Genomic DNA, 55,379 nt, shown 5'->3' with positions numbered 1-55,379 from the left:
CGCCGAGCTGAACGACACGGTCGTCGAGGTGGCCAAGCAGGTTGAGCAGATCCTGACGGCGGTTTTCAACATCAACAAACGGCTGAAAGGCCGGGTGGACATGTCGTTAGCGCTGGCGCTGTCGGACATCAAGACCCAGCTCGGCGGGCTGGTTTACCGCGGCTTCGTGACCGGCAACGGCTGGAAACGCCTGCCGGACACGCTGCGTTACCTGCAGGCGATCGAACGCCGGTTGGAAAAACTGGCTATCGATCCGCATCGCGATCGCGCGCAGATGTTGCGGGTTGAGCAGGTGCAGCAGGCGTGGCAGCAGTGGCTGAACAAGCTACCGCCGAAGCGCCAGCAGGAGGAAGAGGTGAAAGCGGTGCGCTGGATGATCGAAGAGCTGCGCGTCAGCCTGTTCGCGCAGCAGTTGGGCACGCCTTACCCGATCTCCGACAAGCGCATTTTGCAAACTATCGAGCAGCTTTCGGGCTAAGCTCAGGTGCGCCGGCCGGCAAGCGGCCGGCGCACCACAGGCTCAACAGGCCGCACAGCAGCAGCGTGGCGGCCAAATCCTGCCCGCGCGCCGCGATCGTCAACCCCAGGCCGATCAGCAGATAGTACAGCAGCCCGAATAACGCGCCGGCAGTGCCGAGTTGCTCCCGGTAGCGGGTCAGCGCCTGGCTCAGCACATTCGGGATAGCCAACCCGAACGCCAGCATCACCAGCGCGGAGGGAAGCAGCATCCACAGGCTGTGTTGCCACCAGAACAATGCCACGCCGCTGGCCACCGCCAGCAACCCGCCCAGCAGGATCTGACGCTTGGCGCTGACGCCGCGCGCCAGCAGGTGGCGGTTCAACAGCGCTCCCGCCAGGCTGCCCAAAGCCAGCATCGCGCCCGAGTAGCCAAACTGCTGGCTGCTCAACCCCAGCCTTTCGAACATGAACGGCGCCAGGCTGAAGTAGCTGAACACCATGATATTGAAGCTGGCGACCAGCAGTGCCGAACACCAGATGTGCCGATCGCGCAACATCGTCGTCAGGGCAATGCCCGGTGCGGCGGCCGTTGCGGTCTGCCGCTGCCGCGTTTCCGGCAATGTGCCGTAGCTCCACAGCAGCAGCGCCAGCGCCCAGGCCGCCTGCGCGATGAAGATCGCCGCGCTGCCGCCCCAGGCGACCAGTGCGCCACCGGCAAACATTCCCAGCAGCGGGCTGATGGAAAGCGCGATGCCGACCAGCGCGAACATGCGCCCCAGCGCCGGGCCTTGATAGACGTCACGCAGCATGGTTTGCGTGACGATTGAACCGACCGCGGCACCGAAGGCGATCAACGCACGGGCGGCCAGCAACAGCGTGAAGTTGCCGCTCAGCAGCGCGATGCCGGCGCCGACCAGATAGAGCGCCAGGCCGGCCAGCATCGCCGGACGGCGGCCGAATCGATCGCAGAAGACTCCCCAAAAGGCGACGCCGAGGGCGAAGGCGAAGAAATAGATGGATAACGTCTGCCCGGCCTGCGCGGCGCTGATGCCGAAATCGCTGCGGATGGCGGTAAGCGCCGGGCTGTACAGCGTTTCCAGGATCTGCGGCGTCATGATGGCGATGACGAGCAGCGGTAAAGATAAGCGTTGCATGATGCACATTCTCCCTAAAAGTTAATGCGGCCAGTATAGGGAGCGGCGCTTTGTTCGATTACAATCATTCGGACAAAAAACAACAGATATAGGACAATCCGATGGCGCTGATTCAACAGCATCACCCGTTCGATCCGGATCGGCTGCCGGCGCCGGTGCTCGGCATTGCGGCCGAACTGGCGGAGCACGACTCCGGGCTGCATTGGCATCAGCGCTCGCAGCTGCTGTATGCGCCGCAGGGGTGCATGACGGTCACGTTGGCGCAGCAGTGGCTGATTCTGCCGCCGACGCGCGGCGTCTGGATACCGGGCGGCATTGCGCATCGGGTGCAGCTGCGCGGCCGCGTCGCGTATCGCTCGCTGTATTTCGACCCGGTGCTGACCGCCGCCATGCCGCCACAGGCTGCGGTGCTGGCGGTGAACCCGCTGTTGGCGGCGATCGTCGAGCGCATCGCGCACTGGCCGCTGGACTTTGCGTTGGCACAGCCCCAGGCGCGCGATTTGCTGGCGGTACTGATCAATGAGCTGAGCGAGGCGCAGTGCGAGAATACCCAGCTGCGGTTGCCGCAGGATAGGCGTCTTGCCGCCTGGCTGGCGACGCTGCCGGAGAGTGACGAGTTGCCGGGATTGGCGGCGTTGGCGCAGCGCTTGAATCTGCACGCCAAAACGTTGACGCGGCTGTTTGTGCGGGAAACCGGCCTGAGCTATCAGCAGTGGTGCCAGCAGTGGCGGTTGATGCGCGCGATCGAACTGCTGGCGACGTTGCCGTCGGTCAGCGCGGTGGCGCAGCGGTTGGGGTTTTCCAGCGACAGCGCGTTTATCGCCTTTTTCCGTCAGTTCACCGGCACCACGCCGCGGCGCTATATGCAAGGGGGCTGAAAAAGCACAACGGCGCATAATGCGCCGCTGAGAGAGGATTATTTGCCTGCGGCCAGGGCGTCCAGCGCTTCGCGGATGCCGGGTATCGCCAGGGCGCGGTTATCGGCGCGATAGCGATCTTTCGCCGCCGGCGCCGAACTTTGGATGGCGATCAGCTGCCAGCCATCGGCGGTTTTCAACAGCAGCGGTGAACCGCTGTCGCCGGGCAGGGTATCACATTGGTGCGACAGTACGCCTTGCTGGGCCCAGCCGGTCACCTTGCAGTTTTGGTGGCTGTAAAGGTCATCCAGATGATCTGCCGGGTAACCCGCCTGAGTAATCAGCCGTTTGGCCTGTTTCAGGGCCTGGGTCAGCGCCTTGCTGTCGCCTTGCCACAGCGGCAACGGTGCGATCGGCAGCGGCTTTTTGTCTTTCAGGCGGATCAGCGCAAAGTCATAGGCGGCGGCGGCGGGCGGCACGATCCAGCCATCACCGTCCGGCTTCAGCTTTTTGCCCAGCTTGCTGTCGACCAGGGTCTCGATATTGCCGGTTTGATACTGCCAGGATTTATCGCCTGCCACGAAGCGCAAAGCGATGGCTTTATCCAGTTGCCCGGGCGGCGCCAGGACGCAGTGGCCGGCGGTCAACGCCAGGTGCGGGGAGATCAGCGTGGCGGTGCACAGATTGCCGCTGGCGGTTTCGACCTGGCCGATGGCCTGCCACGGCTGGGCGGCGGTATCCGTGACCTTGATTCGTTCATCTTTGCCGAAAAACAGACGCGTTTGCTCGGCCTTGGACGGGCCGTCGGCACGTGCCGCCTGAGCAGCGATGAGCGGGAGTGAGCACAGCAACAGTAAAACGGATATGCGCATAGATCTCTTGCCTGACAAATACGGATCATCCATAAACACACTGAATGCTAACTATAGACTGATTTAGCAGCCATGTGGATGGGCAATAATTGATTTTTCAATAATTTCCCGCCGGCGATGCGGCAGGCTACAGGTAAAAAAAGACGGCGATCAGTCCACAAAGGATCAGGGCGGTCAGAACGATCTCGAACAAGTAGCGGCGCAGCATCAATGAGAACCCCCCGATGAAAAAACACCCGGCGAACCGGGTGTCGTATACGTCAAGCCTGAAGCGGTGAGGGGACCCTCACGTCATTACGCTTTTTTGTGGCTGGCTTTCTTGTGGTGCTTTTTAGCCGCCTGGGCTTTTTGCGCCGGGGCTTTCTTACCGGCTTTTTTGTGATGCTTTTTGGCCGCCTGAGCTTTCTGAACCGGGGCTTTCTTGCCGTGGTGTTTCACCTGAGCTTTAGCCGGCGCAGCAGTGGCGGTGGTTGCGGTAGCCGCAGGTGCGGTGGTGGCAGCCTCGGCAGCGAAAGCCACGGAAGACAGACCCATTGCAGCGGCAACAACCAGAGCTAATACTTTTTTCATCGCAGAATCCTCAACATGACTTTTGGGTATCAACCCCACTGCGGGGCCGTTGAGATGATAGTAGGCAAACGGCGCCCGGCTTTCCGTGAGTGATTGGTTTCGGCTTGTAACCTAATGTACAGGGCGGCGGCGGCAAGGGGGATTGCTGCTATAATGACCGCCAGGCGCGATAAAAGGGATTTAAAATGAACGAGATAACGATTCGCTGTGGCGTGACTGAACAGGGCGAGGTGCCGCTGGCCTATGAGGACTGGGGCGATGAGGCGCACCCGCCGCTGCTGCTCATCATGGGCATCGGCGCACAGCTTCTGCTGTGGCCTGACGATTTCTGCCGTGCCCTGGTGGCCAAGGGGTTTCGGGTGATCCGTTATGACAACCGCGACGTTGGCCTTTCCGGCAAAACGCAGGCGCAACGCACGCAACCGTTGTGGCTGCTGATGCTGCGCGCCCAGCTCGGTTGGCAAACGCCGGTGCCTTATACCCTGGCGGACATGGCGGCGGACGCGACGCATCTGCTCGATCACCTGCGTATCCCACAGGCCCACGTCTTGGGCGCCTCGATGGGCGGCATGATCGCGCAGGTGCTGGCCGCCGACTATCCGCAGCGTGTCGCCTCGTTGTGCATCTTGTTCTCCAGCACCAATCAGCCACTGTTGCCGCCGCCGGCACCTTCGCTGCTGTGGCTGTTGGTGCGCCGACCTGCCGCCGATCTGACGCTGCAGCAGCGCCGCGAGGGGATGAAAGCCTTCCTGCGCGCGCTCGGCACCCGGTTTTACCCGCCGGAGGAGGCGGAGCTGGATGCGTTGGTGCATCGGCTGTTGAAGCGGGGCGTAGATCCTGAAGGCATGCAGCGGCAACTTTCCGCGTTGCTCGGCAGCGGCGATCTGCGTCGCTACAGCCGGCGCATTGCCGCGCCGACGCTGGTCATTCACGGCGATCGCGATCGGCTGGTGCGCAAGGCGGGCGGGGTGGCGATCGCCCGCGCGGTCGCCAACGCCAAATTACATATTATGCCAGGTATGGGGCATGATCTGCCGGCCCCGTTGAGGCCGCAGCTGGCGGCGATGATCGCCCGTCATGCGCTGGGATGAGAGGCCGGAATGTCAGCGTTTTTTGCTATTTTAGTTACAACATACTAATGGTGGGTGGCCACTCGCCACTCTGTAGCCAAAGCGATGTCAGCACAGAACGTGCGTTATGAAGCATTATCCGGTCTTGCAGGTGGGAAGAGGGCGCGGCAGGGCCGCGCCAGGGGAGATTACAGGTAGCGGTTTTCCAAATGCTGACGGAAGTAGCGTGGGTTGAGCGCTTCGCCGGTTGCGTTGGCGATCAGCGTCTCGGTCGGGAAACGGCTGCCGTGGCGCCAGATGTTGTGCTGCAGCCAGTGGAACAGCGGCTGCAGGTTGCCGGCGGCGATGTCCTCGCCGAGAGAAGGCAGGGCCTGACGCACGCTGTGGAACAGCTGCGCGGCGTACATCGCGCCGAGCGTGTACGTCGGGAAGTAGCCGAAAGCGCCGTCGGTCCAGTGAATATCCTGCATGCAGCCGTTGCGGTAGTTGCCGATGGTGTCGAGGCCGAGGTAAGCATGCATCTTCTCATTCCACAGCGCCGGAATGTCTTCCACTTCGATATCGCCTTCGATCAGCGCTTTTTCAATTTCGTAGCGCAGGATGACGTGGGCAGGATAGCTCACCTCGTCGGCGTCGACGCGGATCAGGCCCGGTTTAACGCGCTGGTTGAGGCGAATGAAGTTGGCTTCTTCCAGCGCCGGCTGTTCGCCAAACTGCGCGGTAACCAGCGGACGCAAGATTTTCAGGAATTCATTGCCGCGCGCCAGCTGCATTTCGAACAGCAGGCTCTGCGATTCGTGGATAGCGGTGGAACGGGCCAGGGCGACCGGCTGGCCGAGCAGATCGCGCGGCAGATTCTGCTCGTAGCGGGCGTGGCCGGTTTCATGCACGATGCCGAGCAGCGCGGTCAGAAACTCTTTCTCGTTGTAACGGGTGGTGATGCGCACATCTTCCGGCACGCCGCCGCAGAACGGGTGGGCGCTGACGTCGACGCGGCCGTTGTCGAAGTTGAAACCGAGCAGTTTCATCACGCTGAGGCTCAGCTGGCGCTGGGTATCCACATTGAACGGCCCCTGCGGCATCTGGCAAGGCTCATTGGCCTGCTTGGCCACCACGCGCTGCAGCAGATCCGGCAGCCAGGTTTTCAGATCGCCGAAGATGCGGTCGAGATCGCTGCTGCGCATGCCCGGTTCATACAGGTTGAGCAGGGCGTCGTAACGGCTGGTGCCGGCCGCCTGTGCGCGGATCTGCGCCTCTTCCCGACTGAGCTTGACCACCTCGCGCAGGTTCTCGACGAAGCCGTCCCAATCGTTGGCCGGGCGCTGGGCGCGCCAGGCGTGTTCGCAGCGCGCGCCGGCGAGCGACTTGGCTTCGACCAGCGACGCCGGCAGCAGCACGGCGTCTCCATATTGGCGGCGCATTTCGCGCAGGTTGGCGCGATCGATTTCGTCCAGCGTCTCTTGCTGTGCGCGATCCAACAGCTCGCCGGTGCTTTGTGCCGTTAAAATCTGGTGCTGCAGCACGCTCAGCTCGGCCAGCGCTTCGGAGCGCGCCTTGCTGCCGCCCGGTGGCATCATGGTTTGCATGTCCCAACCGGCGATGGCGGACAGGTGGCCGAAACGCGACAGCCGGCTGAACAGGGCGCGCAGGTGATCGTAAGCAGACGTGTTGGAATGTGCAGATGTCATTATTATTCGGCTCCAATGAGAAGGTCCGGCGGTATTACGCCAGATCGGCTTTTAAACTGAATGTCGGCTTCACCGGCCAGCAGAAACGGAAGCTGGCGCCGCCGAGCGAACTGCCTTCGACGAACACCTGTCCCTGGTAGGCGACGGCGATGGAATGGACAATGGCCAGCCCCAATCCGCAGCCGCCGGTAGCGCGATCGCGGCTGGGGTCGAGACGGACGAAAGGTTCAAACACCCGTTCGCGCTCTTCCGGCGGAATGCCCGGCCCGTCATCCTCGACCTGCAAGCAGGCGAGGTCGCCGTCAAACCACAGGCCCACGCGCAGACGCTGTTCGGAATAGCGCAGCGCGTTGTTGACCAGGTTATCGAGCACGCGCTCCATCAGGCGCAGATCGACGCCGCCGAAGTCGCCGACGTGCGGGATATCGAGCTGGATGTCGCGTTCCTGATGAATAAGACGGATATCATCGACCTTGTCCTCGAGCCACTTTGGCAGATCGATGGGTTCAATGTTTAACGCAACCTGCGGACGGTCCAGACGGGCATAGGTCAGCAGCTCGTCGATCAGCGACTCCAGCTGGCCAATATCGCGGTTCAACGCCTGCAGCTCGCTGTCGGACAGGTTATCGCTCATCTCGAGCCGATAACGCAGGCGCACCAGCGGCGTGCGCAGCTCGTGCGCGATGCCGTCGATCAGCTGTTTCTTGCTGGCGATCAGGGTGTTGACGTTGTCGGCCATTTGGTTGAACGCCACGCCGAGCCGGCTCAGGCTGGAGGTGGGATCGAAGTGGGTACGCTCATCCAGATGCCCGGCGCCGAGGCGCTGGGCGGCGTTTTCCAGCTTGAGCAGGTCTTGCCAGTGCGGCCGCATCCACAGGAACACCGGCAGCGCCAGCGACATGCCGATAAACACCAGCAACACCAGATCCAGCAGGCGCATCTGATGCAGATAGAACAGATAAGGAATGGGGCCGACCACCAACACGTAGTGGCTGCGCGGAATGCGCTGCATAAAGGTGTACTGATCGTCGAGGGCGATGATTTCCCCCAGCCGCAGCCGTTTTTTCAGATCCTCGCTCAGCTCCTGTTTGCCGAGCGGCTCGATATGCAGCTTGAACGACAGGTTGAGATCCAGCGTGGCGATGGTCTTGTTCCAGTCCTTCAGCGGGATTTCGCGCAGCTCGCTGCGCATCAGGTACAGCGAACTTTTCATCAGGTCGTCCATCGACTGGCGGCCGGCGCGCTCGGCGGTCACTTTGTACACCAGGCCGACCAGCATCGCCATCACCAGAAAACAGACGAACAGCAACAGGAAGAACTGGACGAAAAGTTTTCTCATTGTTGCACCGATGCCCAGGCGTTAGGGGCGAACAGATAACCTTTATTGCGCACGGTCTTAATGCGGAACGGCTCCAGCGCGTTGTCGTACAGCTTGCGGCGCAGGCGGGAGATCGCCACGTCGATGCTGCGGTCCATACCGTCATAGCTCACGCCGCGCAGGTTTTGCAGCAGCGCCTCGCGATCCATGATCTGCCCGGCGTGGGTCGCCAGTTCCCACAGCAAATCGAAATCCGAGGTGGACAGAGTGACGGTTTCTTCGCCCAGCGTGACCTGCCGGTTGACCGGATCGATGCACAACAGCCCGAAATGCAGCGCGTTGTGCTGGGTGAGCGGCTGAGCCGTCTCTTCTTTCGGCTGCTGGCTGTGTTGGCGCAGGTGCAAACGCAGGCGCGCCAGCAACACCGCCGGCGGCGTGGTTTTCAGGATATAGTCGTTGGCGCCCATTTCCAGCGACAGGATATGGTTCATGTCGCTGTCGAGCGAGGTGAGCAGCACGATCGGGCCGGGGAAGGTGGGGCGCAGATCGCGGCACAGCGTCATGCCGTCTTTGCCGGGCAGCATGATGTCCAGCAGCACCAAATCGGGTTGCTCGCGCTCGATGCGCGCCTGCGCGCTGTCGCCGCGAGGCTCGATCAGCACCTCGATGTCGTGTTTGCCCAGATAGGCGGCGATCAGTTTGCCGACTTCAGGATCGTCTTCCACAAAAACAATTTTATGCATATGCCCGTGTTTTAATAAGAAAAGCGGATTTCAGCATAGCGCGGCCTGCGAGGATGCGCCATGCGGATCTTTGCGTCAGCGCAGCGGCCGCCCGCCATCGACGCCGTGGGTGCGGCCGGTCACGTAGCGGCTCTCCAGCAGGTAGTTCACCAGGTTGACCACTTCGCTCTCGCCCGGCGCTACCTTCATCAGCGACTTCGCCAACGCCTGCTGGCGATAGGCTTCATCGTCGCCCGCATTGAAGATGATCAGCGCCGGCGCGATGGCGTTGACCTTGACCTCCGGCGCCAGCTTGCGGGCAAACGATCGGGTCATATTGTCCAGCGCGGCCTTGCTGGCGGCGTAGGCGATGTGTTTGTCGCTGCCTTTTTCCACCACGTAGTCGGTCAGATGGATAATGTCCGCGCCGGCCTGGCCCTGGCCGGTCAGGCAGGATTCGAGCAGCTGATTGAGCAAATAGGGCGTATAGACGTGAATCTGCAGCATCGCTGCCATTACCTGCTCCGGCGGCACCTCCGGCGACTCGGCCTGCCAGGCGCTGGCGTTGTGGATCACCGCGCGCAGTTTGGGCGCCACCTGCCGCACCCGATCGGCGAAAAGGTAGATGCCTTCGTGCGTGGAAAAGTCGCCCTGAATGCAGCAGGCGCCCAAGGCTTTCAACTCGGCCATCGCCGGATATTCGCTGCGATAGGCGATGATGACGGGAACGCCGCGCTCGAGAAACGCTTTGGCGAGCGCCAGCCCGATGCGCCGCGCGCCGCCGGTAATCAGCACCGGGGCAGAGTTGGGGTGTTCCATTGATTAAAGCTCCTGGACAGACTGGCAAACAATAGGGGAATTATGCCATTATACGGCGGAAAGTCGTTAAAGCTTCGCATGATTATCCATTTCTGGATGTAAGATCCCCAATGCATTTCAGGTTGTCGCCCGGCGGCGGCTTGAAAGACCACGGGTTAACACTGGCCATGAGAGGAATGAGGGGATGAACAGCAATCACCTTGCATCCATCGCGCGCAGTGAGAAAATCTGTTTCGACTACATGGATTTTCTGTCCGCATCGTGCAGGAAGCACTGGCGCTTTGTTGATGCTATTTATGGTGTGATGCCGATCTTCGGCATGGTGTTGAAATCGCGCGTGACCACGTCACAAACGCGCAAAGAGCAGTTGAAAGAGCTGGCGCTGCAGGTGGTGTCAACGCAGGTCAGCGATGAAACCAATATCGTGCGCCTGATTGACCTGGCGCAGCAACAGGGCCTGACGGTGTTTGATATTCAGCTGCCCTATGCGCTGGAGACTCAACAGCTGGCGGCCATTCAGAAAGAGTGCGCGGAAGGCATCGCGATTGCCCTGGTGGGTGAGCGTATGACCGTCACCATTCCCCCTAAAAGCTGATCGGGTACATCGACCGGCCGCCCGTTCATGGTTAGGCAATTGACTGTCCCGATGGCCTAACCATGAACGTGAAATTCCGCGCTGCGTAGCGGCCTGCCTTTAAAGCCGGGTCCCGGCATTGGGGCCGGAGCGCAGGGTATAAATACTGTCTATATGAATGAGCACCGCGTATTTCGGCGGCTTCATTCCATTTTTTTCTGCAAATGCCAACGCGTCGTCAAACGGCTTGCCCGCCAGGAACAGTTCCGGGGTGCCGACGAAGCGGTAACCGTCCAGCGCCTCGCGGTCGATGACCACGACGGCCATTTTCGATCCCTCCCTGATATTTTGCAGCGTCTGGCCACCGGTATTTTCGTTGTAAATCAGCGTACGGTCATCATAGAGGCGCAGAGAGCGCTTGGGGCCGATATCGGGCACGCCACTCGGGCTGCTGGTTGCCTGTACAGGCAGCTGTTTGGCCAGCATTTTCTTCATGTCGTCATTCAATTCATTCATTGGCAGATTACCCCTCAGGTCGTGGTGTCGTTGTTAATGCACAGTGGCGGAATGGTTTGCCGCGGGTGCGCAGACGCTGGTTTCCGGCAGCCGGTGTTCGCGCAGCACCTGCAGCGTCTCTATTCGGAAACGCAGCAGGTGCCGTTCGGCGACCTGCTGCATCTGTTCGCACAGCGAGGTATCGTCCATCACCTGCTCGATGGCGAGCCGGGCCTGATGCACGTGCGGCTCAACGCCGCGCAGGGGCTTTTGCCGCAGGCGCAGATGGGTCATGTTGTTGAACGTGACGATCAGCGCGGCAAGGGCTGACTCGAAAAGATTCAGCGCTTCAAATCTGGCGGTATAGTCCGTATTTAGCCAGGGTTTCTCGGCGAGGATCGCCTGAGCGACTTCCAGCGCCTGTTGATAGTGCGTCATTGCCAGGCGATCGCGTTGCTGATTGAACGCCGTGTTGCCTTCGGCGATCAGCGCTTCCCAGGCGGCAAACAGGGGGAGTGCGTGCAGCAGTTTTTCAGCCATGAAATGCCTTCCATTTTCAGCCTGTCTTAACAAGACCTCCTGATGTTTCTCATCGGGGGCCTCACCTGTGTCCTGCCGGTGATGCTATAAATGATAATGATAATTAATTGTATTTAAGATCGCAAGCGTGGCAATCGGCGGATCAATAGCGTGGAGAAAGGTAAAAAAGAGGAAAGCGGGGAAACGAAATGCGGCTGCAGGGCAGCCGCATTGGCAGGCGATGTTAGTGCAACATAAACCAGCCGGCAGGCAGCGTGGCCACCAGCAGCAAGAAGATGCTGCTCTTTTCCAGGCGATTCAGCAGATTGATATCCCGGTGGCCGCGGCGGGCATACATGAACACCAACAGCCCTGGCGCATACAGCAGCACCGACATCAGCAGGTGCATCAGCCCGGACGCGTACAGCAGCCACAGGCCATAGACACAGGCGCCGGTCGCGGCGAAGATCAGGCGCTTGTCGCGGCGGCGGTAAGCCACCTTGAACAGAAACGCGCCGACCAGGAAGTAAGGCACCAGGATCATTTCTGAAGCGATGGTCAACAGCGAGTTGTAGTTGCTGCCGGTCAGCCAGATCAGCACCAGCGCCAGCTGCACTGCGATGTTGGTCAGCCACAGCGAAGAGGACGGGGCGTGATGGCGGTTCTGCTTGCCGAACACGCGCGGAAACGCGCCGTGCTGCGCGGCCAGCAGCGGTACTTCGGCCGCCATGATGGTCCAGCTCAGGTAGGCGCCGCACACGGAAATGATCAGGCCGGCGGCGATAAGCACGTCTCCCCACGGGCCAATCAGTTCCACCATCAGCACCGCCATCGACGGGTTGCGCATTTCGGCCAGTTCGCTGCGCGGCACCACGCCCAGCGACAGCAACGTGACCATCAGATACACCGCCAGCGCCGACAGCACCGCCAGCATGGTGGCGCGGCCCACGTCTTTCTTATTACGGGCGCGGGCGGAAACCACTACGGCGCCTTCCACGCCGATAAACACCCACAGGGTGATCAGCATGGTGTCCTTGACCTGTTCCCACACCGGTTTGCCTAAGGCGGTGCCTTTGAAATCAAGTGTGAACACGTCCATTTTAAAGGCGATCGCCGCCAGAACGGCGAACATCCCCAGCGGCAGCAGCTTGGCCAGGGTGGCCGCCAGATTGATGCTGGCCGCGGTTTGCACGCCGCGCAACACCAGCGCATGCACGATCCACAGCAGGGCGGATTCGGCGATCAGCGCCTGCCAGGTATTGCCGTCACCGAGAATGACGCTGCCGCCGCGATCGGTGAAGATACTCAGCGCCGCGAACACGATCACCAGATATGAGACGTTGGCGATCACGGCGCACAGCCAGTAACCCCAGGCGGAGCAGAAGCCCACCAGCTCGCCGAACCCTTCCTTGGCGTAGGTGAAGATGCCGCCGTCCAGATCCGGACGCAAACGCGTAAGCAGCAGCATGGCGAAGGCCAAAAACAGAATGCCGACGCCGGTGATCCCCCAGCCCAGCAGCAGCGCGGCGGGGCTGGCGACCTGCGCCATGTTTTGCGGCAGACTGAACACGCCGGCGCCCAGCATCGAGCTGAGCACCAAAGCGGTTAGCGCGGTAAGACCGAGTTTTTTTTCCAATGACGGATCCTGAACGCAGAATAAACAACTGGAAGGGAACTGCTTGGTGGCAACAATGTATTAACAACCACTGCGCGAATAGACAATAGCCCTAAAAATTGGCGCAAATTTTACGGAGGGATGATTAGAGATGCAATGATTGAATATGCGGAATTTACAAAAAACTATTCAACGCGCGATGAAAAAAGCGGCAATAAAAACGGGCAGCTCAAGGGCTGCCCGATGGTAAACCGAAAAGCGGGTTTTATTTGAACAGATCGGCGCTGACGGTCAGGTTGCCGCCGCTCTTGTTCTGCCACTGGCGGGTGACGTGGTAGTACTTGGCGCCTTTCTCGGCCGCGCGTTTCGCCACTTCGGTGGAGACATCGGTCATGCTGTTGAAGTGGCCGGTGAAGGTGACGGAATCGAACGGCACCATCTGCGCGGCGGTCACGCTGTTCACTTCCTGGATCTTGGTGCCGTTAGGCAGCGTGACGGTATAGCGTTGGCCGGTAGAGGACTGGGTTTCGAAGAAACGGCCCACGTCGCGGCTTGGCGAACCGGAAGACGCGACGCCAGGAATTTCGACTTTCGCGGCAGCGGCGCCACCGGCGGCCAGCGCGGCGCGGCCGGCGTCAGAATCGGCCGGAATGGCATCCGGGCTCTGCACGCGGCGTTTTGGCGCATCGGCCTTATAGATGTAGGCGGTGACGAACTGGTTACCGCCGGAGTTGGCGTCAACCTGGCGCACGATGAAGAAGGATGCAGCACCTTTTTTCTTCGCTTCTTTGGAGATGGCGTCGTTGATGTCCGGCTGGCTGCGGTAGAAACCGCTGACGCTCACGGTATCGTAAGGCTCCAGCAGATAGGCTTCATCTTTAGGCAGTTCGTTCACGCCGTTAAATACGCGGTATTTTGGTGTTTTGCTCACTTCTGGCGCATCTTTATGATAAAGGTCTGCGGTGACGCGCCAGTTGCCGCCGTTGTTGCTGTTGTTGCTGTCCTGGATATAGAAGGAATCGGCACCCAGTTTGTCTGCACGGCGGGAGACGGCGTCGACAGCTTCATTGATGGCATTGAAGCGGCCGGTAATCGTGATGCGATCAAACGGCTTCAGCGCCGCTGCTTTCTCAGGAGTTAACTCCTGCGCCGCATGAGCAGACAGCGCGGTGAGTGATAACAAGGCTGACGCGATGATCGTGGTCTTCAGCTTCATAAAAAATCCTTTCGCCTAGCGCATTAACGTTTATAACGTACTGAACTGTTTAAGTGTAATTCAGCCGTCGATTATTACATGTAATTCTGAAAACTGTCTCAGCATTTTATGTTATCCCGTGCGACAAATCGCCGACGGTGACGCGGGCCGCACGGATGGCGCCATCGTCATAAGTTTCCATAATAAGGCTCTGGTGTCATTAATGTTAATTATTCACAAAATGATAACTTTTATGCTTTTTCACCGCGCGTGGCCATAAATCGTTACGCCGGGCGTAAACCTCTTGTCACGCAGAATGCGCTGTTCTGTATGGATTTTTTCACGGTAAATTGCGATTTGTCATATCACGCGCGGCGTTTTTATGTAAAAACAGAGCTGAATGCGTAAGCAATTATGGATCATCGACCTTATTTTCAGTAGGTTATAGTTGGCGTCTGAAATCAGTGCGGGCAAGTTAACGCCTCGCTCGCCGCTGGCGTCATGCTATGGGCAGGAAAATAATAAACATCATCCAAGACAGGTGAGAAGGGAACATTATGCGTATTGGTGTACCAAGAGAGCGGTTGGCCAATGAAGCCCGGGTCGCAGCCACGCCGAAAACGGTGGAACAACTGCTGAAGCTGGGTTTTACCGTCGCGATTGAACGCGGGGCGGGCAAACTGGCCAGTTTTGAGGACGTCGCCTACGAAGCCGCCGGTGCGGCGCTGGTCGACGAAAGCGAAGTGTGGCAGTCGGATCTGATCCTGAAAGTCAACGCGCCGCAAGACGACGAGATCGCCTTGATGCGCGAAGGCAGCACGCTGGTCAGCTTTATCTGGCCGGCGCAAAATCCCGAATTGATGGCCAAGCTGGCGGCGCGCAACGTCACCGCGCTGGCGATGGACTCGGTACCGCGCATCTCGCGCGCCCAGTCGATGGATGCGCTGAGCTCGATGGCCAACATCGCCGGCTACCGCGCGATCGTCGAAGCGGCGCATGAGTTCGGCCGCTTCTTCACCGGCCAGATTACCGCCGCCGGCAAAGTGCCGCCGGCCAAGGTGATGATCATCGGTGCCGGCGTGGCCGGCCTGGCGGCGATCGGCGCCGCGGGCAGCCTCGGCGCCATCGTGCGCGCCTTCGACACCCGCCCGGAAGTGAAAGAGCAGGTGCAGAGCATGGGCGCGGAATTCCTCGAGCTGGATTTTGAAGAGGAAGCAGGCAGCGGCGACGGTTACGCCAAAGTGATGTCTGAAGCCTTTATCAAGGCCGAGATGGCGCTGTTCGCCGCGCAGGCGGCGGAGGTCGATATCATCGTCACCACCGCGCTGATCCCGGGTAAATCGGCGCCGAAGCTGATCACCAAAGAGATGGTGGCGTCGATGAAACCGGGCAGCGTGATCGTCGATCTGGCGGCGCAAACCGGCGGCAACTGCGAACTGACGGTGGCCGACACCATTACCGTGACCGACAACGGCGTGAAAATCATCGGCTACACCGACCTGCCGAGCCGCTTGCCGACGCAATCTTCGCAGCTTTACGGCACTAACCTGGTCAACCTGCTGAAGCTGCTGTCGAAAGAGAAAAACGGCGAGATCGACATCGATTTCGACGATACGGTGATCCGCGGCGTTACCGTGGTGCGCAGCGGTGAAATCACCTGGCCGGCGCCGCCGATCCAGGTTTCCGCTCAGCCGAAAGCGGCGCCCGCCGCTGCACCGGTGGCCAAACCCGAAGCCAAACCGACCTCGCCGTGGCTGAAGTACGGCCTGATGGCCCTGGCGATCCTGCTGTTCGGCTGGCTGGCGGACGCGGCGCCGAAAGAGTTTCTGTCGCACTTTACCGTGTTCGCGCTGGCCTGCGTGGTCGGTTACTACGTGGTCTGGAACGTCAGCCATGCGCTGCATACCCCGTTGATGTCGGTCACCAACGCGATCTCAGGAATTATCGTGGTCGGTGCGCTGTTGCAGATCGGCCATGGTGGCTGGGTGAGTTTCCTCTCCTTTATCGCCGTGCTGATCGCCAGCATCAATATTTTCGGTGGGTTCACCGTCACTCAGCGCATGCTGAAGATGTTTCGCAAGAACTAAGGGGTAACAAATGTCTGGAGGATTGGTTACAGCTGCATACATTGTTGCCGCTATTTTGTTTATTTTCAGCCTGGCGGGCCTGTCGCGCCATGAAACGTCGAAGCAGGGCAACCTGTTCGGCGTCGCCGGCATGGCGATCGCGCTGATCGCCACCATTCTGGGGCCGGATTCCGGCAACGTTGGCTGGATCATCATCGCCATGATCATCGGCGGCTCGATCGGCGTCTATCTGGCCAAGAAGGTCGAGATGACCGAAATGCCGGAGCTGGTGGCGGTGCTGCATAGCTTCGTTGGCCTGGCAGCGGTGCTGGTCGGTTTCAACAGCTACCTGGAACACGGCGCGCCGATGGAGCCGGTGATGGCGAACATCCATCTGACCGAAGTGTTCCTCGGCATCTTTATCGGCGCGGTAACCTTCACCGGTTCGATTGTCGCCTTCGGCAAGCTGCGCGGCATCATCTCTTCCAAACCGCTGATGCTGCCGAACCGCCACAAGCTGAATCTGGCGGCGCTGGTGATCTCGTTCCTGCTGCTGTTGGCGTTCGTGCGTACCGACAGCGTGGGCTGGCAGGTGGTGACGCTGCTGCTGATGACGGCGATCGCACTGGCTTTCGGCTGGCATCTGGTGGCCTCGATCGGCGGCGCCGACATGCCGGTGGTGGTGTCGATGCTCAACTCCTACTCGGGGTGGGCGGCGGCCGCGGCGGGCTTCATGCTGAGCAACGATCTGCTGATCGTCACCGGCGCGCTGGTGGGCTCTTCGGGTGCGATCCTGTCTTACATTATGTGTAAGGCAATGAACCGCTCGTTTATCAGCGTGATCGCCGGCGGTTTCGGCAGTGACGGTTCGTCTACCGGCGATGCCGAAGAGATGGGCGAATACCGTGAAACCACGGCGGAAGAGGTGGCCGAGCAGCTGAAGAATTCCACCTCGGTGATCATCACGCCGGGTTACGGCATGGCGGTGGCGCAGGCGCAATATCCGGTGGCGGAAATCACCGAGAAACTGCGGGCGCGCGGCGTGAAGGTGCGCTTCGGCATTCACCCGGTCGCGGGGCGTCTGCCGGGCCACATGAACGTGCTGCTGGCGGAGGCGAAGGTGCCGTACGACGTGGTGCTGGAGATGGATGAAATCAACGAAGATTTCCCGGATACCGACACCGTGCTGGTGATTGGCGCCAACGACACGGTAAACCCGGCGGCGCTGGAAGATCCGCGCAGCCCGATCGCCGGCATGCCGGTATTGGAAGTGTGGAAAGCGCAGAACGTGATCGCGTTTAAACGCTCGATGAACACCGGCTACGCCGGCGTGCAGAACCCGCTGTTCTTCAAAGAGAACACCCAGATGCTGTTCGGCGACGCCAAAGACAGCGTGGAAGCGATTCTGCGGGCATTGCAAAAGTAGTTGGGCAACCAAAAAAATGGGCCGCTTATTAGCGGCCCGTTTTTTTATGCGTGAAGGTTAATCTTCGTCGTCGTGCTCATCGTCTTCATCCGCCTCGATCGGGCAGTTGAAGTTCTCCGGCTTAATCACCAGCAGATCGCATTTCAGATGGTCGATCACATGTTCCGCGGTGTTGCCGATAAAGGCCGCTGAAATGCCGGTGCGGCCCAGGGTGCCCAGAACCACCACGCCGGCCTGCAGGTGTTCGGCCAGATCGGGGATCACCTCTTCCGGCAGGCCTTTTTCCACGTGGGTGAACTCTTCCTTAATGCAGAATTTCTGCCGCAGTGCCTTCATGGCGATCAGATGCTGGCCGCGGATGGCGTCGTTGTAGACGCTCGGATCGAAATCGGGCAGCTCGATGGCGATGTTGATCGGGGTAACGGGATAGGCGCCGACCAGGTGAACCTCGGTCTGGTTGACGTTCTGCGCCAGTTCGACGGTTTCTTGCACCAGTTTGATATTGAGCGGGTCGTGATAGGGTTCTTCGCTGGACAGGTTGACCGCCACCAGCGCTTTGCCGCCTTCCGGCCAGGGTTGGTCTTTTACCATCCACACCGGGCAAGGGCATTTGCGCAGCAGGTGCCAGTCGGTGGGGGTGAAGATCACCGACTCCAAGCGGTCGTGCTGGTGCGCCATTTTCAGCAGAAGATCATGCTGGCCGGAAAGCACTTCCTGAATGATGGCTTCGAAGGGGCGGTTATGCCAGACCACTTTGATTTCGATCGGCACGCCGTCGTTGAGATAGAAACGGCACTGCTCGTTGATCCAGGCGGCGCGTTGGCTGATCACACCTTGCCGCATCGACGTTCTTTCGTCCGGAGAGAGCAGGGTCGTCATTTCGTAAGAGAAGTCATAAATGGGCAGGAAGGCTTTGATGCGCCCGCCGTTCCGTTTTACCAGGTACACGGCGCGGCGCAATGCCGGCTGATCGTCCTGATTGGGGTCAATAGCCACCAGAAGATTCTGATACTTCGCCATAGGGCCTCCTTACAGCTGAAATCAACAGTCTGTTAATTTACAGAGTAACCCAACATTGAAAAACAGAACAACAACAGAAGCGTGCCGGATCAACAATTTCGGTGAAATGTTGATCCGGCAGGGGAATCAGGCGTTGACGGTCACGTTGATGCGTGGCGTACCGGCCAGCACCGACAGGGCGTCGGCGTTTTCGATGGTGATGTATTTGCCTTTCACGCTGAGGATTTCGCTTTTCTGGAAGCGGCCCAGCAGGCGGCTGATGGTTTCCACCGTCAGACCGAGGTAGTTGCCGATGTCGCCGCGGGTCATGGTCAACCGGAACTCGCGCGGCGAGAAGCCACGCTCCGCGAAGCGGCGCGACAGGTTGTAAACGAACGCCGCCAGGCGCTCTTCGGCGTTTTTCTTCGACAGCAGCAGGATCATGTCCTGGTCGCCTTTGATCTCGCCGCTCATCAATCGCATGATCTGCTGACGCAGGTTAGGCATTTTGCCGGACAGATCGTCGAGGGTTTCGAATGGGATCTCGCACACCATCGAGGTTTCCAGCGCCTGAGCGAAACTTGGGTGCTTCAGACCGCCGATGGCGTCGAAGCCCACCAGATCACCCGCCAGATGGAAACCGGTGATTTGCTCGTCGCCTTGCTCGGTGATGGTGTAGCTTTTGATGGTCCCGGAACGGATCGCGTACAGCGACTTCAGCTCGTCGCCGGCCTTGAACAGGGTCTGGCCTTTCTGGATGGGCTTTTTCCTCTCGATAATGTTGTCGAGCTGGTCCAGCTCGTGGGCATTAAGGGTGAAAGGAATGCACAGCTGGCTGATGCTGCAGTCCTGGCAATGGATCGCACAACCACCAGACTGGATACGACGAATCACGCGTTTTTCCGGGATCATAGATTACGCTCATTCAATAATTGATATGAGTCAATTTTAACATCTTTTGCTGCAGCTGATAAGGGTGGCATTAGCATGAATAGGGGTATTGTGTGCGAATTTTGCGCACACATGCCGCCGATTATTCTGTATCGCGCTGAAGTCGCTAGATTTATTTGGCACTTATGCGCAACGTGCGGTCGCCATTCCGGCGGCATAGGGCAGGGCAATCGGCGCGGCGGCAGGGGCGTTGATTGGCGCCGCATCCGGTCATGCCGGCCCCGGCGCGCTGATCGGCGCGGGCGGCGGATTGCTGGTCGGCAGCGCGATGGCCAATAACTCGGCCTGGCGCAGCAGCGATGACCTGCAAGACCGCTACGATACCGTGTATACGCAGTGCATGTACGCCAAAGGTAACCAGGTGCCGGTGGCCTACGGTTATGGTGAGGCCACCTCATCGCCGGTGCCGCCGGACTACTATCCCGCCGCCCCGGCGGAGGGCGTCCCGCCGGACTATGTGCCGCGTTAGTGCGAGAGCAGATCCTGCGGCAGGTAACCTTCGTGCTGCAGCAGCCACTGCTTGCGCTGCACGCCGCCGGCATAGCCGGTCAGCGCGCCCTGCGAACCGATCACCCGGTGGCAGGGCACCACGATGCTGATCGGATTCGAACCGTTGGCCATGCCAACCGCGCGTGAGGCGGTTGGGCGGCCGATGCGTTGCGCCAGCTGGCCGTAGGTCAGGATTTCGCCGCAGGGGATTTGGCGCAGCTGTTGCCACACGGTGCGTTGGAACTCGGTGCCGGCGGTCATCACCGGCAGCCGATCGATAATGTCCAGTTCACCGGCGAAATAGCGTTGCATCGCGTCGGTCAGCCCGCTGGGATCGCGCTGCTCACGCAGGGTGAAGCGATCGGCGCGGTAGTGGGTATTCAGCAGCTTCATCAGGCGCGCTTCGTGATCGGTCCAGTCAATCGCCCGCAGGCGCCCCTGTTCATCGGCAATCAGCACCAGTTCTCCCACCGGCGTGGCGGTACGATCAATCAAAAAAGTCTGCATATGGATCACTCCTCGGTTTGGTATGGCGATTATCGCATGAAAGCGGGGGAAGCGATGGCGAATTTCGGACATGCTGATGGGCAACCGTAGGGTTGCCCAAATAGCCGGCTCAGGGTAAGTCGGGGAGTCATTGCACGTTAAATTTATAAAATAAATTTATAAGTCATCAAGGCAGGTTGTGTCTTGTTTATTATTTCATCAGACATTAACGCTTTGGCGTTACTTATAGCTGATGGTCACGCGCTTTAAATAGGGATCGTTATTCACCATTTCGCTGGTGACGGCAGAGACTAATTCTTTTGGCATTTCTTTTAACGAAGAGGAAATATACCCGTTCTGATATTCCGTCACTTTACCGAAGCAGTTGGAGATAAGCTGTTCATCCTGATGAGTGATGGTGCAGGCCGGGGTGGTAATGGCGCCGGTGAAGCGCACGAAGCCGGAGGCGACCGGGCTGCCGGAAAGCGGTTTTGCTTGCAGAGCGAAGGGCAGAATGACCAATGCGCTTAATACGGCTAAGTAATGGTTCATACGCTGTTCCTCTCAGAGTAAAAATGCTGCCAATTAAAAAACAAGCACGCTTGTTTTCATCAAATAAGCTATTTCGCCTGGCGAAATAAAAACGAATGGGCAAAAATCCTACTGCCTGCATCCAATGAATTTGATAATAGGGAGGCAGGGTGAGTAAAACCATGATTTGGATCATAGTGAAGACCGGTTAATGGTTTCCGGCGCGGGCAGGGTAAAAGGCTGTGATCGTTCTCTCAGGAAAGCGGGAATGGCGGGGTGTTTTCGCCCCCGTGGTGTCGCCACTGAAACCGGGGGCGAGTGCGGGGTTACAGCATGCCGCTGCTGCCGCAGATGCGGATCTTTTCCGCCACCACTTCTTTCATCGCCAGCTTGCCGGGGACGATATATTTGCGCGGGTCGTTGGCATCCGGATGCTGTGAAAAGTAGCTTTTCACCGCATCGGCGAAGGCGATTTTCAGTTCGGTGGCGACGTTGACTTTGCAGACGCCGAGCGAGATCGCGCGTTTGACCATCGCTTCCGGAATGCCGGAGGCGCCGTGCAGCACCAGGGGCACGTCCACCTGTTCGCGGATCAACGCCAGGCGCTCGAAGTCCAGCTTCGGCTCGCCGTGATACAGACCGTGGGCGGAACCGATCGCCACCGCCAGCGAATCGATGCCGGTGGCGGCGACGAACTCGCGTGCCGCCACCGGGTCGGTATAGAAACTGTCCGCCGTATCGACGATCAGATCGTCTTCCTGCCCACCCAGGCGGCCCAGTTCCGCTTCCACGCTGGCGCCATAGCGGTGGCACAAGGCGACCGCAGCAGCCACTTTGGCGATGTTCTGCTCGAACGGCAGATCGGAACCGTCGATCATCACCGAGCGGATGCCGCTTTTCACCTTGTGCTCGATGTCGTCCAGCTCCTCGTGATGATCCAGATGCAGCGCCAGCGGCAAATCGTAGTGGTGCGCGGCCGATTGGCAAATGCCGATCAGGCAGTCGGTGCCGGCGTAGCTGAAGGTGCCGGGCGTGCCGGCCATGATCACCGGCGAGCGCAGCTCGGCGGCGGTTTCCGCCACCACCTGCACGGTTTCCAGATTGTGGACATTAAACGCCGGGACGGCGTAACCCTGGCGCTGCGCCTTGAGCAGCATTTCTCTGTTGGCTATCAGATACATGGGATCTCCTTACAGCACGGGGGAAGGGAAACGGTAAATCGTCACGCCTTTCACCACCCGGTTAACCTCGCCGGTCGGGCAAGGGTTGTCTGGGGTCAGTCCCAGCGCCAGCGAACTCTCGAAGGCCAGCATCTGGGTGAACAGCAGATACGGGAACAGCAGCCAGATGTCGTCCGTGGCCTGGTGCATAGGCAGCAGGGCATCGCACGGTGTCCGGGGCTCGCCGGTCAAACCGACCAATTGCATCACCAACCCGTCGCGCTGCAGCTCGTTCCACAGATCGCGGTCATACTGGCGGGCATAGTCGTCGTGGGAGAACATCACCACCACCAATGTTTGGCCGTCGACCATAAATTTCGGGCCGTGGCGCAGGCCGAGCGGCGAGTCGTAGCGCGTAACGATGCGCCCGGCGGTCAGCTCCAGCATCTTGAGCGAGGCCTCTTCCGCCAGGCCGGTAAAGCAGCTGCCGCCGAGGGTGATATAACGGCGGAAACCGCTGGCGGCCAGCGCCTTTACCTGTGGCTGCAGCGTTTCGCGCAGTGCGCGGCAGCGCTGCACCAAGGCGTTCAGCGGCACCTGGGCGGCCTCAAGCGAAAGCGGGCCGAGCAGCAGCGCGGCGCTCAGCATCATGCAGCTGAAGCTGGAGGTCATGGCGAAGCTCTGATCGTTGGAGCCTTGCGGCATCACCAGCGAACAGACGTTGTCGCGCCGATGCGCATACTGCGCCAGCTTGCTGTCCGGGTTGCAGACCAGCATCAGGTGGTAGCTTTCCGGCAGCAGCTGGTCGGCCAGCTCCACCGTCGCCACGCTTTCCGGGCTGTTGCCCGAGCGGGCGAAGGAGACCAGCAGCGTCGGCCGCTCAGGAGCGAGATACTGCCGCGGGTTGGCGACGATATCGGTGGTGCCGTAGGCCGCCACGTCGCGGCCGGTTCGTTCGCGCAGCCAGGGCGCCAGGGCGCGGCCGGCGAACGCCGAGCTGCCGGCGCCGCACAGCACGATTTGCAGCCGAGGATTGGCCAACAGCGGCGCCAGGAACGGCTGCCACTGCGCCTGTTGATCCTGCAGTTGCCGGTGCAGCGCCGCCCACAGATCCGGCTGCTGCCAAATCTCTGCGGCGGTGTGCCAGGCGTTGCGCTGCTTCAGCCAATCCGCCTCGTAAGAGAAATACGCGTTCATGATGACAACTCCTTAAAAGCCTCGGTTAACGGTCGGCGATAATCACGTCGATCCCTAAATGGTGCAGCGCCTGCAGATAGTGTTCCGGAATGCGGCTGTCGGTGACCAGGCGGTGGATCTGGCCGATTTCGCGGATCATGCAAAAGCTGGTGCGGCCGAATTTGCTGGCGTCGGCGATGGCGATCACTTCGCGAGCTACCTCGCACATCACGCGGTTCAGCTGCGCTTCGCCCGGATCCGGCGTGGTGATGCCGCCCGCCAGATCGAAACCGTCGACGCCGAGAAACAGCTTGTCGAACCGGTACTGGCGCAGCTGCTGTTCGGCGGCGGGGCCGTACAGCGACCAGGCCTTGCGGCGCACGCTGCCGCCGACCACCATCAGATCGATCTGCTCGTTGTTGGCCAGCTCGAAGGCGATGTTCAGCGCGTTGGTCATCACCACCAGATCCTTTTTCCCCGCCAGCTGCGGCGCCATCTGGCTGGTGGTGGAGCCGGAGTCGAGGATGACGGCGTCGCCGTCTTCAATCAGCGCCGCCGCCGCGCAGGCGATGGCGTGTTTTACGTCGCGGTTGATGCGGCCCTTGTCCTGCAGCGGGCGATCGAAGGCGAACTGTTTGTTCAACATGGCGCCGCCGTAAGCGCGCACCGCGCAGCCGTGTTTTTCCAGCTGGCGCAGATCGCTGCGGATGGTGACGCTGGACACCGAAAACTGCTGGCTGAGCTGTTCCACGCGCACCGAGCCTTCGCGGCACAGCTGGTCGATAATTAATTCCCGGCGTTTTGCGGTATTGATCATTAACGCAGACTCCTGATTTACCTGTAGCCGTGCCCGACCGCGGCTTAATAAGCCGCAGCGATACCGACCGGAGCGCTTTCAGTTGTTCGTGACGAATTACAGCAAACGAAATACTGAAATGCAATCGATTAATTTTAAAATATCTATATCTATCAGTTGTTTATATTTAATTTTGCTTTCGGTTTAGCGGTAACCGAAAGCGGTATTAACACAAAGTGAAAACGGCAAATTCGTTATTTTTCAGTCGACAATTCTCGCGATGGCCTTATTCGGCCCTGCGGCGGCGAAAGCCGCAGCGAGCATTCGACAGCTGCTGGGCTTTCACTGTTTTTTATGCCGCCGCCTGTAATAGCGCCGCGCCACGCACGCCGCTGCTGTCACCGTGCACCGGCGGGAATACCGCTGCCGGTTCCGCGCCCGGCAGCAGCCAGTGCCGCATCGCCGTCGGCAGCAGCCGATACAGCTCGCCGACGTTCGACAACCCACCGCCCAACACGAAGGCGTCGACGTCCAGCAGCAGCTGCAAACCGGCCAGCGCGCTGGCCAGAATGTCGACGTAGACGGTCATCAGCCACTGTGCGAGCGTATCCCCCGCGCGATAGCTGGCGACCAGCGCCGGCACGTCGGCGGCCGGATGGGCAAGGTGGCGGCTCAGCGCCAGCAGCCCGCTGCCGGAGACGTAGCGTTCAAAGCAGCCGGTCAGCCCGCAGTTGCAGCCGAACAGCGGCAGATCGTAACGCTGCGCCAGCTGGGCGGAGATCGGCATATGGCCCCATTCGCCCGCCAGCCCGTTGCGCCCCTTGTGCAATTGCCGGTTCACCACCAGGCCACCGCCGGCGCCGGTGCCGATGATGGCGCCGAACACCAGCGGCAGATGGGCGGTTTGCGGCGTGCTGGCTTCCGACAGCGCGAAACAGCGGCAGTCGTTCTCGATGGCGATCGGCCGCGCCAGCGCCTGCGTCAAATCATCCGCCAGGCAATGCCCGGTCAGGCAGGGCACGTTGATCGCCAGCTGGCGGCGACTGACGGGATCGGTGATCCCCGGCAGGCCGATGCCGATGCTGCCGCGCGTATGCAGCTCGCGGTCCGCCTGCTCGACCAGCCCGGCGATGCAGGCCACGAACTCGCCATAATCGCCGGTTGGGGTGCGCACGCGCTGGAGCAGCACCTGATTGAGCCGGCGATCGTAAGCGGCCATTTCGATCTTGGTGCCGCCGATGTCGAAGCCGTAACGCATCTCTCTCGTGCTCATGGTCAGGCTCCGTTCAGGGCGATCACCGCCGCTTCGCGGCGCGCGCGTTCGGCGGCGAACACCATCAGGTGGCTCTCCAGCGCTTCCGCCGGGCCGGCCAGCACCTGGCTCGGATCGTTGGCGCGAATGGCCGCGATAAAGTGCTGCATCAGGTAGTAGTCACCGCCGCCGTGGCCGGCCATGGCGTGCAGATCCTGGCCGGCGTCGGTGTCGTAATGCGTTTCGCCGTCGTCGAGGAACGAGGTGATGCGGATATGGCGGCCGTCGCCTTCCAGGCAGCCGCGGCTGCCGAAGATGCGGGTGTGGCGATCTTCGTGGCGGGTAAAGGCTGTCATGGTGAACGACGCGGTACGGCCGCCGGCGAACTGCATGTTGACCACCTGATGATCGACCACGTTATTGTCGCAGCGGTAAACGCAGCGGCCGTAGGGCCCGTCGCGCAGCGCCGCCCGCAGCGTCGTCTGGTCGGGTTCTGGCGTCAGCACGCGCAGAAAGCCGGGCGTGGCCTTGTGGTCGTCGCCCAGATAGATGCGTTTGGCGGAATAGGGGCAGGACGCCTCCACCGCGCAATCCAGGCAGTTGTCCGCCGCGCCGTCCGGTTGGTTTTCCCGGCGGAAGTGGCGCAGGTTGCCGAAGGAGCTGACCTGTTCGCAGGGCTGCTCCATCACGTAGCGGATCCAATCGATGTCGTGGCAGGATTTCTGCAGCAGCATAAAGGCGGCCTGCCGATCGTTGCGCCAGTTGCCGCGCACGAAGGAGTGCGCCTGATGCCAGTAGCCGACCGGCTCCAGGTGTTGCAGGCTGACGATGTCGCCGATCGCGCCGTCGCGCAGCAGCTGCTTGAGCTTTTGGGTATAGCGGGTGTAGCGCAGCACGTGGCCGACCGAGAAGATCAGCTTTTGGCGCACCACCTCGGCGACGATGGCGCGGCACTCGTCGGCGTCCGGCGACAGCGGCTTTTCCAGCAGCATGGCGTAGCCCTGGCGGGCGAAGGCCAGCGCCGGTTCCAGGTGCATCTGATCCTGAGTACAGATCAGCACCGCGTCGGCCAGCTTGCCGGCATCGGCGGCCTGGCGCCAGTCGGTGAAGACGTTTTCCGGCGCGATGGCGTGCTGTGCCACGAACTGCTCGCGGTAGGCGTCGCGCGGTTCCGCCACCGCCACCACCTGCATCAAATCGGGGTGCGCCAGCGCATAGCGCGAGTAGATTTCACCGCGCGCGCCGGCGCCGACTACCAGTACCCGCACCGGGCGCTGGGCAACGTTATTGGATTGTGTTGACGACATTGCTGATACTCCGCTGTTGTTATTTGAGGTTTTGGCCGCTGAGCTCGTCGAACAAATGTGCGCGCGTCAGATCGAATGCCAGATGAACGCTTTCGCCGAGGCGCGGCTCCCAGTCCGGCAGCGACGCCATGCGCAGCACGAAGCGCAGGTCGGCCAGTTCGCAGTGCAGCAGCTCCTCGTTGCCCATGCGCTCGATGGTGACGATCTGCGCCGGGAAGCAGTTGGCACTGCCGGGCGCGCACAGCCGCAGGGATTCCGGCCGGATACCGAGGCATACCCGCGCATGCGGATAGTCCGCCAACTGCCGTTGCAGCGCCGGCGGCAGCTCGAGCGGGTGCTGCCGGCCGATGCGCAGCCGCACCGTTTGGCCGTCGCGCACGATCGCCAGATCGTGCAAATTCATCGACGGGCTGCCGATAAACTCGGCGACGAAACGGTTGGCGGGGTGGTGATACAGGTTGATCGGCTTATCCACCTGCATGATGGCGCCGCGGTTCATCACGCAAATGCGATCGCCCATGGTCATCGCCTCGACCTGATCGTGGGTGACGTACACCATGGTGGCGGCGGCGCCTTCCTGTTTCAGCTGATTGTGCAGTTCAATCAGCTGTACGCGCATCGACACCCGCAGCTTGGCGTCGAGGTTGGACAGCGGCTCATCGAACAGGAACACCTTGGGCTTGCGCACGATGGCGCGGCCGACCGCCACTCGCTGGCACTGGCCGCCGGAGAGCTGGCCCGGCTTGCGCTGCAGCAGGTTGGTGATCTCCAGCTTTTCCGCCGCGTCGCGCACCCGGCGGTCGATCTCGGCCTTGCTCTCTTTGCCGATCAGGCCGAACGCCATGTTCTTGTACACCGTCATGTGCGGGTACAGCGCATAGTTCTGGAACACCATGGCGACGCCGCGATCCTTCGGCATGCTGTCGTTGACGCAGCGATCGTGGATCAGGATCTGCCCCTCGCTGACACTCTCCAGCCCGGCGATCATCCTCAGCAGGGTGGATTTGGCGCAGCCGGACGGGCCGACGAACACCATAAATTCCCCGTCCTCAATGTCCAAATTGACGCCGTGCAGCGCGTGGAAACCGTTGGGGTAGACTTTTTTAACGCTGTTTAACTGAATTCCGGCCATGTCATTTACCTTATCTGCGCGTTAGCCTTTCACCCCGGCGCTGGCGATGCCCTGGATGAAATAGCGTTGGAAAATAATGAACAGCATCAGCATCGGGATCACCGCCATCAGCGCCCCGGCCATCAGCAACGGGTATTCCACCCCGGCGCGGCTGGAGAGCGAGGCGAGGCCAACCGGCAGCGTCAGCTTCTCGGTGGTGGTATTGACGATCAGCGGCCACATCAGGTTGTTCCAGCTCCACAGGCCGTTGATGATGACGCAGGCGATAATGCCCGGCCGGATCAGCGGCAGCATGATGCGCCAGAAGATGGCGAAGTAGCTGTAGCCGTCGATCAAGGCCGCTTCTTCCATTTCCTTCGGCACCGCCAGAAAGAACTGGCGCAGCAGGAAGGTGGCGTAGACGCTGAAAATGCCCGGCAGCACCAACCCGGTGATGCTGTTGACCAGCCCCAGCTTCTGTACCACCAGAAATTGCGGGATCAGAAACGCCTGGCCGGGCACCATCAGGATCGACACGCACACCAGGAACACCGCGTCGCGGCCGCGAAAATGCAGGCGCGAGAAACCATAGGCAGCCAGGGTGGCGATCGCCATCTGCAGGGTGACGGTGAAGAAGGTCGCCAGCAGCGAGTTGAGATAAAAACCGGCGAACGGGATTTCGTGCATCACCCGGCCGTAGGCCTGCAGGCTGGGGTGCGCCGGCAGCAGCGTCAGCGGGATCTGGATGCTTTCGGCCTGGGTTTTCAACGAGGTCACCAGCATCCAGATAAAGGGCACGACCGAGGCCAGCGCCGCCAGCCCCATAAACAGGTACACCAGCGTTTTCTTGCTTGCGTTCATGTGCAGCTCCTCAGCTGACTTTCAGGCGCTTGCCGATCGCCATTTGAATCAGGGTGATCACCAGCGTGACGGCGAACAGCACCACGGTGATGGCGGAGGAGTAGCCTTTTTCCTGCAGGTAAAACGCGTACTTGTAGAACAGGTTGGTGACGGTCATCACGTCGTTTTCCACCAGCGCGCGGTCGAACATCAGGAACACCACGTCGAAGATTTGCAGGATCTCGATAAAGCTCATCACCGACACGAAGAACAGCGTCGGCACCATCATCGGCAGCGTGATGCAGAAGAAGCGCCGCAGGGTGCCGATGCCGTCGATATCCGCCGCCTCGTACAGCTGGCGTGGAATGCTCTGCAGCCCGGCCAGCAAAATGATGATCTTCAGCGCCAGCGACGACCAGATGATGATGATGGACACGCTGATGCGCACCACGTCCGGATCGGACAGCCAGGCGACCGGCGCAATGTGCAGCAGGCCCAGCGCCTGGTTGATCAGGCCGAAATCCTTGTTGAACAGCCATTGCCACACCATGGCCACCGCCGCGGGCATGGTGACCGCCGGCAGGAACAGCAGGGTGCGCAGCAGGCCTTTGCCACGGATGTTCTGGTTGAGGCCGATCGCCAACAGCAGCGACAGGCTCAGGCTGATCGGTACGCACACCACCACGTAGAACAGGGTGTTGGCGGCGGCGGTGTAGAAGTCGTCGTCTTCGAACAGGTTGAGATAGTTATCGACGCTGATGCTGCTCCAGCGCATGAACTGGTTCAGATCGGTAAAGCTGTAAAAAATGTTCTGCAAAAAGGGGATCAGGTAAAACACCGTCACCCCCAACAACAGCGGCAGGATCATCACCCAGCCCCAGAAGCGTTCGGCGCGTTCGAGCCGATTGAGCGCGGGGCGGGCGGTGCGCCGGGATGATTTCAGGGTGACCGTAGCCGTTTCTGCCAGCGACATGTTGCCATTCCTCACCTATCACTTTCAGCGTGGGTCCACCGCGGCGCACACTCGGGGTAGCGCGCCGCGGCGGGGCGATTACTGCTCCATGACGCGCGCGATCTTCTTGACCGACTTGTCCATTTCCTGCTTGGCGTCCGCGCCCATAAAGATTTTCTTCAGGCTGGCGATCCACATGTTCTGCCATTTCGGCGTATTGGTGCCGGCGGTGGGGTAAGCCTGGGTCACTTCAAGGGTCTGGATATAAGGCGAGACGTCGACTTTCTGGATCTGCTGCGCCCAGACCTTGGCCGCCGTCTTGTTGGCCGGGATCACCACCTTGGCCAGCTCCGCCTGCGAGGCTTCGCTGCTCATGAAGGCGATATATTTCCAGGCGGCCTGCTTGTGGGCGCTTTTGGCCGACATGGCGAAGGCCAGGCTGTGCGCTACACCGGACTGGCGTTCAATTTTCGGCATCATCACCACGCCGATGTGATCGTTGATCAGCGGGTTGTTGGCGAACGGCGCCGCCAGCCAGGAACCGGCATAGACCATCGCGGCGCGGTTGGACTGGAAGATGTTCTCGGTTTTGACTTCGCTCATTTGCTGGGCGCTCGGCATCAGGCCGTCTTTCATCATGCCCTGCAGCTGCTGGTAGACCCAGATGGATTTGTCGTTGGCGATGTCGGTGGGTTGGCCGTCTTTCGGCACGATATGATTGCCGTTTTGGAACAGCAGGTTCATATAGCTGTCCTGGCCGTCGATGCTGAGATCCATCACCAGCGGGAAGGCGGCGTCTTTCAGCCCGCTTTTCAGGGCGGTGGCTTTGTGTTTCAGATCGTCCCAGCTCCAGTCGCTGGTGGGGTAGCTGACGCCGGCCTGATCGAACAGTTTTTTGTTGTACCACACGGCGATGGAGTCGACGTCGCGCGGAATGGCCATCTGTTGGCCGTCGTACTGGTAGGCTTTCACCGAACTGGCGACCACGTCATCCAGCTTAAGGCCGCTGTCCTTAATATAAGGCGCCAGCGGCTCCATAATGCCGTTTTTGGCATATTGCACAAAATAAGGCATATTGATCCAGAATATATCCGGCGCCACGCCGCCGGCGGCAGCGGAATCCAATTTAACGAAATATTGCGCAGAGGGCGTTAATTCTATTTCTATTTTTATATCCGGATTGGCCTGTTCAAAGCGTTTGGCGATCTCCTGTTCGGCAGGTAATTGGTTTCTGTCCCAAACGGCATAGCGCAATGTTATTTTATCTGCGGCGTGGAGCAGGGTGGGTAATAATAATGTGCTGGCAAGAATAGAGTGCGCCAGCAGGCGTCCGGTATTTTTTATCGGTGACATTGCTTTCCCCTCGGTGAGCGACGAATAACGTTTTTCGCAACGTAAATTCTTTCTATCCCTTAACTTTCAATGTGTCAATACACCCCCGGACGCCCAAAAATGGGGCGCTAATGTTTCATTGTTGTTAAAATCGAAAGGCTTTCACGGCCAAGTGAAAGGTGGATTAATTCACATTTTGTTAACCTTACAATGGGTTTTCTCCCTGCTGTCGCGGCATTTAGCGGCCCTCGCAGGCATAGGAATAACTGATAACCCTTGCACCATAATGGGGATTAAAAACATTTTTATTGTGCAAGCTCCAGCTTCTTTCATTTTTGTGATGCAAATAAACAAAAAAATCTTCCCGCCGCCGTCAGAAGAGAGGGCTGGAACGTTTTTTATTACTGACTATTGTTTGTGGCGATAAAAGACGCTAGCCTGATTTTTACACCGATTATTCATGAGAAATAAAGAGGGCTGATTATTATGCGCCTGTCTCTGGTATTTACCCATTGCCTGGAAAAAGTATTTCATCGCCGCAGCATGCCATCCATTTCCGTAGAAAATCGGCTGAGCGGGCTGAATAACGAGGTGCTTTCCTGGCAGGCGGTATACTGTTTGCAAACGCCCGGTAACGAGACCCGCCATGAGCTGTGTTATCAACTTGACGGGCCGCTGGCGGATTATATCAGCGTGCGTCAGGTGCGATCGGTGCCGAGCGGATTTCCCTGTTATCGCGAGAGCGATGAAAATTACCTGACCACCGAACCGGGATTATTTCCCGATCCGCTGATGCCGCTGCCGCAACGGCGTTTTTTCGCCGCCTGCGGTTATTACGGCAGCTTATGGCTCACCCTGACGCCGCCAGCCGCCATGACACTGGCCGGCGATGTCCCGTTGACCCTGCGCCTGCTGGATGCGCAAAGCGGCGAGACGCTGGCCGAAGCCGCACTGACGCTGCACTTGGTGCCGGCGGCGTTGCCGCCGCAAACCCTGTGGCACACCGAGTGGCTGCACACCGACTGTCTGGCGGATTACTACCGTCTGGCGGTGTTCAGCCCGGCGTACTGGCGCGCGGTGCGCAACTTTGTGCGCTGTGCGGTGCAGGCCGGCGTCAATATGCTGCTAACGCCGCTGTTTACGCCGCCGCTGGATACCGCCGTCGGCGGTGAACGCACCACGGTGCAGCTGGTGAAAGTGACGCGTTCGGCGCAGGGGTTCGGCTTCGATTTCAGCCGTCTGGCGCAATGGGTGGCGCTGGCACAGGAAGAGGGCATAGAGCATTTCGAGATCGCGCCGCTGTTTACCCAATGGGGCGCGGCGCATGCGCCGAAGATCGTGGTGGAGGAGCAGGGCGAGGCGCGACCGCTTTTCGGCTGGCACACCGATGCGCAGGGCGAACCGTATCAGCGTTTCCTGCAGGCGCTGCTGCCCGAATTGACCGCCTGGTTCCGCGAGCGGGGGCTGGAACGGCAGGTGTGGTTCCATGTTTCCGATGAGCCGACGCTGGACAACCTGGCGGCCTACCGGCGCGCCGCCGCCGCGCTGCGGCCGTTGCTGGACGGCTTCCGCACCTTCGACGCGCTGTCGGATTTCGCTTTCTATCAGCAAGGCCTGGTGGAAACCCCGGTCGCCGCGACCGATCATATCGATCCCTTTATCGAGCACCGGGTGCCCGGCCTGTGGGCCTATTACTGCTGCGTGCAGAAGACCGAGGTCGCCAATCGGTTCTTCGCCCAGCCTTCGGCGCGCAACCGCATATTGGGCGTGCAGCTGTATCTGTATCGCATCGCCGGCTTCCTGCATTGGGGATTCAACTTCTATAACAGCGCCCATTCGCGCGAGCGCATCAATCCGTACGCGGTGACCGACAGCGGCCATGCGTTTCCCTCCGGCGATCCGTTCGTGGTCTATCCGGGCGAGGATCTGCAGCCGGTGGAGTCGCTGCGCCTGCGGGTGCTGCACCAAGGGCTGCAGGATATGCGCGCGCTGCAGCTGCTGGAGAGTCTGACCGACCGGGCGACGGTGGAGGCGCTGATCGAACGCGAGCTGGGCATGCGCATCACCTTCAAGCGTTATCCGCACCAGGCCGGGCCGCTGCTGCGCCTGCGAGAAGCGGTGAACCGCCGCATCGAAGCGTTGCTGGCGCCGATGTGAGGGGCAATGGGGGCGAAAATGCGTCTTTCGCTCCCGAATCGCCATTACTTTGCTATACCTGATAGTCGATGGATTCATTTTATTGTCATGTAACTGACACGTCAGAGTCACGGCTCTGGCTTAAGTTTGCAGCGACTACGTCAGGAGATAACGCGATGTTCAGCCTGGATTCTCTGTTGCAAGATGCATTTCCACACCGCAATACCCCTGCCTGGCAGCGCAGCCTGCTAAGAACCCTTCTCTTCGAAAAAGAATTCAAACAGTTCGCCGCCGACTATCCCCACCTGAAAGGGCTCGATCTGATCGAGCAGGTGGTGGACTACTTCAACCTCAGCTGCGAGCTGGTGGACGGCGATCTGGAAAACATTCCGAGCCAGGGGCCGGTGGTGCTCGTGGCCAATCACCCGATCGGCTCGCTCGACGGCCTGGTGCTGCTGCGTGCCGTCGCGGCGGTGCGCCCGGATGTGAAAGTGGTGGCCAGCCAGCTGCTGACCTACATCGAACCGCTGCGCAACCTGTTCGTGCCGGTGGATAACGTCGCTTATAAAACCAGCCGCAAGCAGATTGAAGGCATGCAGCAGCAGCTGGACAATCAGGGCGCGCTGATCCTGTTCCCGGCCGGCGAAGTGTCGCGCATGAGCCCGAAGGGCATCCGCGACGGCCACTGGCATACCGGCTTTCTGCGCCTGGCCGCCAAGGCGCGCGCGCCGATCGTGCCGATCCACATCAGCGCGCGCAACAGCAACCTGTTCTACTTTACTTCGCTGATCTACCGGCCGCTGTCGACGCTGCTGCTGGTGCGCGAAATGTTCCAGCAGCGGGGCGGGCGCATCAAGATCCGCATCGGCGGCCGCGTGCCGTTCGCCAACTGGCATGACGGTCACACCAGCGCCAAGGATCTGGCGGAGCGTTTTCGCCGCCATGTGTATCGCCTGGGCCAGAGCAAACCGGGGCTGTTCGCCAGCGAATCGCCGATCGCGCTGCCGGAAGAGCGTTTGGAGCTGAAAAAGGCGCTGGCGAACTGCGAACGGTTGGGGGTGACGCCGGACGGTAAAACCATCTACCTCTACCGCCGCCACGACGAAGCACGCACGCCGATCCTGCGCGAACTGGGTCGCCTGCGCGAGATCGCCTTCCGTGCGGTAGGGGAAGGCTCCGGCCGCCGCCGCGATCTGGACAGCTACGACGACGACTATTATCACCTGGTGCTGTGGGATGAGGAGGAGCTGGAGATCGTCGGCGCCTATCGCTTTATCCCTACCGCCGAACAAATCGAACGCAAAGGGCTGGAAAGCATCTACAGCAACAGCCTGTTCCACTACGACCGCGATATGGAACCGATCCTGGCGCAGGGCATCGAGCTGGGGCGCAGCTTCATTCAGCCCGCCTATTGGGGCAAACGCGGGCTGGACTATTTGTGGCTGGGCATCGGCGCCTACCTGTCGAAATACCCGCAGTACCGTTATCTGTTCGGCCCGGTGTCGATCTCCGGCGGCATGCCGTTGGCGGCGCGCGATCTGCTGATCGCCTTCTATCGGCTCTACTTCTCGCCGGACCATGCCTTCGCGCAGTCGCGCCGGCCTTATCCGGCGTCGCTGCCGCAGGTGCTGGCGCAGTTTGCCGGGGATAACTACCAGGAAGATCTGGTGCGGCTGAAGAGCCTGCTCAGCAACATAGGCTGTTCGATTCCGACGCTGTACAAACAGTACACCGAGCTGTGCGAGCCGGGCGGGGTGCAGTTTATCGACTTCGGCACCGATCCGGCGTTCAACAACTGCATCGACGGGCTGGTGCTGGTGGACACCACGCGGCTCAAGCCGTCGCGCTATCAACGTTATATTGCGGTGCATCAGCCGCAGCCAGCCGAGACGGCATGATTGTAGTCTGACTCATGCCTTTTTGATCTAAGCACGACCTTGGGGCCGGTGACGGGATAGCGCTACGATAAACGTTTCGCTTTCCACCGCCGGAGCCTTGCATGCCACACTCCTTTATCCCGCCGTTATTGTCCGCCGATGAACCCTCTGCCGCCGCCGTTGAAATCCCGCATGGCAAAGCGCCATTTTTGCTGCTGTGCGATCACGCCGGCAAGACGATACCGCAATCCCTCGGCGATCTCGGCTTACCGCCAGGGGAGATCGAACGCCACATCGGCTGGGATATCGGCGCGCTGAGCGTGTCGCGCCATCTGAGCCGCCAGCTGGACGCGACGCTGATCCATCAGCGCTATTCGCGGTTGGTGATCGACTGCAACCGGGCGCCCGGCATCGCCAGCTCGATCCCGCACTTGTCCGAGCTGACGCCGATCCCCGGCAATATCGGTATCGACGCCGAACACGCGCTGGCGCGCGAGCGCGAGGTGTTTTTGCCGTATCACCACGCCATCGACGATCATTTGGGGCAACGCCAACTGCGTGAACTGCCGACGGCGGTGATCGCCATGCACAGCTTTACGCCGGTGTTCAAGGGGGAATCGCGCCCCTGGCAGGTGGGGCTGCTGTTTAACCGCTACCCGGAGTTTGCCCATCTGCTGGCCGAGCTGCTGCGTGAAGAAGGGGATTTGCAGGTGGGCATCAACGAACCTTATGCAATGACGGACGCCACCGACTATACGTTGCCGGTTCATGCTGAACGCCGCGGTTTGCCTTATGTCGGCATCGAAATTCGCCAGGATCTGATCGCCGACGAACGCGGGCAACAGGCGTGGGCGAAACGTTTCGCGCGCCTGTTGCCACAGGCCTGGCAACGCTGGCAAATTTGACTTTAGGAATATTCCCAGAGATGATAACCGTAAGGAATACGTAAGACGTCATTAGAAAAAAAGTCAGGAGAGACGTGTGGAGCACAGCGATAACGGACTGTTTATCAAACGGGAGCGTTTTGAAGTTCTGGCGATTCTGCGTGAAATTTGCAAACAACGCACGCCGCTGCGCGTAGAAAATCAGCAGCACCGGTTTCAAAGTCTGTTATTGAGCGTCGGGCCGGACAATATCGTGTTTAGCGGTGAGGAAGCCGCGAGCGCCATCGACGGCGCCTGCACCATCGTGATTGAAAGCAACGACGCCAAAATCGAGTTTTCCGTCGGCCAGGCGGAGCTGACCGAACATCAGGGCGTCCAGGCCTGCTCGACCCGTCTGCCGCAGGAGCTGGTCTACATTCAGCGCCGTCGCCAGTTCCGCATCACCACGCCGCACTGGCGCCAATTCTTCTGCACCGGCGAATACCCGGACGGTACGCCTTATGAGCTGCGGATCCACGATCTGTCCGCCGGCGGCGTCGGTTTGCGCTTCGACGGCCCGCTGCCGGAATGCTTCCAGCCGGGCTTGCAGTTCAAGAAAGCGCTGCTGGATCTGGGCAGCTACGGCAGCTTCAAGGTCAACATGGAGCTGGTGGTGGTCAACGACGATCAGGAAACCGACGACAACGATCAGGTGGTGCACTTCTCGCGCCTGTCATGCCGCTTCCTCAAGCTGGGGCTGGCGATGGAGCGCAAAATTCAGAGCGCCGTGTTCGCCTTCGAGCTGGATTTCAACAAAAAGAAAAAACGCTGATAGTTATCAGGGGCAGTGCGCTGCCCCTCTGATTCGCCTGCGGCCTTAGGGGTTAAGCGCCCGTAGGCTGCCGATCTCTTCCCAACCGAAATGCGCCGCTTCGGCCAGCACGTCGCACACTTCGCCGCCGGCGGCAACCACTGCCGCGTCGAGCGCGGCGCCGTGCAGCAGATGGCTCACCAGCAGTGCGGTGAACAGATCGCCGGTGCCTTTGACCACCGATTTGACCTTCGGATGGGTAAAGCACTGCGCTTCCTGCCGGGTGACCAGCATTAAACCCACTTCGTCTTCGTGCTGTGCCACGCCCGGCGCGCTGGTGACCAGCACCCATTCGGTGGTGTCGTTCAACAGCGCCTGCGCGGCGTGTTGCGTCTGCTCCCGGCTGCTCAAAGAGCGGCCGCACAGCTGCTCCAGTTCGAAACCGTTCGGCGTCAGGCCGTTGGCCAGCCGCAGGAACGGCGAGCGATAGCAGTTGACGATGCGCTCATCCACGTAGATCCCTTCGCCGTAATCGCCCATCACCGGATCGATATAGATCTTTATCTGCGGATTGAGGGCGCGCACCCGCTGCAGCCAGTTGGCCAGAATATGGCACTGCATCACGTCGCCCAGATACCCGACGATCACCGCCCGGGTGCGTTTCATCACGCCGCGGGCGATCAGATCGTCGAGAAAGCCGCCGAACCACTCGCCGGAGATGACGCCACCGTGCGGTTTGCCGTAATAGGGCGGGCAGCCGAACAGCACGCTGGGCACCTGCAGCGCTTCCAGCCCCTTTTTCAGCAGGGCGCGGTAGGCGATACCGTTGCCGACGCTGCCGTAGACCACCTGAGATTGAATGCTGATCACGTCGATGGACGGTGACCGTAAGGGTGAAGTCTGTTGCATGAGTTACATCCTTGGTTCGTTATTAGAACACCTGCCGCGCACGCTGTTCCAGCTGTGTGCCGTGGCGCGCCGCCTGTTCACGCAGGCTTTGGGGCGCGACGCCGGCCAGTTCCAGCTCGCAGGCATGGCCAATCAGCCAGCGTTCGATATCGCGATGATCTGCCTCCAGATGGAACTGCAGGCCGAGCGCAAACCCCTGATAGTCGAAGGCCTGATGCGGGCAAACCGCCGTGCCGGCCAGGCAGCGGGCGCCCTCCGGGATCGTGAACATATCGCCGTGCCAATGCAGCACCGGCGTATCGGCCAGCGGCGCCAGCGGCGAGTCGTCTTGTGCCGCTAGCGTGGTCAGCGGGGCGAAGCCGATCTCTTTGACGCCGAGCGAGATCACATCGGCGCCCAGCGCCTGGGCGATCACCTGAGCGCCGAGACACACCCCGAGGGTTGGCCGCCGCTGCGCCAGGCGCTGTTTGACCAGCGCCAATTCATGGTCGAGAAAATCATAGCGCAGCGCACCGGAAAAGTGCTGGGCAGCGCTGATCGGCCCGCCGAGCACCACCAACAGATCGGTGTCTTCATTATTGATAGCACGAATATCATCGCGGCCGGCATCGTAATAGTCGATTTGATAGCCACGCAGCGAGAGCAGGGAACCGAGGATGCCCAGGTTTTCGAAATTGACGTGTCGAATAGCGACGGCTTTTTTCATTGTTTAACCTCGCGATCGTGGGTGAACGGCGTTAGCGCCAGCGACTCGCCCAGCACCGCGATGCCTTGCGCGCCGCTCTGATAGACGATGCGGCGTTCGCTGACCTGGCTGAGCTGCACCTGATACCCCTGCGCGGCCGGGAACAGCGCGCACGCCTGCTCCAGCTGATCGGCCGCCCAGGGCGTGAACATCTGCAGGCGGGCAAAGGCTTTTCCTGCATACTGAATGTCGAGCACGTAATGTTTATCCATGGAACCCCTTACTTTTGGCCGCGGAAGCTGCTAACCTTATTTGAACTAGTACAAAAGGATTTATGTATGACTTCATTGTATGCAAAAGGCGGCGGCGCTGTCCAGATTGCCGAGCAGATCGCCGCACGCATCAAAGGCGGCACGCTGCGGCCGGGTGAGCTGCTGCCACCGGTACGCCAGCTGGCGGCGGAGCTGGAGGTCAATGCGAATACTGTCGCCAGCGCATACGCCCGATTGCGCGATGCCGGTCTGGTGGCAACGCGTGGACGGGCGGGAACGGTGGTGCTGGAACCGCCGTTGGCGGCGGTGAGTGCGGCCTATACGCCGCGCCAGGTGCCGGCGGGAATGTGCGATCTGGCCAGCGGCAATCTGGATGCCGCCCTGTTGCCGGCGTTGGCGCTGGGCGCGGCGGAGGGATTCCCGCAACAAAACGGCTATGACATCAGCGGCGATCTCCCGGTACTGACCGGCCTGGGGCGCGAGTCGCTCGGCCGCCAGGGCGTTAGCCTGGGGGAGCCTGCGGTATTCTCCGGCGCGCTTGACGCGATGGAAAAGGCGCTGCGCTGCCATATGCAGCCGGGCGCGGCGGTGTGGGTGGAAGATCCCTGCTGGCCGCCGCTATTGACGCTGCTGCGCCACCTGCGTTTGCGGCCGCTGCCGCTGGCGATGGATGAGCAGGGCTGTCGGTTGCCGGAAAGCGGAGCGGCTGGCGCGGTGATCCTGACGCCGCGCGCCCACAATCCGACCGGCGCCTCGCTTTCTGCGCAACGCGCGCAGCAGTGGCGGCGTTTTCTCAGCGCTAATCCGCAGTGTCTGGCGATCGTCGACGATTTCTGGGGGCCGCTGTCGCAGCAGCCGCTGCATCTGCCGTTCGACGGCGATCGCGGCCTGTACGTGCTGTCGCTGAGTAAGTTTCTCAGCCCGGATCTGCGCATCGCGCTGGCCTGCGGCAACCCGACGTTGCTGCAGGCGATGCGCGCCGATCAGTACATCAGCGAACGCTGGGTCAGCCATATCTTGCAGCAGATTGCCGCCAGACTGTGGGGGCAGGCCTTGCAGGAGGGGCAGCTGCAGCGGGCGCAACAGGCGTATCAAGCCAGAAGGGATGAGCTGGTGCGACGGCTCAACGCGCTGAATCACACGGCGCTGGCGGTGGGTGAAGGGCTACATCTGTGGTTGCCGGTGCGGTCGGAAACCGCCGCCGCGCAGCTGATGGCGCAGCGGGGGTGGCTGGTGCAGGGCGGCGAACCTTTCCGCCTGAAGGGCGACCCTGCGATCCGCGTCAGCCTGGCCAACGTCGTGCCGGCGCAGCTGGCGCCGCTGGCGCAGGATCTGGCCGACGCCATGCGTGCCAGCGCGGCGATCAACTAGGCCGGCGTCAGGCTCTCCTCCGCCAGCAGCTGCAGTGAGGTGAGCCGGGCGCTCGGTTCGCCGATCGGCGTGTCGATGATGAACTCGTCCACGCCGTAGCGCTGCTGCAGCTGCGCCAGTTGCTGATGCACCTGCGGCGCAGTGCCGAGCAGGATATGGCTTTCTCTTGGTTCGATGCGGTAGTCGGTGGCGCCGGCCTGCTGCACGAAACTCTCCGCCTGCGCCAGGCTGCCGACGGTCACACTCTGCTCACCGGCGACGTGCACGCGGTATTGCTGAATATCCGCCGCCAGCGCCGCGGCCTGTTCCTCGCTTGGCGCCGCGATCGCCGCCACCGCCAGCAGCGCCTTGCGGCCGCCGCTCAGTGCGGTGTAGAGCGCCAGCGCCTCGCGGATATCCTGCGGATTGCCGTTCAGATGCGCGGCGAACACGAAGGCCCAGCCGGATTCGGCCGCCAGCGTCGCGCTCTCTTTGCTGGCGCCGAGCAGAAAGCGCTGGGCGGCGTGCGGCGGCAGCGGCGTGGCGCTCAGTCCCGGCTCGGCGTCGTCGTTCAGATAGGCGGTCAGCTGCGACAGCTGCTGTGGAAAGGCCGGTTTGTTTTGTCGGTCATGGGCGGCCTGCAACGCCTGGGTGGCGAGCGGCAGCCCGCCGGGCGCTTTGCCCACCCCGAGATCAACGCGCCCCGGCGCCAGCGCCGCCAGCAGGTTAAAGTTTTCGGCCACCTTGTAGGCGCTGTAGTGTTGCAGCATCACGCCGCCGGAGCCGATGCGAATGCGCGACGTCTGGCCGAGCAGGTAGCCGATCAGCACTTCCGGCGACGGGCAGGCGAGCTGCGGCGTGTTGTGGTGCTCCGCCAGCCAGAAACGCCGATAGCCCCAGCGTTCCGCCTGTTGCGCCAGATGCAGCGTGCGCGCCAGCGCCTGGGCGGCGCTTTCCCCGTCGGCGATCGGACTCTTTTCCAATATGCTCAAGGCATAAGCCATTTTCCCGCTCCTTTCCTCATCAGATATGCCTGACAAATACCATGCGGGCGGCGCTTGCCTTAATACTGATTGGCGATAGGATATTCCATTGATCCAAAACGGATTTGGATATGCGAAGAGCGGTAAAGCGCCGCGATGTTATCCCTCGAGCCAGGCCTTCAGACGAATGGCGTCACGGTAGTGGCCGTAGCGCGGCTGCGCGCCGAGCAGGATCATCACCACCGGTTGTCCTTTGATGGTGGTGCGCATCACCAGGCAGTGGCCGGCCTCGTCGGTAAAGCCGGTTTTCTGCAGCTGAATCTGCCAGGCCGGGTTATTGATCAGGCCGTTGGAGCTGCGGTAGACCAGCTGGCCGCGGCCGGGGCGCACGATCTGCTGCTTGTCGGTGCTGAAGTGGCGAATCGACGGGTAGCGATAGGCGTGATTGACCATCTTGAGCAGATCGTTGGCGGTCGCCACATTACGCGGCGTCAGCCCGGTCGGATCGTAGAAGCGGCTGCGTTTCATGCCGATGGCGCGCGCTTTCTGGTTCATTTTCGCCACGAAGGCTTTGCGCCCGCCGGGATAGCTGCGGCTCAGCGCCGCAGCGGCGCGGTTCTCCGAAGACATCAGGGCGATGTGCAGCATGTCGCGGCGGCTGAGTACCGAGCCGATGGTCAGGCGCGAGTGGGTTTTCTTCAGCAGGTCGCGATCGGCGGCGGTGACCTTGAGCGGGCTGCCCATCGGGCGTTTGCTGTCCAGGGCGACCATGGCGGTCATCAGTTTGGTGAGCGAGGCGATCGGCAGCACGCGGTTCGGCTGCTTCTGATAGAGCGTCTTTCCGGTGCGTTGATTGACGACCAGCACCGACTTGGCATTCAGTACCTGCGGCGGCGTGGCGGCATGCACGGGCGCCAAAACGAACAGCAGGCTGAACAGGAGGGCGGCGCCGAAGCGCCGGACGGGCAGACGGAGAAAAGCGTGAGATAAAAGCATAACGGCGGAAATAGTGACCCTAAGTGATTAAAAAACATCAAAAGAGTCTGCCCGGCAAATGTGAAGGAAATAGGGCGATAATCGCTCAAACTGTTACAACAATCCCTTCTGCTGTAGCGTGAAGCGGGTGGCCTCGTTCAAATCGTAGTCCCCCAGGCGCTCGCGCGGCACCCAGGCGTAGTCGTCAAACTCGTCGTTGATCGTCACGTCGCGGTTGGCGGCATGGCAGTCGAAAATCAGGTAAATCATATAGATTTGCTCGCGGCTGCCGTCGGCGTAGGTTTTGATGCGCACGTCGTCGCGGAAGGTCCAGGGCGTGATGCTGTCGAGGATCAGCGCGGCGCCCAGCTCTTCGCGCACTTCGCGCCGCAGCGCCTGTTCGATCTGCTCACCCGGCTCGACGCCGCCGCCGGACAGTGCCCACTGGCCGGGGAATAGGCCCTTGTGGGCGGCCATCTTGCACAGCAGGAAGGCGTTATCGTTTTCAATCAGCGGGCAGACAATGATGCGTTGGCGCATGGAAGACTCCTGTCAAAAAACAAACCCGCAGGGTAGCAGGTTTGGCGGCGCGGGGCAGCGAGACAGGTCGCGTTCTACGCGGCGGCGGGAAATCTGATTGGCGCTTGCTATACCACCGGCTTTATCTTCTTCAACGGGAAATCAATCGCCGATGTTAATAAGTATCAATTAGTATGATTTCTCTTCAGGATAAAGAACGGACTTTAACCTGTCACGGAGTGGATAACGTATGCTTAATGGAATAAAACCGCTGTGCCTGACTCTCTTGCTGTTGCTGTCGGCCTGCCACAGCGCGTCGGTCAGACCGCCACCTCACGACGCCACGGCGTCTGCCCCTATCGATCCTACCAAGTCGCTTTTTCCGTTGGACAAATATTCGCAGTCTGTCGATAAGTGGCTGCCCCCCGGCCCGCAGCGGCAGGTCGCCGTGCTGGATGACGCTGCGCAGCAACGTCATTTTTCTGCCCTCAAATCCCACTATTTTGGCATGGGGCCGAATGAGGAGTCCCCCTGGAATCCGCATTACATCGCTTCCGTCTTGAGCCGTGAAGCGGAAAGCCACCGTGATGCCGCAATGGATAAGTATCTTGGAAATGACAGCGTTTCCTGGGGGGAAAACTTCAGGACCCACGCTGAGCGCTGGAAACAGCAGGTCAGGAATAATGCGTCTGTCGGCATTGACAAGGCTTATCATTCTTCGGCCAGAGGTATTGCGACTAGGGAAACGCTGGTCAGGATGTTGCCGACAGACGATCCGGCTTATGACGATCCGCGTCTGGCAGGGCAAGGTTATCCCTTTGATAATTTGCAGGACTCTTCTATCCGCCCCGGTACACCGGTATACGTTGTGACGGAAAGCCGCGATAAACGCTGGAAATACGTCATATCGCCTACGGTGATCGGCTGGGTGCATAGCGAAGATATCGCGGCGGCGGATCGGCGGTTTGTCAGCGAATGGCTGGCGCTGGCAGGGAAAAATTTGGGGGCATTCATTCAGCAGCCGGTGTCGGTACAAGAAGCGGAACTGTTTTATTTTACGGCGCGTCATGGCACGGTTCTGCCATTTTACCGCCATCGGCAGGGCGTTTTTAGCGTCGCCGTGCCGGTACGCCGGGAGAAGGGTCGCGCGCAAATTCGCCGGATCGATTTAACGGAGGGGGAGTTTGCCGCCATGCCGTGGCGAATGACGCCAGACCATCTTGCCACGCTGATGCGTTCGATGAGCGGCAGGCCCTACGGCTGGGGGAATGATAACTTTAATAATGACTGCTCGGCCGAACTGCGCAGCCTGTTGATGCCTTTCGGGGTGTTTCTTCCCAGGAATTCCGCCGCGCAGATAGAGGCGGCAAGCCGAGTGGTCGATCTCAGTCAGGCGAACACGGATGAGCGGCTGCGCTATCTCAAGGAGCATGGCAAGCCGTTCACCACGCTGGTCTACATTCCGGGCCATATCATGCTGTATATCGGCAATGCGGCGATTAACGGCCGGAGTGTCCCGATGACGTACCAAAATATCTGGGGCCTGCGCCCGGCAGATTCAAAAAGCCGCAGCATTATCGGCGGCGCAGTCTTTTTCCCGCTTCTGGCTACCTACCCGGAGGATCCTGAACTGACCTCACTGGCGGGCAAGGCGCAGTTTAAACTGGGTTTTATTGAGTAACGTCTGAATGCCTATCAAGTGGCCGCCTTGACGGTCTCTTGATAGGCGAGGGCAAACGAGGTGTGTTAATTGCCTAGCCTGTTTTTGATGATTTTATTATGTTCATCCGTCAGGTTGGCGTAATTCCAAATAAACAATCCGCCAAGATTAAAATCCAGAACCTGATCGATAAAGTAATTTAAATTCCAGTCGGTCAATCCCCGGGTCGTCAGGGCCAGAATGCATTTTTTATTCTCGGCGCCGTTGGCCAACGATTGTTTTAATGCCGGGATGACATTGGCGAGAATATCGTCATTGCTCCACATCGCTGCGGCATAGCAGTAATGAATAAAGCGATCGCACTGGCCTGACAGGATGATTTTTCTGACTTTCTCGTTGAGCTTTTTACCATTTTCCGTATTGGGATGATTGTAGGAATAGCCGGCAATAAAACCCAGGCTGGTCTCTTTTCGGGCCTCTTTTAGCCGTTTCATGGCTTCGATGACCCGTTCGGTGTTCATATTGCATTCGTCATCAAAATCGACGCCGTCCCAGCCCCGGTCTACCGTGGCCTCGACGATCCTCAACACTTCATCCTCATTTGCCGGCTTTTGCTGTGGGGAGCATCCGCCGCCGCCATAAACCCAGAGCGTCTTTCCTTTAAAACCGGGGAGAGTATCGGGTTTGTTTTGCTTTTCCGGACTCCATCCTGGATGCGCTGATGTGCCCGTGGTCAATCCATCAAGGTTAGTGACCATGCCATACATCATGACATCGAACTCTTTGAGAGGCTGGCCAGTCAGAGACTGGCTCCATCCGCCTGTAATAAACGTATTCATTGTTGTTATCTCCTTATTGGTCGTGTTCCTTAAGTAAATATGTCTTGCGTGATGGAGGGTACCAGTCTCTATATTCATGTTGCCATTGTGCAGTCGCTGAGCGGGCAAGGGATGAAAACGATGTTGAATGGCGATGAGGTTTTTATGACGAAAATATTAATTATCGGGAACGCTGAAAATCATTAACGCCGATAGATAAAGATTGCTATAACAGCGGGGGCGATCTGGGTTAACGGCGAGAGGCAGGATAAGGCGTTATGGTGCAACGGTTAGCGGAAAAGATGCACAAGCTGGATTTCGATGATGAAGTGACCGGGCTGATCTACGGCCATGCGTTTCGTTCCGGTGAGCCGCCGGCGCGCCTGAACTCGCAGCAGGTTTGCCAGGCCTACCAGGCGTTGCCGCCCGGCGACGGTTTTATCTGGCTGCACCTCAATCTCAACCACGCGGCGGCGGAGAAGTGGCTGAAAAATCATTTCGCCATTTCCGATTTTTTCTTTCACGAGATTCGCCACGGCTCCCACACCACGCGCATCGAGCGCCAGGGCGACGATCTGTTCGCCGTGCTCAACGACGTGATTTTCCACCCCGAGAACAGTAACCCGGAGACGGCGACGCTGTGGCTCTATTGCTGCCGTGGGCTGGTGGTCACCGTGCGTCACAAACCGGTGCGACTCATTGAACGGCTGCTCGGCCGCCTGACGGCGCTGCAGCTGGCCTCGTCCACTGAGCTGCTGGCGCACCTGCTGGAAGAGCAGGAAGACGTGCTGGAACAGGTGGTGCGGCAGGCCAACCAGTATGTCGATACCATTGAGGACTGCTTGTTGATCCGCCGCGTCAAACGCAACCGCACCGAGCTGGGGCGCATGCGCCGCATGTTATTGCGCTTTCAGCGCCTGCTGGCGCCGGAGCCGGCCGCGCTGTTTCGCCTGTTGAACCGGCCGCCGACCTGGCTGAGCCGCGAGGTGGTACAGGATCTGCGGCAGTTTACCGAAGAGTTCACCGTGGTATTGAACGATCTCGCCAGCCTGACCGAACGCATCCGGCTGCTGCAGGAGGAGCTGGGCGCCAAGCTGATGGAGCAGAATAACCGCACGCTCTATACGCTGACGGTGATCACCGTGCTGGCGCTGCCGATCAATATCGTCGCCGGTTTCTTCGGCATGAACGTGGGGGGGATCCCGCTGGCCAGCAATCACCACGGTTTTATCCTGCTGGTGTTGCTGGTCGGCAGTTTTACGCTGATCGCCGGTTATCTGGCGTTCAGGCGCAGGGACGAGACGTAATTACAGGCGGGCGCGGTACTCTTCTTCCAGCCGGGCATGGGTGCTCCAGAACGGCTGCGGCGCCCGATCGTGCAGGCGATCCAGCAGGATATCCAGATGGGTGTGCCAGCCGCCGGCGACGCTGAGCATTTCGTCGCGGTTGGCCAAGCGCCGGTGGGTGACCGTCAGCAGCACGGCGCTACCCTGTTCCGTCAGTTCGAAAGTCACCTCGGAAGGGCGGCCCTGATCCTGTTCGGCCCAGGTAAAGCTCAGCAGGCGCGGCGGGAACAGGCAGGTGATGTGGCCGCGGTTGCTGACGCAGCCGCCGTGCTGTTTGTACTTGGCCGGCGGTGGTTCGTGCTCGCCCGCCAGATCGGAGTTGCGAAACTCCAGCTCCAGCGGCGCGCCGTTTTCCAACGTCATGGCGCCGGCCGCCAGCCAGGTGGCGCGTTTGTCGGATTCGGTCAGGTAGGCCCACACCCGCTCGATGGGGCCGGGCAGCAGCCGCTGGATGCGCAGCGTGCCGGGTTCGATAATCATGCCGTAATCATTCATGGTTCACTCCTTGGGAGGAAGCTGTTCGGGCTGCAGCAGCGCCTGTTCGAGCGCATCCAGCCGTTCAGTCCAGAAATGTTCATAGGTTTGCAGCCAGTGCATGGCCTGCGCCATAGGCTCGGGTTCGAGCCGGCAGATATGGTTTCTTCCTTGCACGGTGCGTTGCACCAGGCCCGCATGTTCCAGTGCTTTTACGTGCTTGGAGGCGCCGGCGAACGACATCTGCAGCGGCGCGGCCAGTTCGCCGATGCTGCGCTCACCGCCGGCCAACGCGCGTAACATCGAACGGCGGGTCGGATCGGCCAGCGCATGAAAAATGGCGTCCAGCTGTGAGGAAGATAATTCAACCATATGGTTGAATATAGAACAGGTGGGCTAATATTCAACCGTTTTGTTGAATATTTTTTGCCCCGGCGAAAAACCGGGGCGAGGTTCAGGCGTCGGCGTGTGCCAGCAGCGCGTTCAGCAAGACGTCGGCACCGGCGGCGGCCCAGGCGGGGGTGATATCTTCCCGTTCGTTGTGGCTGATACCGTCCACGCAGGGAATGAAAATCATGGCGGTCGGCGCGACGCGATTAAGATAACAGGCATCGTGGCCGGCGCCGGAAATCATGTCGCGATGGCGATAGCCCAAGGCTTGTGCGGCGTGGCGTACGCTGTCGATGCAGCCCCGATCGAAAGCGATCGGAGGATACTGAAAGATGCGCTCGGCGCGAGCGGTCAGGCCGCCGCCGTTGATTTGGTTTACCGCCGCCAGCAGGCGCTGCTCCATCTGCTCCAGGGTTGCCTCCTCTGGATGACGGAATTCGACGCTGAAAAAGACCCGGCCCGGCACCACGTTGCGTGAATTGGGGGTGATTTGCGCCATGCCCACTGTGGCGCGCGCATCGGGCGCGAAATCCCAGCCGATACCGTTGACCGCCGTCACCAGCTCGGTGAAGCCCAGCAGGGCGTCGCGGCGGCGATCCATCGGCGTAGTGCCGGCATGGGCGCTGAAGCCGACGACTTCCAGCTCGTACCAGCGCTGCCCTTGTGCGGCGGTCACGACGCCGATGTCGAGGTGTTCCGCTTCCAGAATCGGCCCCTGTTCGATGTGCAGCTCGAAGGCGGCGTGGATCGGCATGCCGCCCACCGGATGCTCACCGGCGTAGCCGATGCGTTCCAGCGCCTCACCGAGGCTGACGCCATGCTCGTCGCGGCGCGACAGGCCGTACTCGAGATCGAATACCCCGGCGAACACCCCGGAGGCGATCATCGCCGGCGCGAAGCGCGCGCCTTCTTCGTTGGTCCAGTTGATCACTTCAATTGCGCGTTCGGTGACGATCTGCCGATCGTTAAGGCTGCGAATAACCTCCAACCCGGCCAGCACGCCGTAGATGCCGTCGAAACGGCCACCGCGTGGCTGCGAGTCGCCGTGAGAACCGGTGACCACCGGCGCCAGCTCGGGCCGCGAGCCTTCGCGGCGCAGGAACATGTTGCCCATCCGATCGACGCGCACGCTGCAACCAGCCTCCAGTGCCCAGAGACGCAGCTGGTCGCGCGCCAGCCGGTCCTCTTCGCTGAGCGCCAGGCGGGTGACGCCGTTGTCGGCGATGGCACCGAACTGCGCCATGGCAAGCAGGCTTTGCCACAGGCGCTCGCCGTTGACCCGATACGTCATTGTTCTTCTCCCGGCGTTTTGGCGGTGTAGCGGAAATCGCAGCAGGGGGCGCCGGACATGATGGTTTGGCTGCGCTGCAGCTCGACATCCGGGGCATAGCCGACGATAAACTGGCTGTCGCGTGCGCAGGAGAGCAGGTGGCCGATTTCCCCCAGCCCCATCTCGTGATACATCTCGGCGTAGCGGCAGCGGGTGACGTTATAGTCGAAGTGCTGTTCGTCCTGGTTGATCACCTCGACGCGCAGCGCATCGTCTTTTTCCCACAGGTACTGCAAGGCGGCGAAGCTGCGCAGATCCGCGCCGTTCGGCTCCTGTGCGGCGAACTGCTTGCCTGCCGCGATGGCGGCATTCTCGATGGCTTCGCCGATCACTGCCTGAGCGCGCACCTTGCCGATTTCACGCACCAGGATCTGGTAGATCGGTTTGATGATCTCCGCTTCGATCTTTCTGCGGGCCAAAATGCCCAATTCGTTGTTTGCACAGCTCATCGCCTTGCTCCTCTTGATTTATTGTGGTTTGGCGCCGCCCAACACGGTTTGCGGCTGCCATTTGCCGTCCACTACCCGGTACAGGGTGAAGCTCGGCTGTTGCAGGTTGCCCTGCGCATCGAAGGCAATGGCGCCGGTCACGCCCTGGTAATGTATGGCGCGCAGTTTCGGCAGGTAATCGGCCGGATTGGCCGAGCCGGCCTGTTCGATGGCGGCGATCAGCCCCCGGGTGGCGTCGTAGGCGAAGGGCGCATGCAGTTCGATGTGGGTGTGGTAGCGATCGCGGTAGGCTTGTTCAAACGCCTTGCCGCCCGGCATCTGTTCCAGCGGCAGCCCGGGCTCCAGCGCCACCACGCCTTCGCCTTCCCGCTGCGCCAGCGTCAGGAAGGTCTGGCTGACAAAGCCGCCGGCGCCCATCAGCTGCGCGTTCATGCCCAGCTGTTTCAGTTTGCGTGCCAGCGGCGCCGCCTGGGAGTCCACGCCGCCGAAGAAGATCAGATCGGCGTTTTTGCTGCGCACGGTGGTCAGTACGGCGCTGAAATCGACGGTCTTGTCGTCGACGTACTCGCGGGTGACCGGCTGCACGCCCTGGGCCTGCAGCGATTTGATGAACTCGTCCGCCAGGCCCTGGCCGAAGGCGGTGCGATCGTCGATCACCGCGATGCGCTGGGCTTTCAGCGTTTTCACCGCATACTGCCCGGCATAGTTGCCGCCGTCGTCGTCGTGGCCCATCACGCGGAAGCTGGTGTCAAAGCCTTGCTGCGTGTAGCCGTGGCCGGTGGCGACCGGCGCCACCTGAGCGATGCCGGCGTCGTGGTAGATGCGCGCCGCCGGGATGCTGGTGCCGGTGTTCCAGTGGCCGACCACGCCGGCCACGCCTTCGTCGACCAAACGCTGCGCGACGGCCACGGCGGTGCGCGGATCGGACTGATCGTCCTCGGACAGCAATTTGAAGGTGACCGGTTTGCCGTTCAGCGTCGGCTTTTGCGCGTTGGCGTCGGCGATCGCCAGGCGCGCGCCGTTTTCGAGATCTTTGCCGATGCGTGCGGAAGGGCCGGTCAGCGGCCCGGCCAGGCCGATCAACACGGTGTCGTCCGCCAGCGCCGGAAGGCTCAGGATCATCGTCACGGCGGCCAGCGCCAACGGCTTGATGCGAAAGTTCTGCTGCATGTCATACTCCTGGTGCGGTTAAAGGTAGCAACGGTTATTCACCCAAATAGATCTGTTTGATTTTTTCATCGTCCAGCATCTCGGCGGAGCGGCCGCTGTGGCTCAGGCTGCCGCTGTCCAACACATAGGCGCGATCGGTAGACTCCAGCGCCAGGCGGGCGTTTTGCTCGACCAGCAATAGCGTGACGCCGTCACGGGCTAACTGTTTGATGACCGAAAAAATGGCCTCCACCACAATCGGCGCCAGCCCCATCGACGGTTCGTCCAATATCAACAGGCGCGGACGGCTGAGCAGCGCACGGCCCATCGCCACCATCTGCTGCTCGCCGCCCGAAAGCAGCCCGGCCGGTTGATGCAGGCGCTCGTTCAGGCGCGGGAAGGTGGCGCATACCCGTTCGAAATCGTGCCGCACCGCCGGTTTGTCACGGCGCGCATAGGCGCCCAGCTGCAGGTTTTCTCGCACCGTCAGGCGGGTGAAAATGCCACGACCTTCCGGCACCATCACCAGCCCCTGTTGCAGCAAGCGGTGCGGCGGCACGCCGCGAATCGAACGGCCGTCGAACAGGATGTCGCCCTCGAACGGCTGCAGCCCGGTCAGCGCCCGCAGGCTGGAGGTCTTGCCTGCGCCATTGGCGCCGATCAGCGTGACCTGTTCGCCGGCGTTGACCATAAAATCGATGCCTTTGACCGCGTGAATGCCGCCGTAAGACACTTTGAGTTGTTTAACGCTCAGCAGGGCTTCAGACATGCGCGCCGCCTCCCAGATAGGCCTGAATGACCGCCGGTTCACGCCGAACCTGCGCCGGTTCGCCTTCGGCAATCGCTTTGCCGTAATCCAGCACCGTCAGGCGATCGCACAGGCCCATCACCAGCTTGACGTCGTGTTCGATCAACAGCAGCGTTTTGCCGCTGTCGCGAATGCGCAGCAGCAGCTCGCGCAGCGCCACTTTTTCTCCGGCGTTCATGCCGGCCGCCGGTTCGTCCAGCGCCAGCAGCCGGGGCTCGGTCGCCAGAGCGCGGGCGATCTCCAGACGGCGCTGGTGGCCGTAGGCGAGATCCCCGGCGCGGTAATGGGCGAATTGGCCGATGCCGACATACTCCAGCAGCGCATGGGCCTTGTCGCGCACCGCCTGTTCTTCCTCCCTGGCGCGGCGGTGGCGGGCGATCGCCGCCCACAGGCCGTTGCGGGTGCGTACGTGGCAGCCGACCATCACGTTTTCCAGCACGCTCATTTCGTTGAACAGCCGCAGGTTCTGGAAGGTGCGAGCGATGCCGGCCTGCGCCACTTTATCGATCGCCTGGGGCCTGTAGCGCTGGCCCTGCAGGCGAAATTCGCCCTCGTCGGCGCGATACAAACCGGTGATCAGATTGAAGCAGGTGGTTTTACCGGCGCCGTTCGGCCCGATCAGGCCGTAGATTTCTCCCTGGCGGATGCTCATGCTGACGTCATCCACCGCCGTCAGGCCGCCGAAGCGTTTGCTGACGTGGTGTAAAGCGAGCAAAGGCGTCATGCGGCATTTCCTCTTAGGCGGCGGGCCGGCCACAGGCCCGCCGGGCGATACAGCATCACCAGGATCAGCGCCAGGCCGTAAAACAGTTGGCGGATAATTTCCGGGTCGATCAGCACCTGGCCGAACAGCGCCTGCTGCAGCGGCCCCATGCTGCTGCGCAGCAGCTCCGGCAGGGCGGCCAGCAGCAGCGCGCCCAGGATCACGCCGGGGATGTGCCCCATGCCGCCGAGCACCACCATCGCCAGTACGGCGATCGACTCTTGCAGGGTGAACGATTCCGGCGACACGAAGCCCTGAAACGCGGCGAACAGCGCGCCGGCCACGCCGCCGAAGGTGGCGCCGATGGCAAAGGCCAGCAGCTTGAAGTTGCGGGTGTTGATGCCCATCGCCCGCGCGGCGTCCTCGTCTTCGCGGATCGCCGTCCACGCGCGGCCAATGCGCGAGTTTTGCAGCCGCAGGCTGATAAACAGGATCGCCAGCAGCAGCGCGGCGAACAGATAGTAATAGAGGTACAGGCCGGAGAAACGCACACCGAACCACTCATGCATGCCGGAAAACTTCAGGTCGAACAGGCTGACCGGGTCGATGCCGGAAATGCCTTTGGGACCGTTGGTGAGGTTGACCGGGCGGTCGAGATTGCGCATCAAAATACGCACGATCTCGCCGAAACCGAGCGTGACGATCGCCAGATAGTCGCCGCGCAGCCGCAGCGTCGGCGCGCCGAGCAGAATGCCGCACGCCGCCGCCAGCAGGGCCGCCAGCGGGATCAGCCACAGCATCGACAGGTGCAGCCCATCGGGGAACCACTGCAGCAGCAGCGGGAACTGCTGCGTCAGATGCGGTGACGACAGCAGCGCGGCCAGATAGGCGCCAACGGCGTAAAAAGCGATAAAGCCCATGTCCAGCAATCCGGTCATGCCCACCACGATGTTCAACCCGAGCGCCAGCATCAGGTACAGCAGCGCGAAGTCGACGACGCGCACCCAGTAGTTGCCGCCGGCGGCGCCCGCGACCCAGGGCGCCAGCAGCAGGGCGAGAATGAACAGCGTCAGCCCCAGCCTGGCGCGCCGAGGCGTGGCCAGAGGAAGCGAGGAAGTTAAAACGGTCATCGTGATGTCCTCATGCGCGCGTGGCGATGCGTTCGCCCAACAGCCCGGAGGGGCGGAAGACCAGCACGGCGATCAGCACCAGAAACGCGAATACGTCCTGGTAGTTGCTGCCGAATACGCCGCCGGTCAGCTCGCCGAGATAGCCGGTGCCCAGCGATTCGAACAGCCCCAGCAGCAAACCGCCGAGCATCGCGCCGCGCAGGTTGCCGATGCCGCCGAGCACGGCGGCGGTAAAGGCTTTGATGCCGGGCAAAAAGCCCATCGAGAAACCGGCGTTGCCGTAGTTGCTGGCCATCATGATGCCGGCTATCGCCGCCAGCGTGCCGCCGAGCGCAAAGGTCAGAACGATGATGCGGTCAGGACTGATGCCCATCAGGCCGGCGACCTGCGGGTTTTCCGCCGTGGCGCGCATGGCGCGGCCGAAACGGCTGTGTTCGACCAGCAGCCAGAGGCCGGCCATGACCGCCACGGCCACCGCCAGCGTGACGATCGCGGTGCCGGTGATCACCGCCGGCGCATGTTCGGCGCTGCCTGCGGTCAAGGCGATGGGCGTCATCGGCAACAGCTGCGGAAACATCAGGGGATTGCGTGACCAGATCAGCATCGCCAGGGTTTGCAACAGCAGCGAGACGCCGATGCCGCTGATCAGCGGGGCCAGGCGTGGTGCATTGCGCAACCGGCGATAGGCCAGACGTTCGATCGCCATCGAGGTGATGGCGCAGACGGCCATGGCGAACAGGGACGCCAGCAGCAGCGTCGCGTAGGGCGGTAACGCGGGAAAATGATGCTGCAACACGCCGATCGCCGACAGCGCGCTGAGCGCCCCGACCATCAGCACGTCGCCGTGCGCGAAGTTGATGATGCGCAGGATGCCGTACACCATGGTGTAGCCGAGCGCGATCAGCGCATAGAGGCTGCCGAGCATCAAACCGTTGACGGTCTGCTGTACCAGCGTATCCATAGGGAGAGTCCGGAGATAATGAGTCAGGAGGCTCACAGTAGAGAATTTAAAAAAATTGTAAAATACGGAAAAATACTTTCTTATACAAAAAACGAGTGATTTTAATGCTTTGATTTTTATGTATATTAAATAAACCCTTCTCCCGGACTTTCCATAAAACAATCGATATATGAAAAAAACAGAACAGTACGATGAGCCGTTACCGATGCTGCCGAACGATCCGCCGCTGCGCGCCGTGCGGGCGTTCGAGGCCATCGCGCGCCTGGGCAGCATCAGCGCGGCGGCGAAGGAGCTGATGATTTCGCCTTCGGCGGTCAGCCATCAGCTGAAAACGCTGGAGGCATTCTTGCAGATGCCGTTGACCGAAAGGCAGGGGCGCCATCTGGTGCTGCGCGGCGAGGGGCGGGAATATTACCGCTCGATCCGCTCGGCGTTTAACGTGCTGCGCCAGGCGACCGAACACGTTCGCGAGCAGTCCGCGTCGCGGCAGGTCACCATCAGCCTGATCCCGCTGTTCGGCATGGGCTGGTTCATTCCGAGGCTGCGCGGCTTTCTGCGCGAAAATCCGGATATCGACATCAATGTGGTTTACGCCAACCACCGCAATTACCTGAGCGACGCCGCCGATCTGTCGATCCGCTTCGGGGTTGGGCAGTGGACCGGCTATCGCAGCGAAAAGCTGATGTCCGGCCAAATGGTGCCGGTGTGCAGCCGGGCATTCAGCAAACTGCACGGTTTGCTCGATACGCCGGATCAGCTGGCGACGCTGCCGCTGCTGCATGACGAGGAGCGTAATACCTGGATGCAATGGTTTCAGCTGGCCGGCGTTAAACGCCCGCTGCGCAGCATCGGACCGATGTTCGAAGACGGGTTGCTGACGCTGGCGGCGGTGCAGGCGGGATTGGGGTGTGCATTGATGCGCGAGCCGTTAATCGCCCAGTACCTTGAAAGCGGCGAGTTGATCAAAATGTTCGATCTGCCGATAGACGACGGCCGGGATTATTACCTGTGCGCTCGCCTGGATAGCGAACTGTCGCAGGAGAGCGAAAACCTGCGGCAGTGGCTGCGCCGCGAGGCCGATGAGCGCCGGCTCGCTTAAAACTCGACGTCCTCCAGGCTGAAAAACGCCGTTTGATCGTTGTAGGAGAATATTTCGCCGTAACGGCCCCAGTTGATCACCGTATCCAGCGTCTCTTTGGCGGCGCTGTCCGACAGCGAGTCCTCCAGCTCCTGCTCGAAACGCACGCGCGGCGCGCGGTGCCCTGGCCGCTCGTCCAACACGTTTTTGATCAGCGCGGCCAGCGGCACATAGCGCAGCAGATGCTCCGCGAACAGCACTTTGCGCGCCTGAACGTCGCCGTCGGCGAAGGCGCGCGCCGGTGGCGTCAGGAAGATGTCGCCTTCGCGCACGTCGGCGAAGCCCAGCGACTGCAGCACTTCGGCGATGGGAAACAGCTCATCCACCTCCAGATGCAGCGAGAGGGCGATCTCCGGCATGTCGGCGCGGCCGAAATAGGGCGCGGCGGCCAGGGTTTCGATCAGGCCGGCGATCAGGTTGGTGGAAACGTGCGGCAGTCGGGTGCCGAGCTTCAGCCCTTTCTTGACGTTGCCGTCGGTCGGGCGGGCGGTCATCTTGGCGTACACATCGTCTACCAGACGGCGGAACTGCGGATCCAGCCTGTTGCGCGGGTGGCTGAACGGCACCTTGATTTCGGCGATCACCCGGCCGGGGTTGGAGGAGAGCAGCAGGATGCGATCGCACATGAAGACCGCTTCCTCGATGTTGTGCGTGACGATCAGCACCGATTTGATCGGCATTCGCCCCTCGGTCCACAGATCCAGCAGGTCGGTGCGTAGCGTTTCGGCGGTCAACACATCCAGCGCCGAGAACGGCTCATCCATCAGCAGCAGCGTCGGATCCACCACCAACGCGCGCGCAAAGCCTACGCGCTGGCGCATGCCGCCGGAAAGCTCGCGCGG

General features: G+C 60.8%; 56 protein-coding genes (1 of these 56 only partly in view). 15 read left to right on the top strand and 41 right to left on the bottom strand.

Annotation, left to right across the window (positions count from 1 at the left end):
- Positions 1-478: the final stretch of an ATP-dependent RNA helicase HrpA gene (gene hrpA / locus HMPREF3138_RS22380; RefSeq protein WP_071605346.1), read on the top strand. It extends 3,410 nt beyond the left edge of the window; the window shows 478 of its 3,888 coding nt (coding positions 3,411-3,888); its start codon lies beyond the left edge, outside the window; its stop codon occupies positions 476-478.
- On the opposite strand, the gene HMPREF3138_RS22375 is transcribed toward hrpA, so the two are convergent.
- Positions 456-1,613: an MFS transporter gene (locus HMPREF3138_RS22375; RefSeq protein WP_038880450.1), complete on the bottom strand. Its 1,158-nt coding sequence runs from the start codon at positions 1,611-1,613 to the stop codon at positions 456-458. The genes hrpA and HMPREF3138_RS22375 overlap by 23 nt on opposite strands.
- Before the next feature lie 101 nt (positions 1,614-1,714).
- Between HMPREF3138_RS22375 and HMPREF3138_RS22370 the strand changes: the two genes are divergently transcribed.
- Positions 1,715-2,491 (top strand): AraC family transcriptional regulator, encoded by a 777-nt coding sequence (locus tag HMPREF3138_RS22370; RefSeq protein ID WP_038883181.1) that lies wholly within the window; start codon positions 1,715-1,717, stop codon positions 2,489-2,491.
- 38 nt (positions 2,492-2,529) lie between these two features.
- On the opposite strand, the gene HMPREF3138_RS22365 is transcribed toward HMPREF3138_RS22370, so the two are convergent.
- Both HMPREF3138_RS22365 and asr read right to left on the bottom strand, forming a co-directional pair.
- Positions 2,530-3,342 (bottom strand): trypsin-like serine peptidase, encoded by an 813-nt coding sequence (locus tag HMPREF3138_RS22365; protein ID WP_038880320.1) that lies wholly within the window; start codon positions 3,340-3,342, stop codon positions 2,530-2,532.
- A 294-nt stretch (positions 3,343-3,636) separates the two neighbouring features.
- Positions 3,637-3,912 (bottom strand): acid resistance repetitive basic protein Asr, encoded by a 276-nt coding sequence (gene asr, locus HMPREF3138_RS22360; RefSeq protein ID WP_025302975.1) that lies wholly within the window; start codon positions 3,910-3,912, stop codon positions 3,637-3,639.
- Between the two features lie 185 nt (positions 3,913-4,097).
- Between asr and HMPREF3138_RS22355 the strand changes: the two genes are divergently transcribed.
- Positions 4,098-5,003, top strand: coding sequence for an alpha/beta fold hydrolase (locus tag HMPREF3138_RS22355; protein ID WP_038880317.1), 906 nt, complete (start codon positions 4,098-4,100; stop codon positions 5,001-5,003).
- Between the two features lie 167 nt (positions 5,004-5,170).
- On the opposite strand, the gene HMPREF3138_RS22350 is transcribed toward HMPREF3138_RS22355, so the two are convergent.
- The 4 genes from HMPREF3138_RS22350 to folM form a co-directional block, all read right to left on the bottom strand.
- On the bottom strand, positions 5,171-6,670 hold the full coding sequence (locus HMPREF3138_RS22350) for a carboxypeptidase M32 (protein WP_038880314.1): 1,500 nt from the start codon (positions 6,668-6,670) through the stop codon (positions 5,171-5,173).
- A 34-nt stretch (positions 6,671-6,704) separates the two neighbouring features.
- Positions 6,705-8,009 carry a two-component system sensor histidine kinase RstB gene (gene rstB / locus HMPREF3138_RS22345; protein WP_038880311.1) on the bottom strand — a complete coding sequence of 435 codons (1,305 nt, stop codon included), beginning with the start codon at positions 8,007-8,009 and terminating at the stop codon, positions 6,705-6,707.
- Positions 8,006-8,731, bottom strand: coding sequence for a two-component system response regulator RstA (gene rstA / locus HMPREF3138_RS22340; RefSeq protein ID WP_038880301.1), 726 nt, complete (start codon positions 8,729-8,731; stop codon positions 8,006-8,008). The genes rstB and rstA overlap by 4 nt, the downstream gene beginning before the upstream one ends.
- Before the next feature lie 75 nt (positions 8,732-8,806).
- The gene (gene folM / locus HMPREF3138_RS22335) at positions 8,807-9,529 is read right to left on the bottom strand and encodes a dihydromonapterin reductase (RefSeq protein ID WP_038880299.1); all 723 of its coding nucleotides are present in this window, start codon (positions 9,527-9,529) and stop codon (positions 8,807-8,809) included.
- A gap of 184 nt (positions 9,530-9,713) precedes the next feature.
- Between folM and HMPREF3138_RS22330 the strand changes: the two genes are divergently transcribed.
- A complete protein-coding gene (locus tag HMPREF3138_RS22330) occupies positions 9,714-10,124 on the top strand; it encodes a hypothetical protein (RefSeq protein WP_038880297.1) in 411 nt (136 codons plus the stop codon).
- Positions 10,125-10,223: 99 nt separating this feature from the next.
- Here the strand turns inward: HMPREF3138_RS22330 and HMPREF3138_RS22325 are convergent, their stop codons facing one another.
- The 4 genes from HMPREF3138_RS22325 to ydgH all read right to left on the bottom strand — a co-directional run bounded on the left by HMPREF3138_RS22325 (position 10,224) and on the right by ydgH (position 13,948).
- Positions 10,224-10,619 (bottom strand): pyridoxamine 5'-phosphate oxidase family protein, encoded by a 396-nt coding sequence (locus HMPREF3138_RS22325; protein ID WP_038880295.1) that lies wholly within the window; start codon positions 10,617-10,619, stop codon positions 10,224-10,226.
- 33 nt (positions 10,620-10,652) lie between these two features.
- Positions 10,653-11,138, bottom strand: a complete 486-nt coding sequence (locus tag HMPREF3138_RS22320) for a hypothetical protein (protein WP_038880292.1) — start codon at positions 11,136-11,138, stop codon at positions 10,653-10,655.
- A gap of 223 nt (positions 11,139-11,361) precedes the next feature.
- The gene (locus tag HMPREF3138_RS22315) at positions 11,362-12,753 is read right to left on the bottom strand and encodes an amino acid permease (RefSeq protein WP_038880289.1); all 1,392 of its coding nucleotides are present in this window, start codon (positions 12,751-12,753) and stop codon (positions 11,362-11,364) included.
- Positions 12,754-12,997: 244 nt separating this feature from the next.
- Entirely contained in the window at positions 12,998-13,948 is a 951-nt protein-coding gene (gene ydgH, locus HMPREF3138_RS22310) for a DUF1471 family protein YdgH (protein ID WP_038880287.1), read from the bottom strand.
- A 536-nt stretch (positions 13,949-14,484) separates the two neighbouring features.
- Between ydgH and pntA the strand changes: the two genes are divergently transcribed.
- Together pntA and pntB are read left to right on the top strand one after the other, a co-directional pair.
- On the top strand, positions 14,485-16,014 hold the full coding sequence (pntA, locus tag HMPREF3138_RS22305) for a Re/Si-specific NAD(P)(+) transhydrogenase subunit alpha (RefSeq protein ID WP_038880284.1): 1,530 nt from the start codon (positions 14,485-14,487) through the stop codon (positions 16,012-16,014).
- 10 nt (positions 16,015-16,024) lie between these two features.
- Complete coding sequence (pntB, locus tag HMPREF3138_RS22300; RefSeq protein ID WP_038880279.1) at positions 16,025-17,419, top strand: Re/Si-specific NAD(P)(+) transhydrogenase subunit beta; 1,395 nt, start codon at positions 16,025-16,027, stop codon at positions 17,417-17,419.
- 57 nt (positions 17,420-17,476) lie between these two features.
- On the opposite strand, the gene uspE is transcribed toward pntB, so the two are convergent.
- Both uspE and HMPREF3138_RS22290 read right to left on the bottom strand, forming a co-directional pair.
- Complete coding sequence (uspE, locus tag HMPREF3138_RS22295; RefSeq protein ID WP_038880276.1) at positions 17,477-18,439, bottom strand: universal stress protein UspE; 963 nt, start codon at positions 18,437-18,439, stop codon at positions 17,477-17,479.
- A 126-nt stretch (positions 18,440-18,565) separates the two neighbouring features.
- Positions 18,566-19,330, bottom strand: coding sequence for an FNR family transcription factor (locus HMPREF3138_RS22290; protein WP_004938278.1), 765 nt, complete (start codon positions 19,328-19,330; stop codon positions 18,566-18,568).
- A 208-nt stretch (positions 19,331-19,538) separates the two neighbouring features.
- On the opposite strand from HMPREF3138_RS22290, the gene HMPREF3138_RS22285 reads away from it, so the two are divergent.
- A complete protein-coding gene (locus HMPREF3138_RS22285; RefSeq protein ID WP_223294920.1) occupies positions 19,539-19,838 on the top strand; it encodes a glycine zipper family protein in 300 nt (99 codons plus the stop codon).
- Here the strand turns inward: HMPREF3138_RS22285 and ogt are convergent.
- The 11 genes from ogt to HMPREF3138_RS22230 form a co-directional block, all read right to left on the bottom strand.
- Positions 19,835-20,365, bottom strand: a complete 531-nt coding sequence (gene ogt / locus HMPREF3138_RS22280) for a methylated-DNA--[protein]-cysteine S-methyltransferase (RefSeq protein WP_038880274.1) — start codon at positions 20,363-20,365, stop codon at positions 19,835-19,837. The genes HMPREF3138_RS22285 and ogt overlap by 4 nt on opposite strands.
- 219 nt (positions 20,366-20,584) lie before the next feature.
- Positions 20,585-20,896 (bottom strand): hypothetical protein, encoded by a 312-nt coding sequence (locus HMPREF3138_RS22275; RefSeq protein ID WP_038880271.1) that lies wholly within the window; start codon positions 20,894-20,896, stop codon positions 20,585-20,587.
- A 305-nt stretch (positions 20,897-21,201) separates the two neighbouring features.
- On the bottom strand, positions 21,202-22,056 hold the full coding sequence (locus HMPREF3138_RS22270) for a tagatose bisphosphate family class II aldolase (protein WP_038880268.1): 855 nt from the start codon (positions 22,054-22,056) through the stop codon (positions 21,202-21,204).
- Between the two features lie 9 nt (positions 22,057-22,065).
- A complete protein-coding gene (locus HMPREF3138_RS22265; protein WP_038880265.1) occupies positions 22,066-23,232 on the bottom strand; it encodes an SIS domain-containing protein in 1,167 nt (388 codons plus the stop codon).
- A 25-nt stretch (positions 23,233-23,257) separates the two neighbouring features.
- Positions 23,258-24,028 (bottom strand): transcriptional repressor AgaR, encoded by a 771-nt coding sequence (agaR, locus tag HMPREF3138_RS22260; protein WP_038880262.1) that lies wholly within the window; start codon positions 24,026-24,028, stop codon positions 23,258-23,260.
- Positions 24,029-24,359: 331 nt separating this feature from the next.
- Positions 24,360-25,265: an ROK family protein gene (locus HMPREF3138_RS22255; RefSeq protein ID WP_038880447.1), complete on the bottom strand. Its 906-nt coding sequence runs from the start codon at positions 25,263-25,265 to the stop codon at positions 24,360-24,362.
- 17 nt (positions 25,266-25,282) lie between these two features.
- Positions 25,283-26,566: a Gfo/Idh/MocA family protein gene (locus HMPREF3138_RS22250; protein WP_038880260.1), complete on the bottom strand. Its 1,284-nt coding sequence runs from the start codon at positions 26,564-26,566 to the stop codon at positions 25,283-25,285.
- A 19-nt stretch (positions 26,567-26,585) separates the two neighbouring features.
- The gene (locus HMPREF3138_RS22245) at positions 26,586-27,698 is read right to left on the bottom strand and encodes an ABC transporter ATP-binding protein (protein ID WP_038880257.1); all 1,113 of its coding nucleotides are present in this window, start codon (positions 27,696-27,698) and stop codon (positions 26,586-26,588) included.
- 21 nt (positions 27,699-27,719) lie between these two features.
- Complete coding sequence (locus tag HMPREF3138_RS22240) at positions 27,720-28,538, bottom strand: carbohydrate ABC transporter permease (RefSeq protein ID WP_004938251.1); 819 nt, start codon at positions 28,536-28,538, stop codon at positions 27,720-27,722.
- Positions 28,539-28,548: 10 nt separating this feature from the next.
- Positions 28,549-29,490 (bottom strand): carbohydrate ABC transporter permease, encoded by a 942-nt coding sequence (locus HMPREF3138_RS22235; RefSeq protein ID WP_038880254.1) that lies wholly within the window; start codon positions 29,488-29,490, stop codon positions 28,549-28,551.
- Between the two features lie 78 nt (positions 29,491-29,568).
- Entirely contained in the window at positions 29,569-30,822 is a 1,254-nt protein-coding gene (locus tag HMPREF3138_RS22230; RefSeq protein ID WP_038880251.1) for an ABC transporter substrate-binding protein, read from the bottom strand.
- A gap of 465 nt (positions 30,823-31,287) precedes the next feature.
- On the opposite strand from HMPREF3138_RS22230, the gene HMPREF3138_RS22225 reads away from it, so the two are divergent.
- From HMPREF3138_RS22225 to HMPREF3138_RS22210, 4 genes are all read left to right on the top strand, one after another.
- Positions 31,288-32,958, top strand: coding sequence for a DUF4091 domain-containing protein (locus tag HMPREF3138_RS22225; protein ID WP_038880248.1), 1,671 nt, complete (start codon positions 31,288-31,290; stop codon positions 32,956-32,958).
- A gap of 155 nt (positions 32,959-33,113) precedes the next feature.
- Positions 33,114-34,835 (top strand): ornithine lipid synthase OlsF, encoded by a 1,722-nt coding sequence (gene olsF / locus HMPREF3138_RS22220; protein WP_038880245.1) that lies wholly within the window; start codon positions 33,114-33,116, stop codon positions 34,833-34,835.
- Positions 34,836-34,936: 101 nt separating this feature from the next.
- On the top strand, positions 34,937-35,719 hold the full coding sequence (locus tag HMPREF3138_RS22215; protein WP_038880241.1) for an N-formylglutamate amidohydrolase: 783 nt from the start codon (positions 34,937-34,939) through the stop codon (positions 35,717-35,719).
- Between the two features lie 76 nt (positions 35,720-35,795).
- Positions 35,796-36,509 (top strand): flagellar brake protein, encoded by a 714-nt coding sequence (locus HMPREF3138_RS22210; RefSeq protein WP_038880238.1) that lies wholly within the window; start codon positions 35,796-35,798, stop codon positions 36,507-36,509.
- 45 nt (positions 36,510-36,554) lie between these two features.
- Here HMPREF3138_RS22210 and HMPREF3138_RS22205 read toward each other — a convergent pair whose 3' ends face one another.
- From HMPREF3138_RS22205 to HMPREF3138_RS22195, 3 genes are read right to left on the bottom strand one after another with little or no spacing between them, the layout of a single operon-like run.
- Complete coding sequence (locus tag HMPREF3138_RS22205; protein WP_038880236.1) at positions 36,555-37,397, bottom strand: PfkB family carbohydrate kinase; 843 nt, start codon at positions 37,395-37,397, stop codon at positions 36,555-36,557.
- Positions 37,398-37,419: 22 nt separating this feature from the next.
- Complete coding sequence (locus HMPREF3138_RS22200) at positions 37,420-38,103, bottom strand: glutamine amidotransferase (protein WP_038880233.1); 684 nt, start codon at positions 38,101-38,103, stop codon at positions 37,420-37,422.
- Positions 38,100-38,354 carry a hypothetical protein gene (locus HMPREF3138_RS22195; RefSeq protein WP_038880230.1) on the bottom strand — a complete coding sequence of 85 codons (255 nt, stop codon included), beginning with the start codon at positions 38,352-38,354 and terminating at the stop codon, positions 38,100-38,102. Before HMPREF3138_RS22195 ends, HMPREF3138_RS22200 begins: the two co-directional genes overlap by 4 nt.
- 66 nt (positions 38,355-38,420) lie before the next feature.
- Here HMPREF3138_RS22195 and HMPREF3138_RS22190 point away from each other — a divergent pair, with 66 nt between their 5' ends.
- Complete coding sequence (locus HMPREF3138_RS22190) at positions 38,421-39,725, top strand: aminotransferase class I/II-fold pyridoxal phosphate-dependent enzyme (protein ID WP_038880227.1); 1,305 nt, start codon at positions 38,421-38,423, stop codon at positions 39,723-39,725.
- Here the strand turns inward: HMPREF3138_RS22190 and HMPREF3138_RS22185 are convergent.
- From HMPREF3138_RS22185 to nudI, 3 genes are all read right to left on the bottom strand, one after another.
- Positions 39,722-40,708: an LLM class flavin-dependent oxidoreductase gene (locus tag HMPREF3138_RS22185; RefSeq protein WP_038880224.1), complete on the bottom strand. Its 987-nt coding sequence runs from the start codon at positions 40,706-40,708 to the stop codon at positions 39,722-39,724. The genes HMPREF3138_RS22190 and HMPREF3138_RS22185 overlap by 4 nt on opposite strands.
- Positions 40,709-40,846: 138 nt before the next feature.
- Complete coding sequence (pbpG, locus tag HMPREF3138_RS22180) at positions 40,847-41,683, bottom strand: D-alanyl-D-alanine endopeptidase (protein WP_038880221.1); 837 nt, start codon at positions 41,681-41,683, stop codon at positions 40,847-40,849.
- 93 nt (positions 41,684-41,776) lie between these two features.
- On the bottom strand, positions 41,777-42,202 hold the full coding sequence (gene nudI, locus HMPREF3138_RS22175; protein WP_038880206.1) for a nucleoside triphosphatase NudI: 426 nt from the start codon (positions 42,200-42,202) through the stop codon (positions 41,777-41,779).
- A 229-nt stretch (positions 42,203-42,431) separates the two neighbouring features.
- Here nudI and HMPREF3138_RS22170 point away from each other — a divergent pair, with 229 nt between their 5' ends.
- A complete protein-coding gene (locus HMPREF3138_RS22170) occupies positions 42,432-43,862 on the top strand; it encodes a C40 family peptidase (protein ID WP_038880203.1) in 1,431 nt (476 codons plus the stop codon).
- Between the two features lie 65 nt (positions 43,863-43,927).
- On the opposite strand, the gene HMPREF3138_RS22165 is transcribed toward HMPREF3138_RS22170, so the two are convergent.
- Positions 43,928-44,680, bottom strand: coding sequence for a hypothetical protein (locus tag HMPREF3138_RS22165; RefSeq protein WP_038880200.1), 753 nt, complete (start codon positions 44,678-44,680; stop codon positions 43,928-43,930).
- Between the two features lie 257 nt (positions 44,681-44,937).
- Between HMPREF3138_RS22165 and HMPREF3138_RS22160 the strand changes: the two genes are divergently transcribed.
- Entirely contained in the window at positions 44,938-45,966 is a 1,029-nt protein-coding gene (locus tag HMPREF3138_RS22160) for a transporter (RefSeq protein WP_038880198.1), read from the top strand.
- Here the strand turns inward: HMPREF3138_RS22160 and HMPREF3138_RS22155 are convergent, their stop codons facing one another.
- The 9 genes from HMPREF3138_RS22155 to HMPREF3138_RS22115 form a co-directional block, all read right to left on the bottom strand.
- The gene (locus HMPREF3138_RS22155) at positions 45,967-46,500 is read right to left on the bottom strand and encodes an SRPBCC family protein (protein ID WP_038880195.1); all 534 of its coding nucleotides are present in this window, start codon (positions 46,498-46,500) and stop codon (positions 45,967-45,969) included.
- Positions 46,501-46,503: 3 nt separating this feature from the next.
- Positions 46,504-46,851: an ArsR/SmtB family transcription factor gene (locus HMPREF3138_RS22150; RefSeq protein ID WP_004938187.1), complete on the bottom strand. Its 348-nt coding sequence runs from the start codon at positions 46,849-46,851 to the stop codon at positions 46,504-46,506.
- Between the two features lie 82 nt (positions 46,852-46,933).
- Positions 46,934-48,160, bottom strand: coding sequence for a Zn-dependent hydrolase (locus HMPREF3138_RS22145; RefSeq protein WP_038880190.1), 1,227 nt, complete (start codon positions 48,158-48,160; stop codon positions 46,934-46,936).
- Positions 48,157-48,648: an L-2-amino-thiazoline-4-carboxylic acid hydrolase gene (locus HMPREF3138_RS22140; RefSeq protein ID WP_038880187.1), complete on the bottom strand. Its 492-nt coding sequence runs from the start codon at positions 48,646-48,648 to the stop codon at positions 48,157-48,159. The genes HMPREF3138_RS22145 and HMPREF3138_RS22140 overlap by 4 nt, the downstream gene beginning before the upstream one ends.
- 18 nt (positions 48,649-48,666) lie before the next feature.
- Positions 48,667-49,770, bottom strand: a complete 1,104-nt coding sequence (locus tag HMPREF3138_RS22135; protein WP_371326909.1) for a branched-chain amino acid ABC transporter substrate-binding protein — start codon at positions 49,768-49,770, stop codon at positions 48,667-48,669.
- 82 nt (positions 49,771-49,852) lie between these two features.
- On the bottom strand, positions 49,853-50,566 hold the full coding sequence (locus HMPREF3138_RS22130; protein ID WP_038880182.1) for an ABC transporter ATP-binding protein: 714 nt from the start codon (positions 50,564-50,566) through the stop codon (positions 49,853-49,855).
- A complete protein-coding gene (locus HMPREF3138_RS22125) occupies positions 50,559-51,329 on the bottom strand; it encodes an ABC transporter ATP-binding protein (protein ID WP_038880179.1) in 771 nt (256 codons plus the stop codon). Before HMPREF3138_RS22125 ends, HMPREF3138_RS22130 begins: the two co-directional genes overlap by 8 nt.
- The gene (locus HMPREF3138_RS22120) at positions 51,326-52,438 is read right to left on the bottom strand and encodes an ABC transporter permease subunit (protein ID WP_038880176.1); all 1,113 of its coding nucleotides are present in this window, start codon (positions 52,436-52,438) and stop codon (positions 51,326-51,328) included. The genes HMPREF3138_RS22125 and HMPREF3138_RS22120 overlap by 4 nt, the downstream gene beginning before the upstream one ends.
- A gap of 10 nt (positions 52,439-52,448) precedes the next feature.
- Complete coding sequence (locus HMPREF3138_RS22115; RefSeq protein ID WP_038880173.1) at positions 52,449-53,399, bottom strand: branched-chain amino acid ABC transporter permease; 951 nt, start codon at positions 53,397-53,399, stop codon at positions 52,449-52,451.
- Positions 53,400-53,568: 169 nt separating this feature from the next.
- Here HMPREF3138_RS22115 and HMPREF3138_RS22110 point away from each other — a divergent pair, with 169 nt between their 5' ends.
- Positions 53,569-54,498 (top strand): LysR substrate-binding domain-containing protein, encoded by a 930-nt coding sequence (locus HMPREF3138_RS22110; protein WP_038883177.1) that lies wholly within the window; start codon positions 53,569-53,571, stop codon positions 54,496-54,498.
- On the opposite strand, the gene HMPREF3138_RS27295 is transcribed toward HMPREF3138_RS22110, so the two are convergent.
- Positions 54,495-55,379: ABC transporter ATP-binding protein (locus HMPREF3138_RS27295; protein WP_246828743.1), on the bottom strand; the 885-nt coding region annotated here is incomplete at its 5' end. The genes HMPREF3138_RS22110 and HMPREF3138_RS27295 overlap by 4 nt on opposite strands.

This window comes from Serratia sp. HMSC15F11 (assembly GCF_001808215.1).
Lineage (GTDB): Bacteria > Pseudomonadota > Gammaproteobacteria > Enterobacterales > Enterobacteriaceae > Serratia > Serratia nevei.
The sequence above is the reverse complement of the archived record's forward strand: the minus strand, read 5'-3'. Positions and strand labels throughout refer to the sequence as shown.

Bases quoted from the DNA above. Each gene is read 5' to 3' on its own strand.
- HMPREF3138_RS22375 (WP_038880450.1), bottom strand. From the start codon at position 1,613: ATGCAACGCTTATCTTTACCGCTGCTCGTCATCGCCATCATGACGCCG.
- HMPREF3138_RS22370 (WP_038883181.1), top strand. From the start codon at position 1,715: ATGGCGCTGATTCAACAGCATCACCCGTTCGATCCGGATCGGCTGCCG.
- HMPREF3138_RS22365 (WP_038880320.1), bottom strand. From the start codon at position 3,342: ATGCGCATATCCGTTTTACTGTTGCTGTGCTCACTCCCGCTCATCGCT.
- asr (WP_025302975.1), bottom strand. From the start codon at position 3,912: ATGAAAAAAGTATTAGCTCTGGTTGTTGCCGCTGCAATGGGTCTGTCT.
- HMPREF3138_RS22355 (WP_038880317.1), top strand. From the start codon at position 4,098: ATGAACGAGATAACGATTCGCTGTGGCGTGACTGAACAGGGCGAGGTG.
- HMPREF3138_RS22350 (WP_038880314.1), bottom strand. From the start codon at position 6,670: ATGACATCTGCACATTCCAACACGTCTGCTTACGATCACCTGCGCGCC.
- rstB (WP_038880311.1), bottom strand. From the start codon at position 8,009: ATGAGAAAACTTTTCGTCCAGTTCTTCCTGTTGCTGTTCGTCTGTTTT.
- rstA (WP_038880301.1), bottom strand. From the start codon at position 8,731: ATGCATAAAATTGTTTTTGTGGAAGACGATCCTGAAGTCGGCAAACTG.
- folM (WP_038880299.1), bottom strand. From the start codon at position 9,529: ATGGAACACCCCAACTCTGCCCCGGTGCTGATTACCGGCGGCGCGCGG.
- HMPREF3138_RS22330 (WP_038880297.1), top strand. From the start codon at position 9,714: ATGAACAGCAATCACCTTGCATCCATCGCGCGCAGTGAGAAAATCTGT.
- HMPREF3138_RS22325 (WP_038880295.1), bottom strand. From the start codon at position 10,619: ATGAATGAATTGAATGACGACATGAAGAAAATGCTGGCCAAACAGCTG.
- HMPREF3138_RS22320 (WP_038880292.1), bottom strand. From the start codon at position 11,138: ATGGCTGAAAAACTGCTGCACGCACTCCCCCTGTTTGCCGCCTGGGAA.
- ydgH (WP_038880287.1), bottom strand. From the start codon at position 13,948: ATGAAGCTGAAGACCACGATCATCGCGTCAGCCTTGTTATCACTCACC.
- pntA (WP_038880284.1), top strand. From the start codon at position 14,485: ATGCGTATTGGTGTACCAAGAGAGCGGTTGGCCAATGAAGCCCGGGTC.
- pntB (WP_038880279.1), top strand. From the start codon at position 16,025: ATGTCTGGAGGATTGGTTACAGCTGCATACATTGTTGCCGCTATTTTG.
- uspE (WP_038880276.1), bottom strand. From the start codon at position 18,439: ATGGCGAAGTATCAGAATCTTCTGGTGGCTATTGACCCCAATCAGGAC.
- HMPREF3138_RS22290 (WP_004938278.1), bottom strand. From the start codon at position 19,330: ATGATCCCGGAAAAACGCGTGATTCGTCGTATCCAGTCTGGTGGTTGT.
- ogt (WP_038880274.1), bottom strand. From the start codon at position 20,365: ATGCAGACTTTTTTGATTGATCGTACCGCCACGCCGGTGGGAGAACTG.
- HMPREF3138_RS22275 (WP_038880271.1), bottom strand. From the start codon at position 20,896: ATGAACCATTACTTAGCCGTATTAAGCGCATTGGTCATTCTGCCCTTC.
- HMPREF3138_RS22270 (WP_038880268.1), bottom strand. From the start codon at position 22,056: ATGTATCTGATAGCCAACAGAGAAATGCTGCTCAAGGCGCAGCGCCAG.
- HMPREF3138_RS22265 (WP_038880265.1), bottom strand. From the start codon at position 23,232: ATGAACGCGTATTTCTCTTACGAGGCGGATTGGCTGAAGCAGCGCAAC.
- agaR (WP_038880262.1), bottom strand. From the start codon at position 24,028: ATGATCAATACCGCAAAACGCCGGGAATTAATTATCGACCAGCTGTGC.
- HMPREF3138_RS22255 (WP_038880447.1), bottom strand. From the start codon at position 25,265: ATGCGTTACGGCTTCGACATCGGCGGCACCAAGATCGAAATGGCCGCT.
- HMPREF3138_RS22250 (WP_038880260.1), bottom strand. From the start codon at position 26,566: ATGTCGTCAACACAATCCAATAACGTTGCCCAGCGCCCGGTGCGGGTA.
- HMPREF3138_RS22245 (WP_038880257.1), bottom strand. From the start codon at position 27,698: ATGGCCGGAATTCAGTTAAACAGCGTTAAAAAAGTCTACCCCAACGGT.
- HMPREF3138_RS22240 (WP_004938251.1), bottom strand. From the start codon at position 28,538: ATGAACGCAAGCAAGAAAACGCTGGTGTACCTGTTTATGGGGCTGGCG.
- HMPREF3138_RS22235 (WP_038880254.1), bottom strand. From the start codon at position 29,490: ATGTCGCTGGCAGAAACGGCTACGGTCACCCTGAAATCATCCCGGCGC.
- HMPREF3138_RS22230 (WP_038880251.1), bottom strand. From the start codon at position 30,822: ATGTCACCGATAAAAAATACCGGACGCCTGCTGGCGCACTCTATTCTT.
- HMPREF3138_RS22225 (WP_038880248.1), top strand. From the start codon at position 31,288: ATGCGCCTGTCTCTGGTATTTACCCATTGCCTGGAAAAAGTATTTCAT.
- olsF (WP_038880245.1), top strand. From the start codon at position 33,114: ATGTTCAGCCTGGATTCTCTGTTGCAAGATGCATTTCCACACCGCAAT.
- HMPREF3138_RS22215 (WP_038880241.1), top strand. From the start codon at position 34,937: ATGCCACACTCCTTTATCCCGCCGTTATTGTCCGCCGATGAACCCTCT.
- HMPREF3138_RS22205 (WP_038880236.1), bottom strand. From the start codon at position 37,397: ATGCAACAGACTTCACCCTTACGGTCACCGTCCATCGACGTGATCAGC.
- HMPREF3138_RS22200 (WP_038880233.1), bottom strand. From the start codon at position 38,103: ATGAAAAAAGCCGTCGCTATTCGACACGTCAATTTCGAAAACCTGGGC.
- HMPREF3138_RS22195 (WP_038880230.1), bottom strand. From the start codon at position 38,354: ATGGATAAACATTACGTGCTCGACATTCAGTATGCAGGAAAAGCCTTT.
- HMPREF3138_RS22190 (WP_038880227.1), top strand. From the start codon at position 38,421: ATGACTTCATTGTATGCAAAAGGCGGCGGCGCTGTCCAGATTGCCGAG.
- HMPREF3138_RS22185 (WP_038880224.1), bottom strand. From the start codon at position 40,708: ATGGCTTATGCCTTGAGCATATTGGAAAAGAGTCCGATCGCCGACGGG.
- pbpG (WP_038880221.1), bottom strand. From the start codon at position 41,683: ATGCTTTTATCTCACGCTTTTCTCCGTCTGCCCGTCCGGCGCTTCGGC.
- nudI (WP_038880206.1), bottom strand. From the start codon at position 42,202: ATGCGCCAACGCATCATTGTCTGCCCGCTGATTGAAAACGATAACGCC.
- HMPREF3138_RS22170 (WP_038880203.1), top strand. From the start codon at position 42,432: ATGCTTAATGGAATAAAACCGCTGTGCCTGACTCTCTTGCTGTTGCTG.
- HMPREF3138_RS22165 (WP_038880200.1), bottom strand. From the start codon at position 44,680: ATGAATACGTTTATTACAGGCGGATGGAGCCAGTCTCTGACTGGCCAG.
- HMPREF3138_RS22160 (WP_038880198.1), top strand. From the start codon at position 44,938: ATGGTGCAACGGTTAGCGGAAAAGATGCACAAGCTGGATTTCGATGAT.
- HMPREF3138_RS22155 (WP_038880195.1), bottom strand. From the start codon at position 46,500: ATGAATGATTACGGCATGATTATCGAACCCGGCACGCTGCGCATCCAG.
- HMPREF3138_RS22150 (WP_004938187.1), bottom strand. From the start codon at position 46,851: ATGGTTGAATTATCTTCCTCACAGCTGGACGCCATTTTTCATGCGCTG.
- HMPREF3138_RS22145 (WP_038880190.1), bottom strand. From the start codon at position 48,160: ATGACGTATCGGGTCAACGGCGAGCGCCTGTGGCAAAGCCTGCTTGCC.
- HMPREF3138_RS22140 (WP_038880187.1), bottom strand. From the start codon at position 48,648: ATGAGCTGTGCAAACAACGAATTGGGCATTTTGGCCCGCAGAAAGATC.
- HMPREF3138_RS22135 (WP_371326909.1), bottom strand. From the start codon at position 49,770: ATGATCCTGAGCCTTCCGGCGCTGGCGGACGACACCGTGTTGATCGGC.
- HMPREF3138_RS22130 (WP_038880182.1), bottom strand. From the start codon at position 50,566: ATGTCTGAAGCCCTGCTGAGCGTTAAACAACTCAAAGTGTCTTACGGC.
- HMPREF3138_RS22125 (WP_038880179.1), bottom strand. From the start codon at position 51,329: ATGACGCCTTTGCTCGCTTTACACCACGTCAGCAAACGCTTCGGCGGC.
- HMPREF3138_RS22120 (WP_038880176.1), bottom strand. From the start codon at position 52,438: ATGACCGTTTTAACTTCCTCGCTTCCTCTGGCCACGCCTCGGCGCGCC.
- HMPREF3138_RS22115 (WP_038880173.1), bottom strand. From the start codon at position 53,399: ATGGATACGCTGGTACAGCAGACCGTCAACGGTTTGATGCTCGGCAGC.
- HMPREF3138_RS22110 (WP_038883177.1), top strand. From the start codon at position 53,569: ATGAAAAAAACAGAACAGTACGATGAGCCGTTACCGATGCTGCCGAAC.